A 56,512-nucleotide genomic window follows, 5' to 3' on the forward strand; every position below is an offset into this window, starting at 1 on the left:
GTGAGCTTTCTCCCGGGCGGGTGCGGGAGGAGGTGCGGGCGGGTCGGGCGGATCGGTTGTTCGACCGTGAGAGCGCCGACCCCCACTGGGTCGAGGCCGTCATCGAACGGGGCAACGGGCTGCGCGACTCCGGCCACAAGGCCTACCGGGTGTTCATCGGCGCCACGGGATCGATGCACCGCACCCTGTTCGACGAGGCCGGGGGGATGGACCCCGCGATGGTCCTGGGCGGCGACAGCGAACTGGGGTACCGCCTGGCCCAGCGGGGCGCGCTGTTCGTCCCCGACCTGGACACCAGCAGCTGGCACCTGGGCCGCTCCCAGATGCAGACGCGGCGCGACGCGGGCACGCGCTACCGCTCGCCCCACATCGCCAACCGGGTGCCCGACTACCATCTGCGCCGCAAGAGTCCCGAGCGGATCTGGGAGGTGCCCCGGGCCGACGTGGTCGTCCAGGCCGGCGGGTTCTCCCTGGAAGAGGTGGAGGCCACCGCGGCCAGGGTGCTGGCGGGGACCGCACCCGACATCCGCCTGTGGCTGGTGGGTCCCTGGAGCGGTATCGGGGACGGGCGGTGCTCGCCGCTGGAGGAGGAGTGCCTGGACCTGCGCCTGATCCGCGAGGCCTTCCGCGGTGATCCCCGGGTGCGCTTCTCCGAGGAGGTCCCCGAGGAGGACCCGCAGGTGCCCTTCCGGCTGTACGTGCCCACCGGTTCGCTGCCCCTGCGGGGCATGGTCGCCGATCTGGTCAAGCTCGCCGACGCCGACGGCGCGGGACTGGTGTGCGTCCCGGTGCCCGGGGCGACCCGGGAGGGGGACGGGGTGCTGCGCATGGAGCGCGCCGCCGCCTTCGCGCGGGCCCGCCACCTGGAACCCGGGGCGGGGGGCGGCGACCTGGACCGCGTGGTCGAGGCGGTCAGCGGAATCCGGTGGGCGTCCGCGCAGGACATCGTCGACGTGCCCGAGGGCGCGGACACCACCTGGTCGGCCGTGCGGGCCGGGGCGGTCCGGAGGAGGGCCGGGGCCGACCTGTCCCCGGCCGAGCTGCGGCGCGAGCTGGCCCGGGCGCAGGCCGAGGTCGCACGGCTCAAGCACAAGGTCGAGCGGACCGAGCGCAAGCTGCGCTGGTTCACGCCGGGGCTGACCCGCAGGGTCCTGCGCAGGATCGCGCGCTGACACGCGGAGGGCGCGTCCGGGCCTGCCCGGGCGCGCCCCTGCCGTTCCGGGTCAGGGCACCCAGAGGCTGAGCGTCTGCGCGACGAGGGCGGGACGCTCCTGCCCCTCGATCTCCACGGTGTGGGAGAAGGAGAGCAGATGGCCCTTGGGCGTCTCCTTGGCGGAGGACAGCTCCAGGTGGTCGCGCACGCGCGAGCCCACGGTGACGGGCTGGAGGAAGCGCACCTTGTCGAGGCCGTAGTTGACGGACATGCTGGGCCGCTTCCTGACCTTGAGGAAGGACTGGGAGAAGTGGGCCAGCAGCGACAGGGTCAGGTAACCGTGCGCGATGGTGGAGCCGAAGGGGCCGGAAGCGGCCTTCTCCGGGTCGATGTGGATCCACTGGTGGTCTTCGGTGGCGTCGGCGAAGAGGGAGATCCGCTCCTGGTCGACGGTGAACCAGTCGGTGTGGCCGAGGGGCTCGCCCTGGGTGGCGATGACCTCGTGGATGTCGGCGAACTCGCGCACCATGCCTCCACGTACTAGGGGGACCGGGATGGTGGCGCAACTCTACCGAACAATGTTCGGTTGTACCTAACGCCGTTCGGTTATTGGGGGCGCCGACAGGGCTCAGCGGTGTTTGCGGCCGCTGCGGAGCTCGCGGCTGCCGGAGGAGTCCACCAGGAGTGCCTGCGCGGTGTGGCCCGCCAGAGCCGTGCGGTCCACCCCGTGCCCCAGGCCGTTCTCCGCCAGCGGGACCGGAACCACGCCGTCGTGCGCCCGCACCGGCGGAACCGCCAGGTCGGAGCCCCGGTTGCCCGCGCCGGGCACCTCCACCGGCAGGGACGCGCCCGACAGCGAGGCCAGCGCCACCGTGGCGGCCCGGCCCACCCCCGTGGCAGCGGACGATCCGCACCAGACCTGCCAGCCCGCGTCCACCGCGCGGTCCACCGCGCGGCGGGCCGGGGTCAGCCCTCCCAGACGGGAGACGTCGACGTTCACCGCACCGCCGGCCTCCAGCCGGATCGCCTCGGCCAGGTCCTCGACCGACTCCAGCGGCCGGCCCAGGGCCACCGGCGTGCGCAGTTCCGCCGCCAGCCGGGCGTACGCCGCCAGGTCGTCCGGGGGGAAGGGGTCCTCGACCGCCAGCAGCCCCAGGGAGTCCAGGGCGCGCAGCGCCTCCAGGTGCGCCGGCGACTCGCTGTAGCGGCCGCCCGCGTCCACCTGCAGGACCAGGAACGGGAAACTCGTCTGCACCGCGCGCACCGCGTCGGTGTCCCAACCGGGGCCGATCTCCAGACGCACCCGCCGAAAACCCGCGCCGACCTGGCGGTTGACCTCGGTGACCAGCGACTCCACGGTCCTCTGGCGGGGCAGGGTCACCCCCGCGGTGAGCGCCGTGCGCCTTCCTCCCAGCGCGTGCGCCAGGGGCATGCCGCGCCGGCGGCTCCACAGGTCCCAGCAGGCGCAGTCCAGCGCGGCGGCCGCCGCCGGATCCCACGGCAGGTCCGCCCAGGCCTCGCACGCCTCGGTCGGGCGGGACCAGGAGTGGCGGAGCAGGGCCGGCGCGTACGCATCGGACAGCGCCTCCCACTGGGAGCGTGTGGCACGCGGAAGCTCTCCCCAGCCGCTGACCCCCTCGCTGTCGGCCACCCGTACGAGCACGGACCCGGCGGCGCCGCTGCCCCGCCGCGCCGGAGTCCGCAGCCGGACCAGCTCGAGTTCGACGATCCGCGTCACGGTCGCCGATCCGGTGTGTGCCACGTGTCCCCACCTCGGTGTCGCCCGTCCCGCCGCCGGCCTGCGGGCCGGGGCGGGCTCTCCTTCGACGGTACCCGCGCCCGACCGGCCCGACCACCCCGAAGAGGGCGCGGACCTGCCTCACCGCCGGAGGAGGACCTCCTCCAAGGGGCGGTGCCCGAGTCCGTGGGCCTCGGCGACCGGGCGGCTGACGACCTCGCCGCCGAACGTGTTCAGACCGCCCGCCAGCGCCGCGTCGTCGCACAGGGCACGGTGCCAGCCCTTGTCGGCGAGGGCGGCCGCGTAGCGCAGGGTGTCCTTGGTCAGGGCGTGGGTGGAGGTGTTGGGCACGGCACCGGGCATGTTGCCCACGCAGTAGAACACCGTGTCGTGGACGGTGAACGTGGGGTCGTCGTGGGTCGTGGGCCGGGAGTCCTCGAAGCATCCGCCCTGGTCGACGGCGATGTCGACCAGGACCGAGCCCGGGCGCATCCGCGCGACCAGGTCGTTGGAGACCAGTTCGGGTGCCCGGGCCCCGGGCACCAGGACGGCGCCGATGACCATGTCGGACTCCAGGACCGACGACTCCAGCTCGAACGTGTTCGACACCACGGTCTTGACCCGGCCCCTGTACAGGGAGTCCACGTGCCGCAGCTTGTCCACGTTCAGGTCCAGCACCGTGACCTCGGCGCCCATGCCCGCCGCGACCTGGGCCGCGTTCAGCCCCGACACGCCCGCGCCGATCACGGTCACGCGGGCCGGGCGCACGCCCGGAACACCGCCCATCAGCACACCCCGGCCCCCGTTGGACCGCTGGAGGGCGGCGGCACCCACCTGCGGGGCCAGGCGCCCGGCGACCTCCGACATCGGGGCGAGCAGCGGCAGCGAACCGTCCGGGAGCTGCACCGTCTCGTAGGCGATACCGGTGACCCCCCGCTCCAGCAGCGCTCTCGTGCAGCTCTCGGAGGCCGCCAGATGCAGGTACGTGAAGAGCACCTGGCCCTCGCGCAGGTACGGGTACTCCGACTCGACCGGCTCCTTGACCTTGAGGACGAGCTCCCCCTCGCCCCAGACGTCGCCGGCCGAGTCGAGCACGCGCGCACCCGCGGCCTCGTAGTCCTCGTCCGGGATGGAGGAGCCCCGACCGGCACCCCGTTCGACGAACACCTCGTGCCCGCGCCGGACGAGTTCGTGTACGCCGGCGGGGGTGATGGCCACCCGGTACTCGTGGTTCTTCGTCTCGCGGGGTACGCCGATGCGCACGGTTTCCTCCTCGGTGTCTGCGGCGACGCCGTTCTCAGCGGACCCGCTGCCCGGAAACCCAGACGGGACCGACCTTTCCCGCGATTGTCCTACCCGCGTAGGGGCCGGGGTCCGACCGGGGTACGGTCATCTCCTCCTCGGCGGAGAAGGCCACCAGGTCGGCATCGCACCCGACCTCGATCCGCCCCTTGCCGACCAGCCCCAGCAGCTCCGCCGGGCCCTGCGCGGTCCAGCGGGCCAGGCGGTGCAGGCCCAGCCCGCGCCGGGCGGCAGCCGTCCACAGTGCGGGCAGGCTCCACTCCAGGGTGAACAGCCCGCGGGCCGGCAGGTGACCGGAGGAGACGGTGGTGATCGCCGAGTTCTCCTCCAACAGGGCGCTCCACAGCGCCCTGCGGTTGGCGTCCGAGCGCAGCGGGGGGCGGAAGGCGTGCGCGGGGGAACCGGGCTCCAGGAGCTCGGTCGGCAGGCACAGGTAGTGGGGGCAGGTCTGGGCGCCCACACCCACCCCGATCGACCTCGCAGCGGCCAGCAGAGCGGCGCACTCGGCCGCGGTGAACGGCGAGACGTGCGTGCGCGTGCCCACCGCGCGGGCCGCCGCCACCACGCGCTCCAGCCCCCGGCGCTCGGCCACGGGCGGACGCTGTCCGGTGAGCGCCGGACCCAGCTCCACGGGGTCCTCGGCGTGCACCAGCAGGGGCGCGTCCAGTGCCGCGATCTCCGCCATCGCCTTGCGCAGCCGGGACTCCTCCAGCCCTGCCATGCCCGGCTCGCCGCCGTCCGACAGCGAGCACTGGAAGGCCACCGCCCCCGCCGCCCGCAGGTCGGTCAGGTCGAGCGGGCCGCTGCCCGGATGGACCCCGCCCATCAGGTACACCGACACGGGGCTGTCCGCCGAGGCCCGCAGGTGCACCTGGAGGTCGTCGGCGCGGGTGACGGCGGGCCGCCCGGGTGCGGGGGACACCACGAGGGTGGTCGCCCCGCCGGCCAGGGCCGCGCGCGCCGTCCTCCGGTAGGCCTCGGCCAGCTCCAGTCCCGGCGTGTGCACACCGGTCCCCAGGTCCACGGCGCCGGGGAGCAGCGCGGTGCCGCCGAGATCGGTCTCACAGCGCGCGCGCAGTCGCGCGCCGTGACCGGCCACGGCCCGGATCCGGCCGTCGCGGACACCCACGGCGGCGGGCATCACCCCGGCCGGGGTGACCACGCGCAGCGAACGGAACACGGTGTCGAACTCGGTCATGGGTGTCGCCCTTACCTGGACAGCGGAGGATGCCGCGCGGCAGAGGGACCGCGGAGGCCGGGTGCGGTACGGGGGACGGACAGCCGGGAGACCTCGGTCCCGGCCGGGAACCGAGCGTATCGCGAAGGGCACGGAGAGAAGAGGGGAACACGGGATCCCGTTGCGGGGGTGTGCGCGGCGGCCCCAGTCCGACACGCTGTAGTAGACGGAATACCCTTGAGGGCGCTGACCTGCCTCGTAAACGACAAACCGACCCGAACGACCTGGAAGTGGCGCGTGGCTCCTGCTGAGAACACCAGTCCCCCGGACCGGACGGCCGTGCCGAGAGCGGCCTCTGTTCCATTCCTGTCCGTGCTGGCCGCGGTTCTGTGCCTGGTCGGGCTGAGCCTGACACTGGTGCTCGGCGGAGCGGCCTTCCCCGAGGTCATCCCGGGGCTGCCCGACGCCGGCGAGGCGGTGCGCTGGGGCCTGCCCCTGGCCAAGACGGTCATGAACACCGCGGCGGCCGGAACCGTCGGCCTGCTCCTGCTCGCCGTGGTCCTGCTGCCGTCGGAGAAGGGCCGCCTCTCGGGCCAGGCCGTCGGATACGTGCAGGCGGCCACCTGGGCGGCCCTGGCCTGGGCCGTCGCGGCGGTGTTCCTCCTCTACTTCCAGACCTCGGAGTACCTGGCCCGCCCCTTCGGCGAGGCGAGTGTGGACGAGGTCACCGCGTACGCCGGGTCGATCGCCGGCGGCATCGCGCTCATGTTCGTCATCCTGCTCACCACGGGCATCCTCCTCTTCGGCCGCACCGTCACCAGTGCCACCGGCACCATGTGGCTGCTCGCCGCCGCGCTGGTCGCCCTGACCCCGCCCGCGCTCACCGGCCACGCGGCCTCCTCGGGTTCGCACGAGCTGGCGGTGACCGGCCTGGCCATGCATGTGGTGGCCATCAGCGTGTGGATCGGCGGCGTGGCCGCCGTGGGCTACCACGCGATGCGGTCGGACGCCCAGGACCCCGCGATCGCGGCCGACCGCTTCAGCCGGCTGGCCCTGTGGGCCTACGTCGGGGTGGCCGTCAGCGGCATCGCGAGCGCCGCGGCCCGCCTGGAGGCGCTGCGGGACCTGTTCCTGACCGAGTACGGGCTGATCATCCTGGTCAAGATCTTCCTGTTCGCGGTCCTGGGGCTGTTCGGGTACATGCATCGCGAACACGCCCTCAAGGGCCTGCGGACCGCGGAGAAGGGCACGCCCTCCTGGCCCTCGCGGTCCAAGCTGCTCTTCCTGCGCCTGGCCGCCGTCGAGGTGCTGATCATGGCCGTGGTCATGGGCGTGTCCGTCGGCCTGGGCCGCAGCGCCCCGCCCCCGCCGCGCGAGAGCGAGGTGGACCCGGCCGCGCTCATCCTCGGCTTCCCGGTCCCGCCCCCCATGGACCTGGCCAACCTGCTCACCCTGTGGCGCCCGGACCTGTTCTTCATCATGTTCGTGGTGATCGCGGGCGGCCTCTACGGGGCGGGCGTCACCCGGCTCGTGCGCCGCGGCGACACGTGGCCCGTGGGGCGCACCGTCGCGTTCGCCGCAGGCCTGCTGGCGATCGTGGCGGTACAGCTCAGCGGATACGCCACCTACGCCATGGTGCTGTTCTCCGCGCACATGATCCAGCACATGATCCTGGCCATGCTCGTTCCGATCCTGCTGGTGCTGGGCGCGCCCGCCACCCTGGCGCTGCGGGCGCTCAGACCCGCCCGGCGCCGCGGCGACCGGGGGCCGCGCGAGTGGCTGAACCTCCTCCTGAACAGCCGCTACTCCAAGGTGGTGACACACCCCGCGGTGGCCGCGCCGATCTTCGTGGCCAGCCCCTACGTGCTGTACTTCACGCCGCTGTTCCCCACGCTGATGAGCGACCATCTCGGCCACCTGTTCATGGGTGTGCACTTCCTGCTCAGCGGGTTCCTCTTCTACTGGGTGATCGTGGGCGTGGACCCGGCGCCCCGCAAGGTCCCCTACCTGCTGCGGATCCTCCTCCTGCTGCTGGCGATGGGCTTCCACGCCTTCTTCGGCATCTCGATCATGATGCAGTCGGCCCCGATGGCCATGGACTTCTACAACCGGTTCGAGGTGCCGTGGCTGGACGGACTCGCCGAGGATCAGTACGCGGGCGGCGGCGTCGCCTGGGCACTGGGCGAGATCCCGACCCTGCTGGTGATGGTCGCCCTGGTCGTCCAGTGGTCCCGGGACGAGGAGAAGGAGGAGCGCCGCCGGGAGCGGCATGCCCGCCGGGACGGCTCCGAGGACTCCGACATGGACGCCTACAACGCCTACCTGGCCGAACGCGCCCGGCGGATGCAGGCCGCGCAGACCTCGGCGCCGGTGTCCGGGACCGACGGCGGGAGCGGCGGCGGGGGCGACCGCACCGAATAGCTGTGCCGGGGCCGCCCTGTCCTCCCCGCGGGAAGAGAGACGCCCCGGCCCCCGCCGTGCGGGGGCCGGGGCGCGCGGGAGGCGTCAGACGACGAGGGCGGCCGCTCCGGCGCAGAGCAGGCCCAGGAGCAGGCAGAGCAGGAGGCCCACGGCCAGGACGGGCAGGCTCGGCCGGGGCGCGGCCGGCACGCCGCCCCCGCTCACCGCGGCCTGGCGGCGGGCCACCATCGGCAGCATCAGCACGTTGACCGCGAGGACGGCCGCGGCCACGCACGCGGCCGTTGCGAACCCGGCCCAGAAGCCGCCGCCCCCCGAGAGCGTGGCCGCCGCGGCCAGGGCGGGGACGGCGACCAGCAGCAGGACCGAGACGGCGGCGAAGCCGACGCGCAGACCTGCGGGGGCCTCCTTGGAGCGCCCGGAGAGTACCAGGAGCAGGCCGATGAGGGCCGCCGCCATGACGGCGCCCACGATTCCGAACAAGGCGATGTTGACCAGGAAGTTCACGCCGGTCATTGTCGCACCGTCCGCGGAGGGCCCCCGTCCGGGGCCGGTCGTCAGTTCTTGAGCGCCAGGGTGAGGCCGTCGCCGATCGGGAGCAGGACCTGGGTGACGCGGTCGTCGCCCAGGAGGTGCGCGTTGAAGTCGCGGATGCCCTGCACGGCGGGCGAGGTCTCGGACTCCTTCACCACGCGCCCGTGGGAGAGCGTGTTGTCGGCCAGGAGCACCCCGCCGGGGCGCATGCGCGGCACCAGCTCCTCCCAGTAGGAGACGTAGCCCTCCTTGTCGGCGTCGACGAACGCCAGGTCGAACTGCGGCTCCTGCGGCAGGGCGCGCAGCGAGTCCAGGGCCGGGCCCAGCTCCAGGGTGATCCGGTCGGCGACCCCCGCCCGCTCCCAGTAGCGGCGTGCCACGGACGTCCACTCCTCGCTGATGTCCAGTGCCAGGAGGCGGCCGTCCTCGGGCAGACCGCGGGCGATGCAGAGGGAGGAGTAGCCGGTGAAGGTGCCGATCTCCACGGCGTCGCGGGCACCGCTGATCCGGGTGAGAAGGGTGGTGAAGGTGCCCTGCTCAGGGCCGATCTGCATGCCCTTGCGGTCGGGGAAGAGGCGGGCGGTCTCCTCGGCGAGGTCGGTCAGGACCGCGTCGACGGGCTCGCCCTGGGCCACGAGGTAGGCGTACAGTTCCGGCGTGATGCTCTCTGTGGTTCTCGTCACGGCCCCAGGGTAGGCCGTGCGCGGTCAGCGGTCGGGCAGGAGGGTCGGCCAGTCGAAGAGGTAGAGCGAGCCCACGATGATGCCGACCGTCAGCAGGGGGGTGACGACCTTCTTCTCCACGGGGCCGTCGGTGACGAAGCCGACCTTCTGGCCGATGCGCTTCTTCCAGAAGGGCCAGAAGATCGGCACGCCCATCTTGGTGATCATGTCGCCGAGGAAGTGCAGGATCACGCCGAAGGCGACCGCCAGGCCCAGCCAGGAGTAGTTGACCCCCGACGCGTACAGGGCCAGGGTGATCGCCGCTGTCGCCAGCGCGTTGATGATCCCCGACGCCACCCGGTTCTTGTCCAGGCCGAAGCCCAGGCCCTGGAGCGCGATGCCGATGAGGAGGAAGACGAAGACCTGGACCGCCATCTCCGACCAGAGCGCCAGGACCTGGACCAGGACGCCCATGAGCACGGCGAAGAACAGCGAGTGCGTCCCCATGCGGTGGCCGCCGAACAGGAAGCCGACCATGTCGCTCAGCGTCTCGGTGATCTTCCCGTAGGTCTTGGTCACCGTCGCGCTCTTGTGGTCGATGTCGGGGAGGAGAGCCGCCCCCGCGCACACCAGAGAACCCGCGATGATCTCACCGGGACCCAGGTGAAAACTGAGTCCCAGGAATTCTGTTCCCTGGACGAGCGGAACGACCGCCATCCATCCGACCACGCCGCTCAGAGCGTGAGAGTGCCCCATCATGGCCGGAACGGTAGCGGAGTGCGGGAAACACTGCCAATACGAGCGCATTACGGCTGACACCTTTCTCCACCTGCGGAAAGCAGGACCTGCGCCGAATTCCCAGTGCACTTGTCCGGTCACGCCGCGCCACGAAAGTCATTGACGTACATCACTGTCCGTTGGTAGACAACCAACAACCCCCTCGGTGGCACACGCCCCCACCCCGAACCCGACAGGTGCCGACATGATCCACCACCCTCCCCCGGCGGCTTCCGCCCGACATCCGGCGGTCGCGGTGGCGGCCCTGCTCATCGCGGCCCCCGCCGTCCCCGCGGCGGCCGACAGCACCGTCTCCACCCTCACGGTGGCCGTCTCCCAGCAGGTCGACTCCTTCAACCCCTTCACCGCGCAGCTGGCCGTCACCACCACCGTCCTCGGCCACGTCTACGACCGCCTCCTCACCAACGACCCCCGGAGCGGCGAACCCGCGCCGGCCCTGGCCGAGTCCTGGGAGACCGGCGAGGACGGCCTCACCTGGACCTTCCACCTGCGCCGGGACGCCGTCTTCAGCGACGGCGAGCCCCTCACCTCCGACGACGTGGTCTGGACCCTCACCACCGTCATGGAGAACGAGGCCGCCGCGGTGGCCGGCGGCAACTACGTCGCGGGGTTCGAGAAGGTCACCGCACCCGACGACCACACCGTCGTCGTCGAGCTCGCCCGGCCCCAGGCCACCATGACCTCGCTCGACGTCCCCATCGTTCCCCGCCACGTGTGGGAGCCGATCCTGGAACGCGAGGGGGAGGGCTTCGCCGGCCACACCGGCGAGGACCTGCCCACCGTCGGCAGCGGACCGTTCGTCCTCACCGAGCACGCACGCGGGCGCTCCATCACCCTGGAGGCCAACCCCGGCCACTGGCGGGGCGCCCCCGGCTTCGACCGGATCGTCCTCCGCTACTACTCGGAGAAGGACGCCGCCGTCGAGGCCCTGCGCGGCGGCGAGGTCTCCTTCGTCCCCGACCTGACCGACGCCCAGGCCACCTCCTTGGAGGGAGCCGAGGACATCGCGGTCAACTTCGCCGACGGCAAGCGGTTCCAGGCCTTCACGGTCAACCCCGGCGCCCGCACCCGGGACGGCGAGGAGTTCGGCGACGGGCACCCCGCCCTGGCCGACCGCACCCTGCGCCGCGCCATCGCCATGGCCGTCGACAACCAGGAGATCGTTGACAAGGCGCACGGCGGCCGCGCCGTCGCGGCCGGCGGCTACATCCCCGCCCGCTACACCGACTTCCACTGGGCCCCCGAGGGCGGCGAGACGGATCCCGACTTCGCCCCCGACACCGCCGACGCCCTGCTCGACGAGGCGGGGTACGCGAGAGGCGCCGACGGCGTGCGCGTCTCACCCGACGGCGACCGGCTCCGGCTGCGCATGCACGTCCACCAGGACCGGCCCGACAACGTCAACGCCGGGCTGATCGTCGCCGAGCGCCTCGCCGGCATCGGCATCGAGGTCGAGAACCTCACCGTCGACCCCGGTGTGCTCAGCGACGCCCTCCACGCCGGTGAGTACGACCTGATCTTCACCGGGTGGACCGTCAGCCCCGACCCCGACTACGTGCTCGGCATCCACACCTGCGACGCGCTGCCCCTCGAACCCGGAACCATGCAGGGCGACGCCTACTTCTGCGACGAGGAGTACGACGAGCTCTACGAGGCCCAGCTGCGCGAGTACGACCCCGGCCGGCGCGCCGAGATCGTCCGCGACCTCCAGCGCATCCTCCACCGGGAGGCCGTCGTCAACGTCCTGGCCTACCCCGACATCCGGGAGGCCTACCGCACCGACCACATCGACCCCTCCTCCGTGCAGGTCCAGCCCGACCCGGGCGGCAACATCTGGGGACAGGACGGCTACTGGGCGCTCTGGTCGGCCCGGCCCGCGGCCTGGACGGGAGGCGCCTCCGGCGACGGGCTCCCCCCGGTGGCCCGGGCGGGGATCGGCGCCGCGGCCCTGCTGGCCGCCGCCGCGGGAACCGCGGTCCTGCTGCACCGCAAGGCCACCGAGGAGGACCGCGAGTGAGCGACCCCGCCGCGCCGCGGCGGGAGGGCCGGGAGGACACCGGCGGCCTGCGGCGGGCACTGCGCCACGTCGCGGGGCGCCTGGCCACCGCGCTGGCCTCCCTGGCCGCGGTGGTCGTCGCCGCGTTCTTCCTCTTCCGCATCCTGCCCGGCGACCCCGTGCGCGCCATGACCGAGGGCCGCGAGGTCAGCGCGCAGCAGCGCGAGGAGCTGCGCCGCCAGTTCGGCCTGGACCAGCCCCTGTGGCAGCAGTTCGCCGACTACGCCCTCGGCCTGCTGCGCCTGGATCTCGGCACCTCGTTCCAGTACCGCGAACCGGTCACCGAGCTCGTCCTCGACCGGTTGGGACCCACGCTCCTGCTCGCCGGGACCGGAACCGCCGTCGCGGTGTCGCTCGGCCTGTTCCTGGGCACCCGCGCCGGATGGCGGCCCGGCAGCCCCGCCGACCGCGCCCACACGGCCGTCGCCCTGTTCTTCTGGTCGGTGCCCACGTTCTGGCTCGGACTGCTGCTCATCGTCCTGCTGGCCTCGGGGCGCGGCATCACACCCGGCCTGTTCCCCACCGGCGGCATGGCCGACCCCGCCGGGGGCGGGACCGTCCTCGACACCGTCCGGCACATGGTGCTGCCCGTCACGACCATGGCCGCCGTCGTCTACGCCCAGTACCTGATGATCATGCGCTCCTCCCTTCTGGAGGAGAGGGGCGCCGACTACCTCACCACAGCGCGCGCCAAGGGACTGCGTGACGCCCTCGTCCGCCGCAGGCACGCGGTGCCCAACGCCCTCCTTCCCACCGTGACGCTCGTCTTCCTCAACCTGGGCCAGGTCGTCTCCGGCGTGATCCTCGTCGAGACGGTGTTCTCCTGGCCGGGCCTGGGCCAGCTCTTCTACTCCGGCCTGCGCGTCCCCGACCTCGGCCTGGTGCAGGGCCTGTTCGTCCTGTTCGCGGCCTCGGTGATCCTCATGAACCTGCTCGCCGACCTCGTCTATCCGCTCCTCGACCCCAGGGTGCGGCCGTGAGCACCGGAACCGCCGTACCTTCGCGGCGCTCCCCGGCCCGCCGGCGCCGCCGCGAGGCACTGCTGCGCCTGGCCCGCGACTACGCCCGCCACCGGGCCGGCATGGCGGGCCTGGCCGCCCTGCTGGGCACCGTCGTCCTCGCCCTGGCCGCGCCCCTGCTCGTGGAGCCCGGGGAACTCACCGTCACCGGCGCGCCCGGCAGCCCCTACGAGCCGCCCGGCCGCGCGTTCCCGCTGGGCACCGACAACTTCGGCCGCTCCGTCCTGGACCTGGTGGTGTGGGGCTCGCGCGTCTCGCTGGCCGTCGGGTTCCTGGCCACGGCCGTCTCCGTCGTCCTGGGCACCCTGGTGGGGGTGGCCGCCGGCCACTTCGGCGCCTCCGGCGGCCGGGGCGGGCGGGTCCTCTCCGCGGCGCTGATGCGCGTCACCGACTGGTTCCTCGTGCTGCCCACGCTGGTCCTGGCGGTCGCGCTGGCCGCCGTGCTGCCGCGCGGCACCGCGACCGTCGTCCTCGCCATCGGCCTGACCGTCTGGCCCGCCACCGCGCGCCTGGTCCGCGCACAGACCCTGGCCGTGGAGTCCCGGCCCTACGTCGAACGGGCGCGGGCCCTGGGCGGCGGCCATCTCCACGTCATGCTCCACCACGTGCTTCCGGGCGTCGCACCCGTCGTGCTCGCCCAGACCACCCTGCTCGTGGCCACCTCGATCATCGCCGAGTCCACCCTGGCCTTCCTGGGCGTGGGCGACCCCACGACCGTCTCCTGGGGCGGGATCCTGGAAGCGGCGCGCACCGCCGGGGCGATCAGCTCCGGCATCTGGTGGTACATGATTCCGCCCGGTCTGGCCATCGCCGCCGTCGCGCTCTCCTTCACCCTGTGCGGACGCGCCCTGGAGGCGGTCCTCGAAGCCCGACCCCGGGAGCCGCGTTGACCCCCCTGCTCGACGTCCGCGACCTGCACGTCACCTACCGCTCCGGCTCCGGCGAGGTCCCGGCCGTCCGCGGCGTGGACCTGTCCCTGGACCCCGGTGCGTCCCTCGGCCTGGCGGGGGAGTCCGGCAGCGGAAAGTCCACCGCCGCCCTGGCGCTCCTGCGCCTGCTCCCCGCCGGCACCAGGACGCGGGGGCGGGTGCTGCTGGAGGGCGAGGACGTCCTGACCATGCGCTGGGGCCGCCTGCGCGCCGTCCGCTGGGCCGGGGCCGCCATCGTCTTCCAGGGCGCCATGCACGCGCTGAACCCCGTCCGGCGCGTCGGCGACCAGATCGCCGAGCCCCTGCTGGTCCACCGCACCGTCCCCGCCCGGCGGGCGCCCGCCCGGGTCGCCGAGCTCCTCGAACAGGTCGGCCTGCCCGCCTCCCGGGCCCGCGACCACCCCCACCAGCTCTCCGGCGGGCAGCGGCAGCGCGTCATGATCGCCATGGCCCTGGCGTGCGAACCGCGCCTGGTCGTGGCCGACGAGGCCACCACCGCCCTGGACGTGATGATCCAGGCGCAGATCCTCGACCTCCTGCGGCGCCTGGTCGCGGAGCGCGGCATCGGCATGCTCATGATCAGCCACGACCTGGGCGTCCTGGCCGACACCTGCGACCGGCTCGCGGTCATGTACGCGGGCCGGATCGTCGAGGAGGGTCCCGCCCGGAAGGTCGTGGACGAGCCCGCGCACCCCTACGCGGCCGCGCTCGGCGCGGCCTTCCCCCGGGTGGGGGACCCCGCCTCGCGCCTGGCCCCCCGGGGCCTGCCGGGCGACCCGCCCGACCCGGCCGCTCCACCCCCCGGATGCGTGTTCCGGCCCCGCTGCCCGGTCGCGGAGACGATGTGCGCCACGGTCGACCCGCCCCTGCTGCCGGTGGAGCCGCGCGAGAGCGGAGGCCCCCCGCGCCGCGCCGCGTGTGTGCACGCGGGCCCGGCCCGGCCGACGACGGGGGAGGGTGTGCGTTGAGCGCGACGGAGACCGGCCCGCCACCCCGGGCCGAGGGCAGCGGGGACCGGGAGCCGGTCCTGAGCGCGCGCGGCCTGCGGGTCGTCCTCCGCGGGGCTCGCGGCGGCACCGCCCGCGCCGTCGACGGGGTCGACCTCGACCTGGCCCGGGGGGAGATCGTCGCCCTGGTGGGGGAGTCGGGGTGCGGCAAGACCACCCTGGCCCGCACCCTGCTCGGGCTGGAGCGGCCCGCCGCGGGCGCGGTGGTGTTCGAGGGCAGACCGCTGGACCGCAGTGCGCGCGGCCTGCGCGCCTACCGGCGCCGGGTGCAGCTGGTGCAGCAGGACCCGACGGGGTCGCTCAACCCCCGGCGTACCGTCCACGAGTCCGTCGCCGAGGGGCTGCGCATCCACGAGGGCACGACCGCCGACGAGGTCGGGCGGGTCTGCCGAGCGCTCTCCCTCGCGGGGCTGCGCCCGCCCGAGCGCTTCCTGTCCCGGTACCCGCACGAGCTCTCCGGTGGACAGCGCCAGCGCGTGGTGATCGCCGGGGCCCTGGTGCTGGAACCCGAGGTCCTGGTCGCCGACGAGCCGGTCGCCTCCCTGGACGCCTCGGTGCGCGGCGAGATCCTGCGGCTGCTCCTGGACCTGCGCGCCGACCTGGGGCTGTCGGCACTGGTGGCCACGCACGACCTGGGCCTGGCGTGGAACATCGCCGACCGGGTCGCCGTGATGTACCTGGGCCGCGTGGTGGAGACGGGAAGAACGGAGGACGTCCTGTCCGACCCCTCCCATCCCTACACCCGCGCTCTGCTGTCGGCTCTGCCGGGGCGCGGTGGGCGGCCCGCGCCGCTGCCGGGGGAACCGCCGGACCCGCGCCGCGTCCCGCCGGGCTGCCGCTTCCATCCGCGCTGCCCGGCCCTGGCCTCGGGCAGGGCCGCCGCGGTGGCCGAGCGGTGCCGCGCCGAGGACCCGGCCGTCCTGGCCGCCTCCGGCCCCCTCCACCGCGCCGCCTGCCACCTGGGTCCGGAGGAGGGCAGGGCCGGAAGGGCCCTCAGGACCGGCGGAGCCTGACCTCCGCCGGTGGCCGGGCCCGCGCCCGTCGGAACCGGGGCCCGCCCGGGCCGGCGCCTGCCGGGCGCGCATCGGAGGCGGCGGGACGGGTCACGTACGGGGAGGGGTGGTGTTCGGCACGTTCGTCCCCGCTGTTCCCTGGGCAGGGTCTGTGAGACGCCGGTCCCGGCAGCGGAAGGGGAGCGACCATGACCGACCTGACCGTGGACGACGTCCACGAGTACGCCCGCGGGACCTGCTTCAGGCCCGCTCTCCCGGGAAAGGTCGGGGCCGAGACCGAATGGCTCGTGACCGACACCGCCGACCCGTCGGCCCCTGTGCCCCTGGACCGCCTCGCCGCGCTGCTGGAGGAGGCGGGCCCCCCTCCCGCCGGGAGCCGCCTGTCCTTCGAACCCGGCGGCCAGGTCGAACTCAGCTCGCCCGCCCTGCCCGGCCCGGCCCGCACCCACGAGGCCCTGGCCGCCGACATCGGCCACGTGCGCAAGGCGTTGGCCCAGGAGGGCCTGGTGCTCGGGGAGAGCGGGCTGGACCCCCTGCGCGGTCCGCTCAGACAGAGACACACCTCGCGCTACACGTCCATGGACCGCTTCTTCACCGGCCGCAGCCGACCGAGCGGGACCACCATGATGTGCAGCACCGCCTCGCTCCAGGTGTGCCTGGACACCGGCGCCGACGCCGACGACGTCCGCGCCCGCTGGGAGCTCCTGCACCGGCTCGGACCCGTGTTCGTGGCGGCCTTCGCCAACTCGGCCTTCTGGCGCGGCCGCCCCACCGGCTGGAAGTCCACCCGCTGGGCCGTGTGGGCGGGCATGGACGCCGACCGGACCCGCCCCGTCCCGGGGCCGACCGCCTCCTCCGATCCCGCCGCGGACTGGGCCGGCTACCTCCTGGGCGCCGACGTCCTGGCGATCCCCGCCGAACCGGGGGGAGGCGGTGCCTGGACCGTCGACCCGGGCATCACCCTCGCCGAGTGGATCGCCGGCGGAGGCGCCCGCCCGCCCGCCCGTGCGGACCTGGAACTGCACGCCAGCCTGCTCTTCCCGCCCGTGCGACCGCGCGGATGGTGGGAGGTGCGCATGATCGACGCCCTCCCGCAGCGGTGGTGGCCGGTCCCCGTGGCCGTCGCCGCCGCCCTCCTGGACGACCCGCACGCCCGCGCCGCGGCGGAGGAGGCCACCGCGCGCCTGTGCGGCGGGCGCCTCCCCGACCGCGTCCTGTCGCTGCGCGCCGCCCGCCTCGGCCCGGCCGACCCCGATGTCGGCGCGTGCGCCCGCACCTGCCTGGACGCGGCGGTCGAGGCGCTGCCCCGCATGGGCGCCGCGTCGCTGGCCGTCCTCACCGACTCCTACGCCGAGCAGTACACCCGCCGGGGCCTCTGCCCCGCCGACACCCGGCCGCAGGTGCCCGCACCGCGGCCGGCCCGCACCGACAGCCGCACACGTGGAGGCACACGTTGAGCCGCGAACAGGACCGAGCCAAGGAACGCATCGCCGCCGAACTCGACCGGAGCCGCCGCCGCAGCAACGCCCTCACCCTGGAGGTCCTGGACGAGGACGAGCTGCTCGCCCAGCACTCACCGCTGATGTCGCCCCTCGTCTGGGACCTGGCCCACGTCGGCAACTACGAGGAGCTGTGGCTGCTGCGCGCCCTGGCCGGGCGCGAGGCGCTGCGCCCCGACATCAACGGGCTCTACGACGCCTTCGAGAACTCGCGGGCCGACCGGGTCCGCCTGCCGCTGCTGCGCCCCGAGGAGGCGCGCCGCTACAACGAGCGGGTCCGCCGCGAGGTCCTGGACATCCTCGACGAGATCGACATCGCCGTGCCCGAGCAGCGCTCGGAGGAGCCCGACCTGGCCGCCCGCGGCCTGGTCTACCACCTGGTCGTCCAGCACGAGCAGCAGCACAGCGAGACCATGCTGTCCACCCACCAGCTGCGCCGGGGCACCCCCGTGCTCCTGGAGGAGCCCGCCCCCGTCACGTCGCTGCACCCGCCCGCGGAACCGGAGGTGCTCGTGCCCGCGGGTCCCTTCACCATGGGCACCGACGACACCGCCTGGGCCTACGACAACGAGCGCCCGGCCGTCACCGTCGACCTGCCCGCCTACCGGATCGACACCCGGCTCGTCACCAACGCCGAGTACCAGCGGTTCATGGAGGAGGGCGGCTACGACACCCGCCGCTGGTGGAGCCCCGAGGGCTGGGAGTGGAAGGAGCGCACCGGCGCCTCCTCGCCGGCCTTCTGGCGCAAGGAGGAACGGGGCTGGTCCCGGCGGCGCTTCGGGCGCCGCGAGATGGTGCCGCCCGACGAGCCCGTGCAGCACGTCTGCCACCACGAGGCGCAGGCCTACGCGGCGTGGGCGGGCAAGCGGCTGCCCACCGAGGCCGAGTGGGAGAAGGCGGCCCGCTTCGACCCCGCCACCGGTCGCTCCCGCCGCTACCCGTGGGGCGACACCGAGCCCGGGCCCGGCCACGCCAACCTGGGGCAGCGCCGCCTGGCCCCCGCACCTGCCGGACGCCACCCCGAGGGCGCTTCGCCGCTGGGCGTGCAGCAGCTGATCGGCGACGTGTGGGAGTGGACCTCCACCACCTTCACCGGCTATCCGGGGTTCCGGGCCTTTCCGTACCCCGAGTACTCCGAGGTCTTCTTCGACGACGGCTACAAGGTGCTGAGGGGCGGCTCGTGGGCCACCCACCCCGTCGCGGCGCGCTCCACCTTCCGCAACTGGGACCTCCCCGTCCGGCGCCAGATCTTCAGCGGATTCCGCTGCGCACGCGACGCGGACACCGACTGATGTGCCGGCACCTCGCCTACCTGGGACCGCCGCGCACACTGCACGAACTCCTGTACGCGGCGCCCCACTCGCTGCACGTCCAGTCCTGGGCGCCCCGCAAGCAGCGGTACGGGACCGTCAACGCCGACGGCTTCGGCGCCGGATGGTACCTGCCGGACGCGCCCGAGCCGCTGCGGTACCGGCGCGCCATGCCCATGTGGGGGGACGCCTCCTTCGCCGATGCCGCGCGGGCCCTCGGCTCCCGCTGCGTGGTGGCGGCCGTGCGCGACGCCACCCCCGGGTTCGGATCCGACGAGTCGGGGGCCCAGCCCCTCCGCGCCGGGCGCCTGCTCTTCAGCCACAACGGGGCGGTCGCCGACGACGAGGCGCTGGCCGCCGCCCTCCCGCCGCCGCCCGGCGTGCTGGAGGCCCGCGGCGCCCTGGACTCGGCCCCCCTGTTCGGCCACACCGTGCGCCTGTGGCGGAGGTCGGGGAACCTGGCCGGAGCCCTCGCGGACACGGTGCGCCGCGCCCGCGAGCTCTCCGAGGGCCGCTACAACCTCCTGGCCTCCGACGGGGAGTCGATCGCCGCGACCGCCGCGGGCGACACCCTCTACACGCTGCGGGAACCCGGAGGCGGGGTCTTCCTGGCGTCGGAGCCCTTCGACGACTCCGACGCCTGGGAGGAGATCCCCGACGGGTCGGTGGTCACCGCCACCCGCGAGGGCACCGAGGCGGTACCGATCGACCGACGACGCCAGACACGTCCGACCCCGGGAGGCGACCCGTGTTCCGCATCGACCACAACCTGAGCGCCGGCGACCTGGACAAGGCCCTGCGCACCGACGTCGCCGAGGGCCTCACGTCCCGGCCCAAGAGCCTGCCCCCCAAATGGTTCTACGACGAACGCGGCAGCGCGCTGTTCGAGGAGATCACGCGGCTGCCCGAGTACTACCTCGCCCGCGCCGAACGCGCCGTCCTCGAGGTGCGCGCCGACGAGATCGCCCGGGCCGCCGACGCCGACACCCTCGTCGAACTCGGCTCCGGGTCGGGTGCCAAGACCCGCCTGCTGATCGACGCCATGGGCCGCCACGGGAAGCTGGAGCGGTTCGTCCCGGTCGACGTCAGCGGCGACTTCCTCGCCGCCTCGGCCCGGCGCCTGGCCGACGACCTCCCCCACCTGGACGTGCACGCCGTCGTCGGCGACTTCGAGCAGCACCTCGGCCTCCTGCCGATCGGGGAGGAGGGCGGCCGCCGGATGATCGCCCTCCTCGGGTCGACCCTCGGCAACCAGGAGCCCGGCCCCCGGGCCGGCCTCCTGCGCGCCGTCCGCGCCGCCCTGCGCCCCGGGGACTCCTTCCTCCTGGGCGCCGACCTGGTCAAGGACCCCGAGCGGCTCGTCGCGGCCTACGACGACGCCCAGGGGGTCACCGCGTCCTTCAACCGCAACGTCCTGTCCGTCCTCAACCACCGCCTGGGAGCCGACTTCGACCCGGGCGGGTTCGACCACGTCGCCCTGTGGGACCCCGAACGGGAGTGGATCGAGATGCGGCTGCGCTCGCGCGCCGGCCGGCGCGTGCACGTGCGGGAACTGGACCTGGAGGTGGACTTCGCCGAGGGGGAGGAGATGCGCACCGAGGTCTCGGCCAAGTTCCGCCGCGAGGGGCTCGCCGCCGAGCTCGCCGACGCGGGGTTCGCCCCGGAGCACTGGTGGACCGATCCCGACGGCGACTTCTCCCTCGGCCTCTCGCGCGCGGTGTGAGAGCGGTCAGACCGGGGCGAACGTACCCAGCAGGGTGCCCACGGCATAGGTCACTGCCATGGCGAAGACCCCGCTGAGCACGCAGCGGGCCGCCGCGCGCAGGGGCGGTGCCCCGCCCATCCGGGCGCTGACCGCGCCGAGGGCCCCCGTGGCGATCAGGACGGAGCCCACGGTCGCCGCGAGCCGCCAGGAGTCGGGCCCCAGCAGCATCGCGGCCAGGGGCACGAGCGAACCCAGGGTGAAGGCGGCCATGCTGACCCCCGCGGCCTGCCACGGGTTCACCCGGTAGGGGGTCAGGCCGAGCTCCACCTCGGCATGCGCGGCGAGTGCATCGTGCTCGGTCAGCTCCACCGCCACACGGTGCGCCAGCTCCGGACTCAGGCCCCGGTCGCGGTACATCCGGGCGAGCTCCTCCAGCTCCCCCGCGGGGTCCTGGGTCAGTTCCAGGTGCTCGCGCGCCAGGGCGGCCCGCTCGGTGTCGCGCTGGGTGCTGACAGAGATGTACTCGCCCGCCGCCATCGACAGGGCGCCCGCCAGGGCTCCGGCGATCCCGGCCACCATCAGGGCGCCGCGGTCGGGTGTGGCCCCGACCACGCCGACGACCAGGCCCGCGGTGGAGATGATGCCGTCGTTGGCCCCCAGCACACCCGCCCGCAGGCTGTTGGTCAGGGAACCGAGCCGCTTCTGGGCGCTGTGAGCAGCAGAGGTCTCTTCCTCACGTCGGGGTTTCGCCATGCGCCGATCCTGACACACGGAGGCTCCGTGCCTGCCACCACGTGCGGAGGTGCCACATCCGCTACGCTCGTGTGCCGTGTTCAAGGTAGGAGTTTTCGGCGCCGACGGGCGCATGGGGTCAGAGGTCGTCAGGGCGGTCCAGGGCGCCGACGACATGGAATTCGTGGCCGGCGTGGACGCCGGGCAGGACCGTGAGAAGGTGCGGGGGGCCGACTGCGTCGTCGACTTCACCCACCCCGGCGCGGTCATGGACAACCTGGAATGGCTGATCGCCAACGGCATCCACGCCGTTGTCGGCACCAGCGGCTTCGACGAGGCCAAACTCGACCGGGTGCGCGGGATGCTGGCCGCCACGCCCGGCTCGAAGGTCCTCATCGCGCCCAACTTCGGCATCGCGGCCGTGCTGATGATGAACTTCGCGAAGAAGGCCGCGCCCTACTTCGAGTCCACCGAGGTCATCGAGCTGCACCACCCGAACAAGGTGGACGCTCCCAGCGGCACGGCCCACCACACGGCCGAGCTGATCGCCGGTGCCCGGCGCGAGGCCGGCCTGGAGCCGATGCCCGACGCCACCACCTCCGAGATCCCCGGTGCCCGCGGCGCCGACGTGGACGGGGTCCGCGTGCACGCGCTGCGCATCACCGGCCTGATCGCCCACCAGGAGGTCGTCTTCGGCACCCAGGGCGAGACCCTCAAGATCCGCCACGACTCGATGAACCGCACGTCGTTCATGCCGGGCGTCCTGCTGGGCGTGCGCAGGGTCGCCGACCTGCCCGACCCTCTGACGATCGGCCTGGAGCCCCTGCTCGGGCTGGACTGACCTCCCGTACTCCGCGGGCCCCGGCCGGAGAGCGCCGGGGCTCACCGCTGTCCGGTGAGTTCCCCGCCCGGGGCGTCCAGCTCCTCGGGACCGCCCTCCAGCTCCAGGACGGGAGCCGTGGCCGCGGGGGAGGGGTTGGTCTCCGGCACGAGGTCGCGGGGCTCCGGAGCGGGAGGGCCTCCGGGCATGGGGAACTCCTCGGGGGAGGGCGCCTCCGCCGAGGGTTCTCCGCCGGGGGGTTCCGGCAGGGCCTGGAGCACGACCAGGAACGCCCCTCCCGACACGAGCAGGGCACCCGCCGCGGACGCCAGGACCACGCCGGTCCACCACCGGATTCCGCCGAGGGCCTCGGACTCAGGCAACGGGCACCCCGCTGAAGGTGCCCGCGAACGGGACCCGCACGTCGACCCGCGCCACGTCCTCGGACGGGGCGCGGAAGGTCGCACTCACCCGGATCCGGTCGCCCGGCCACAGGGACAGGTGCGGGTCCAGGCGGGAGCACACGCACGCGCCCTGCTCGTCCCGGGCGACCTTGTGGACCTTTCCGCTCACGCTGTCCACCAGCTCCACCGACGACAGGTCCGCCCGGCCCTCCTCCGTCCCGCCGAACATCTCCTCCATCGTTGGCGAGTTGCTCTGCCCGCTGTTGCTCAGCACCAGGGTCAGCTCCGCGGTCTCACCGGAGCGGACCAGCTCCTGGACCACCACCTCCAGGCGGGCCCCGTGCAGGACCACGGTCTCCGATCCCCGGTCGGCGTCCGGGGCCGGTTCCTCTGCGGGGGAGGGGTCCGCGGAGGGCGGCGGTTCGCGGTCGGACCCCTCCTCCGGGGCGGTCGGGGGAACCGGTTCGGAACCGCCGGGGCGGAGGGCCTCGGCCTCCTGCCCGTGGCCCGGCGAGTTGCCCGGACCGCCGCCCGAACAGGAGACGAGGGCGAGCGCCAGTGCCGCGGCGGCGAGTGCGGTGAGGGGCTTGCGGGGGGTGGCCATACTCCGAAACTAGGGCGGTGCGGTCTCCGCCCGGTCACGGATTCCGGCCGGAACCGGCCACGGGGAGCTCAGCCCAGCAGCAGTGCCACCGAGAACAGGATGCCGAAGACCATCTGCAGCTTGCCCGTCTCGCCCAGGCCCAGGACGAGGTCGCGGCCGACCTGGCCGCCGAGCACCCGGCGTACCGGCCGCACCGCCAGGGGCGCGGAGAGCAGCACCAGCGGCACCCACCAGGACCACGGGGTCATCGCCAGCGCCACGGCGTAGGCGCCCGCGAGCATGCCCGTGTACAGGCGCCGGGTGCCCGTCTCGCCCAGGCGCACCGCGAGGGTGATCTTGCCGGTCTCCCGGTCGGTGGGGATGTCCCGCAGGTTGTTGATCACCAGCACCGAGCACGACAGCAGGCCCACCGGGACCGACGCGACCCAGGCCTGCCACGGTGCGGTCCCCATCTGCACGAACACCGTGCCCACCACGGCCACCACGCCGAAGAACACGAACACCGAGACCTCCCCCAGACCCCGGTAGCCGTAGGGGGAGCGTCCGCCGGTGTAGTACCAACCCGCGGCGATCGCCGCCGCGCCCACCAGCAGCAGCCACCACGAGGTCGTGGCTGCCAGCGCCAGGCCCACCAGGGCCGCGAACACGAAGCTGACCAGTGCCGCCCCCAGCACCTGCTGCGGGGTGGCCAGGCCCGTGGCGGTCAGCCGGGTCGGTCCGGTCCGCTCCGGGGTGTCGGTGCCCTTGACCCCGTCGCTGTAGTCGTTGGCGAAGTTCACCCCCATCTGCAGGGCCAGCGACACCACCAGCGCCAGCAGGGCCTTCCACCAGACGAAGCCGTCCAGCGCCACCGCCACCGCGGTGCCCACCGCCACCGGGACGATCGAGTTCGGAAGCGTGCGGGGGCGCATCCCCGCGACCCATTCACTGACCGTGGCCACGAGCCGGTCCTCCACCGTTGACAGGCGGCGCACCACCCGCGCCGCGACGAACCACCCCACGGTAGTGCCTGGCAGGAGGCTTTCCCGCATCAGCCTCAGCCGGAGATCGCCGCGTGCAGGCGCACCATCGGCACGATCTCGCCCATGTCGATCTCACGCCGGGCCCCGTCCGCCCGCCAACCGGAGGACTCGAAGAACTTCCGCAGCGCGTTGCCGGCCTCGGGCACCCACACGTGCACGGTCGTGAAGCCGTCCTCCAGCAGGTGCTCCACGCACGCGTTCAGCAGGCGGCTGCCGTGTCCGGCCCCGGTCCGCTCCGGGTCCACGTGCAGGGCGAACACCTCCGCGTCCGTGGCCGGCCACAGGTCGGGGTCCCCGGCGGGACCGAACGCGGCGAACCCCGTCACCACCCGCTCCCCGTCCTCCTGGTCGGTGGCCACCACCAGCCGGTGCCGGGAGGTGGGCGGTGACTCCAGAGCCGCGGTCCACTGCCCGCGGAACTGCTCGCGGGCCTGCTCGCCCTCCAGCTCCGCGGCGACCCCGCCGGGCAGGAGGGCGCCGTACACCGCCTGCCAGGAGGCCACCTGGAGGTCGACCACGGTGTCGACATCGGCGACACGCGCGGGACGGACGAATTGTGCACCGGACACGACAGGCCTCCTCGGAGCGCGTTCCCGTGCCGGAGGCGGACACGCCGGAGTTTCCGGAGCTTGCCACGGCATGGGAACATCTACGTTGTGAGCCTCATTATCAGAGTTATCGTGAACGCGCTCGCCGTCTGGGCGGCGGTCACCCTGATCAGCGGAATCGACGTCAACACCGACAGCCTGGCCGGGACGATCCTGGTCTACGTGGCGGTCGGAGCCATCTTCGGCGTGGTCAACGCCGTGATCAAACCCATCGTCAAAGCTGTCGGCTGCCTGTTCTACGCACTGACCCTCGGCCTGATCGGCCTGATCGTCAACGCCCTGCTGTTCATGCTCACCGAGTGGATCGCCGGGCTCTTCGACCTGCCCTTCACGATCAGCGGTTTCTGGCCGGCCTTCTGGGGTGCGCTCGTCGTCACCGTGGTCAGCTGGCTGCTCAGCATGTTCCTGCCCGACGGCGACGACTGACCCCCGAACGGTCCCCCCGAGAGGCGTCCCCGTCTCCACCACCCCCGCTTCCGCCCGCTCCCCGCGGGCGGACCCGTGTCCCGGCTGCACGGTCGGGACGCGGGCCGGGTAGGTTCACAGACAGGCCTCCCACCTCGGCCCACGAGGACGGTGGCCGACAAAGGCTGATCCGGGCCGGTGCCCGCAGCCGACACAGACCTCTCCGCGACCGGACGGCCGCAGTGCCGCACGACGACTGTCCCCGGTCGCGGTGGCGGGCCGGTGAGCCCCGCCCGGCGTACACGCACGAGGTACGCCGACGCCGCCCCACAGCGGCGTCACACGCCCACTACGCCATATCGACGGCACCGCCCACGCGCGGTGCCGCGCACACCGAGAGGAGGAGGGGCACGCACGGCCCCCTCGCCCTGCGGCGGGGGACCGAGAGCCCGAGGACACATGATGGACACCAAGTACCGCCCCTTCGGCAAGATGCTGACCGCGATGGTCACCCCGATGCTGGAGGACGGCGAACTCGACTACGAGGGTGCCGCCAGACTCGCCACCTACCTGGTGGACGAGCAGCGCAACGACGGTCTCGTCATCAGCGGCACCACCGGCGAGTCGCCCACGACCAGCGACGAGGAGAAGGACCGCCTCCTGCGCACCGTCGTGGAGGCCGTCGGGGACCGCGCCAAGATCATCGCGGGTGTGGGCACCAACGACACCCGCCACAGCATCGAGCTGGCCAAGGCCGCCGAGAAGGCGGGGGCGCACGCCCTCCTGACCGTCACCCCGTACTACAACAAGCCTCCGCAGGAAGGCCTGATCCGGCACTTCACGGCGATCGCCGACTCCACGGGGCTGCCGGTGATGCTCTACGACATCCCGCACCGCTCGGGCACGCCCATCGCCTCCGAGACCCTGGTCCGCCTGGCCGAGCACCCGCGCATCGTCGCCAACAAGGACGCCAAGGACAACATCGGTGCCAGCTCCTGGGTCATGGAGCGCACCGACCTGGCCTTCTACAGCGGCACCGACATCCTCAACCTGCCGCTGCTGTCCGTGGGGGCCGCCGGCTTCGTCAGCGTCGTGGGCCACATCGTCGGCGCCGACCTGCACGAGATGATCGACGCCTACGAGGCCGGAGAGGTCACCCAGGCGCTGGCCATCCACCGCCGCCTCACCCCGGTCTACACCGGCATGTTCCGCACCCAGGGCGTCATCACCACCAAGGCCGTCCTCAACCAGTTCGGCCTGCCCTCGGGCCCGGTGCGCACACCGCTCACCGACGCCTCGGTCGAGCTCCAGACGCTGCTGCGCGAGGACCTGGCCGCCGCGGGCGTCAAGGGCCCGATCGGCCTGGCCCCGCACCAGGCCGTCCCGGCCAGCGCCGTGCGCGTCGAGCGTCTCACGGAGGGATCCGTATGAGCCACCCGCACCCCGAACTGAGCTCGCCCCCGCCTCTGGGCGAGGGCGTCCTGCGCGTCGTCGCCCTGGGCGGCCTCGGTGAGATCGGCCGCAACATGGCGGTCTTCGAGTACGCGGGCCGCCTGCTGATCGTCGACTGCGGCGTGCTCTTCCCCGAGGAGGAGCAGCCCGGCGTCGACCTGATCCTGCCCGACTTCGACCACATCCGGGACCGCCTGGACGACGTCGAGGCGGTCGTGCTCACCCACGGGCACGAGGACCACATCGGCGGCGTGCCGTTCCTGCTGCGCGAGCGCTCCGACATCCCGATCGTCGGATCCAAGCTCACCCTGGCGCTGATCACCGCCAAGCTCGGCGAGCACCGCATCAAGCCCGAGACGATCCAGGTGGAGGAGGGCGAGCGGCGCGAGTTCGGCCCCTTCGACCTCGAGTTCTTCGCCGTCAACCACTCCATCCCCGACGCGCTGGCCGTGGGCATCCGCACACCGGGCGGGACGGTCCTGCACACCGGCGACTTCAAGATGGACCAGCTGCCGCTGGACGGCCGCCTCACCGACCTGGCCGGGTTCGCCCGGTTCGGCGACGAGGGCGTGGACCTCCTGATGTCGGACTCCACCAACGCCGAGCAGCCCGGTTTCATCATCAACGAGCGCAACCTGACCGAGGCCATCGACAAGGTGTTCCGGCAGGCCGACAAGCGCATCGTGGTGGCCTGCTTCGCCTCCCACGTGCACCGCGTCCAGCAGGTGATCGACTCGGCGACCAAGCACGGCCGCAAGGTCGCCTTCGTGGGCCGGTCCATGGTCCGCAACATGAACATCGCCCGCGACCTGGGCTACCTCACGGTGCCCGGCGACACCATCATCGACGTGCGCCAGCTCGACGAGATGCCCGCCGACAGGGCGGTGCTCATCTGCACCGGTTCCCAGGGCGAGCCGATGTCGGCACTGAGCCGGATGGCCAACCGCGACCACCAGATCCGGATCGAGGAGGGCGACACCGTCCTGCTCGCGTCCTCGCTCATCCCCGGCAACGAGAACTCCGTCAACCGGGTGATCAACGGCCTGACCCGCTGGGGCGCCAAGGTCGTGCACAAGGGCAACGCCCTCGTGCACGTGTCCGGGCACGCCCCCGCCGGGGAGCTGCTGTACGTGCTCAACATGGTGCGTCCGCGCAACTTCATGCCGGTCCACGGCGAGTGGCGGCACATGCGCGCCCACGCCGACCTGGCCCGCCTCACGGGTGTGCCCGACGACCGGATCGTCATCGCCGAGGACGGCGTGGTCGTCGACCTGTACAAGCACAGGGCCAGGATCACGGGTGCGGTCCAGGCGGGCTACGTGTACGTGGACGGCTCCTCCGTCGGCGACGTCACCGACGCCGCGCTCAAGGACCGCCGCATCCTCGGCGAGGAGGGCTTCATCTCCATCGTCGTGGCCGTCGACTCGAACACGGGCAAGATCCTGGGTGATCCGGAGATCCACACCCGCGGCGCGGGCATCGGCGCGGACGCCTACGACGACGTCATCGACCGCATCCAGGACGCGCTCGACAAGGCGGCCCGGGAAGGTGTCAACGACCCCCACCAGCTGCGCCAGCTCATCCGGCGCAGCACGGGCCGGTGGGTCAACGAGACCTACCGCCGCCGCCCGATGATCATCCCCGTCCTGGTCGAGGTCTGACCGGTACCGCCTCCTCGGGGCACAGCACAGCCGAGCGGCCCGGGCACGTCCCGGGCCGCTCGGCTTTTCGCGCGACACGCCGTGCGAGTACGCCTTTCGGGCGCCGGCCCCCAGTAGGCTGCACGCCGTGCGGGCACCCCTGCCCAACCCACGTCCCCTGGAGGTGACCTTCCGATGGCCGCGCGTGTCTCCTCAGGCGGCTCCGGGCGCAAGAAGCCCGCCGCCGGCAAGAAGGCCGCGCGCAGGCCCGCGGCGGCCAAGCGCATGCCCGACGGACCCATCGCCTTCGCGGTCACCCTGTTCGGCCAGTTCCTCCTCGTGCTGTGGAAGCTCGTCGCGCACACCGTCGGCGGGGCCGCCCGCGCCGTCGGGCGCAGCGCCCGCGACCTCGACCCGGACCTGCGGCGCGACGGCATCGGACTCCTCCTGCTGGCCGCCGGGGTCCTCGTCGCGGCCGCCGTGTGGTGGCAGAGCGAGGGGCCGCTGCTGGAGTACACCCGCCTGGTCGTGGTCGGCGCCGTCGGCACCGTCTCCCCGATCCTGCCGCTGCTGTTCCTGCCCTTGGCCGTGCGCCTCATGCGCACGCCCGACACCTCGCGCGAGGGCGACGCCGGCAGGCTGTTCATCGGCGCCTGCGCGATCATGCTGGGCGTGCTCGGCCTCGTCCACATCGCCTCCGGTCTTCCCGGACCCTCCGACGGTGTGGAGGCCCTCCAGAACTCGGGCGGGCTCATCGGATTCGTCGCCTCCGGCCCGCTCAGCGCCGTCATCTCCCCCTGGCTCACCGGGGTGCTGCTCGCCCTGGTGCTCGTCTTCGGGATCCTGGTCGTCACCGCCACCCCCATCCGGCGCATCCCCGAACGCCTCCAGAACCTCTTCGGCGTCCTCATGGAGCGCGACCCCGACGCGGAAGCCGAGCCCGAGAAGCCGCGTCGGCGCCGGACACGGCCGCGGGCGGAGCGGGGCACCACCGTCGCCGGCAGCGGAGAGCGCCCCTACGACGACCCCGTCCTGCCCGCGGCGCCCCCGGCCCCCGCCCTCACCGACGAGGAGGAGACCCGGGTCCTCTCCGAGGCCGAGTCCGCCGCGGCCGCCGCGGCCTCCGCCGGGGCCGGACCGGGGAAGGCGGCGAAGGAGACCGGGAAGGGCAAGGCCCGCAAGGCACCGCTCACCGTGCCCGACCACACCCCTCCGCCCGCCGTCTCCGAACAGCTCACCCTCCCCTCGCGGGTGGTCGACGGCGACTACGAACTGCCTCCGCCCGCCGTGCTCGAGCCGGGCAGCCCGGTCAAGCCGCGCACCCGCGCCAACGACGACGTGGTCGAGGCGCTCAGCGGCGTGCTCACCCAGTTCGGCATCGACGCCCAGGTCACCGGGTTCACCCGCGGGCCCACGGTGACCCGCTACGAGATCGAGCTGGGCCGGGCGGTCAAGGTGGAGAAGGTCACCGCCCTGGCCAAGAACATCTCCCTGGCGGTCAAGAGCGCCGACGTGCGCATCCAGTCGCCGATCCCCGGCAAGTCCGCCATCGGTGTGGAGATCCCCAACACCGACAAGGACGTCGTCAGCCTGGGCGACGTGCTGCGCTCCCCGGCGGCCACCTCCGACGATCACCCCATGCTGGTGGGCCTGGGCAAGGACGTCGAGGGCTCCAACGTCGTCGCCAACCTCGCCAAGATGCCGCACCTCCTCGTCGCCGGCGCCACCGGCGCGGGCAAGTCCACGTGCATCAACGGGCTCATCACCTCGCTGATGATGCGCTCCACCCCCGACGAGGTGCGCATGATCCTCGTCGACCCCAAGCGGGTCGAGCTGACCATGTACGAGGGCATCCCGCACCTGATCACCCCCATCATCACCAACCCGAAGAAGGCCGCCGAGGCGCTCCAGTGGGTCGTCGGCGAGATGGACCGGCGCTACGACGACCTGGCCGCCTCCGGCTACCGCCACGTGGACGACTTCAACGCCGCCGTGCGCGCCGGGGAGCTCGTCGCCCCGCCCGGCAGCGAACGCGACTACGAGCCCTACCCCTACCTGCTCGTCATCGTCGACGAGCTCGCCGACCTGATGATGGTGGCCCCCCGGGACGTCGAGGACGCCGTCGTGCGCATCACGCAGCTGGCCCGTGCCGCCGGCATCCACCTGGTGCTGGCCACGCAGCGGCCCAGCGTCGACGTCGTCACCGGCCTGATCAAGGCCAACGTGCCCTCCCGCCTGGCCTTCGCCACCTCCAGCCTCTCCGACAGCCGGGTCATCCTCGACCAGCCGGGGGCCGAGAAGCTCGTGGGCAAGGGCGACGCGCTGTTCCTCCCCATGGGCGCGGGCAAGCCCATCCGGCTCCAGAACGCCTGGGTGGCGGAGAAGGAGATCCGCACCGTCGTCGAGCACTGCAAGAAGCAGGCCGAACCCAGCTACCGGGAGGACGTCGCCGCCGCCGGGACCGCGAAGAAGGAGATCGACGAGGAGATCGGCGACGACCTCGACCTGCTCCTCCAGGCCGTCGAGCTGGTCGTCACCACCCAGTTCGGCTCCACGTCCATGCTCCAGCGCAAACTGCGCGTGGGCTTCGCCAAGGCCGGCCGCCTCATGGACCTCATGGAGAGCCGCGACGTCGTCGGCCCCAGCGAGGGCTCCAAGGCGCGCGACGTCCTGGTCACACCCGACGACCTCCCCGAGGTCCTGGCCGGCATCCGGGGGGCCTGACACGGGCGGCATGCCCGGCCCGAGAGGGGTTCGGCCCGATTTGGCGGGATCTTGGACACCTCATGGGGCGTGGTGACCTGCGCGGACGCGGGACGCGTTGCAGAGTGGAACGAGCAATGCACACCCAGTCGCGAGGAGAATGCGTATGGCGACGATCGGACACGTGCTGTCCTCCGCCCGCGTCGCGGCAGGCTACAGCGTCGCCGAGCTCAGCGCCCGCACCCGCATCCGGGAACCGGTCCTGCGCGCCGTCGAGGCGGAGGACTTCGCCTCGTGCGGGGGCGACTTCTACGCCCGAGGGCACATCAAGAGCCTGTGCCGGGCGCTGAACCTGGACCCGGTGCCCCTTCTGGAGGAGTTCGACCGCGAGCACGCCGAGGGAGAGAGCCCCTACGCACCTCTGCCCCGGAGCCTGGCCGCCCGGGCCGTCCGCGCGGGAGCGGAGGGGCAGGACGGCGGTGACCGGGCACGCCGCGTCCTCGGCGAGCACGACGACCCCCTCTCGGGTGTCCAGCGATGGGGCCACTTCGAACGCCGGAGCCACCTTCTCGAGGAGGTGCGCGGCCACCCGGACCGCGCCGGGGCCCCGGCCGGGGTCCCCGAACCCCGGCGCACGATCGAGAACTCCCCCGAGGCCGCGCAGCCGCCCTACGAGAGCCGGGGACGCCACGCCGCCCGCCCCGAGCCCCCGCCGGCCGCCGCCCGCTCCGGGCCGCGCCCGGCCCTGGTCGGGGAGCGCCGGGCCGGAGCCGTCCGGCGGCACTGGCCCTGGGCCGTGATCGTGCTCCTGTTCGCGCTGAGCGTCCTCGTCGGCTACCGCGCCTGGCAGGACTGGGGAGAGGCGGGCCCGCTCAGCGCCGTCCTCGACGGAGGGGAGAACACCGGCACCACCGTGCTTCCCCCGGAGGCCGAGGCCGTCGAGGCGCAGAGCGGGACCGGCGAGGAGGCCGGGGCCGACGGCGAGCTCGCGGTCCGGATCCATGCCACCGCGCGCAGCTGGGTCCAGCTCACGGGCTCCGAGGGGGAGGAGCTCTACACGGGCTACATCATGGAGGACGAGACCCGCACCTACACCTCGGACGGGAGCATCACCCTGTGGACGGCCAACGCCGGGGCGGTCAACGTCTCCGTCAACGGCAGGGACCTGGGCACGATCGGCCTTCCCGGCGAGGTCAAGGAGGTCGACGTCGACGCCTCCGGCTTCTCCGAGGAGTGATCCCCGACCCGGGGGACGGGCCGCCCACCGGCGTACGGTCGGGTGAACCGGCCAGGGTAATGTGGAGGGCTGCGGGCGGCGCCGACCGCAGCCGCGCCGTGCGCGCGGCCCGGCCGGATCCCGCTCCGGCCCGACCCGCCTCCCGCTCCGTCAGTAGCCCTCTCCACACGCTTGGAAGCCATGTCATCGCGCCGTACTGTCTCACTCGTCACCCTCGGGTGCGCGCGTAACGAGGTCGACTCCGAAGAACTGGCCGGACGCCTTGCCGCAGGCGGCTGGGAACTGGTCGACGGCGACACCGGCGCCGACGTCACCCTCGTCAACACCTGCGGGTTCATCGACGCTGCCAAGCAGGACTCCATCAACACCCTGCTGGAGGCCGCCGAGAACGGGGGCAAGGTCGTTGCCGCCGGCTGCATGGCGGAGCGCTACGGATCCGAGCTCGCCGAGGCCCTGCCCGAGGCGCAGGTTCTCGGCTTCGACGACTACACGGCCATCACCGACCGCCTCGACGACGTCCTGAGCGGACGCCCCTTGGTGCCGCACACGCCCCGCGACCGGCGCACCCTGCTGCCGATCAGCCCGGTGGAGCGCGGCGGCGCCTCGGTCCACGTCCCCGGACACTTCGCCGACTCCGCGGGGGCCGACGGCACCGAGCTCCCCTACCGGAGCGCCGTCCCCCGCCGCCGCCTGACCGGTGGGCCCGTGGCCAACCTCAAGATCTCCTCGGGCTGCGACCGGCGCTGCACCTTCTGCGCCATCCCCACCTTCCGGGGTGCGCACATCTCCCGCCGCCCCGAGGAGGTCCTGCACGAGGCCGAGTGGCTGGCCTCCGAGGGCGTGCGCGAGATCTTCCTCGTCAGCGAGAACTCCACCTCCTACGGCAAGGACCTGGGCGACGTGCGCGCCCTGGAGAAGCTCCTGCCGCGCCTGGCCGAGGTGGAGGGCCTGGACCGGATCCGCGTCAGCTACCTGCAGCCCGCCGAGGTCCGGCCCGGACTGATCGACGTGCTCACCGGCACCCCCGGGGTGGTCCCCTACTTCGACCTGTCCTTCCAGCACGCCAGCGGCACCCTCCTGCGCCGCATGCGCCGCTTCGGCGACCGCGAGCGGTTCCTGGAGCTGCTGGGGACCGTGCGCTCGCGCGTGCCCGAGGCCGGCGCCCGCTCCAACTTCATCGTCGGCTTCCCCGGCGAGACCGAGGCCGAGTTCGAGGACCTGGTCGCCTTCCTGGAGGAGGCCCGCCTGGACGCCATCGGCGTCTTCGGGTACTCCGACGAGGAGGGGACCGAGGCCGCGGGCCACGAGGGCAAGCTGCCCGAGGAGGTCGTGGAGGAGCGCCTGGAGCGGCTCAACCGCCTCGCCGAGGAGCTCATGGCCCAGCGCGCCGAGGAGCGCGTCGGCGAGGAGGTCACCGTCCTGGTGGAGTCGGTCCTGGAGGAGGGCGCCTACGAGGGCCGCTCCGACCACCAGGCGCCCGAGGTGGACGGCAGCACCATCCTCTACGGTGAGGACCTGGCCGTGGGGGACCTGGTGCGGGCCACCGTCCTCCAGTCCGTCGGTGCCGACCTGGTCGCCGAGCAGGAGGACCCGCAGTCCGGAGAAGCCGGAGAATGATGAGCACCGACGATTCCGCGGCGTCGCCCGCCCCCCAGGTTCCGCTGTGGAACATCGCGAACATCCTCACGATGAGCCGGCTGGTCATGGTGCCGGTCTTCGTGTGGTTCATGTTCCTGGACGGCTCGTGGTGGCGCTTCGCCGCCTTCTCCGTCTTCGTCCTGGCCGCCGTCACCGACCGCATCGACGGCGAGCTCGCCCGGCGGCGCGGCCTGGTCACCGACTTCGGCAAGATCGTCGACCCCATCGCGGACAAGGCGCTCACCGGTGCCGCGCTGGTGGTGCTCTCCCTGCAGGGGGACCTGTGGTGGTGGGTGACGGCTGCCATCCTCGTCCGCGAGTGGGGCATCACCCTGCTGCGCCTCGCCGTCCTGCGCTACGTCGTCATGCCCGCGAGCGGTGGCGGCAAGCTCAAGACGGTCCTGCAGATCGTCGCCATCAGCATCTACCTGTTCCCGCTCCACGTGCTGCCGCTGGGGCATCTCCTCGTCTGGCCCGCCCACGCGGTCATGGCCGCGGCCCTGGCCGTCACCCTCTGGACCGGTGCCGTCTACGTCAGGGACGCCGTCCGGGCGGTGCGCGCCCGCAAGGAGAGCGGGGAGTGAGCACGGGGGCGGACCTCCTCCGAGGGCCTTCGGCCGCCGCGGAGTCCGTCCACCGCGCCCTGCTGGAGCGCGGCGCCACCTGCGCGGCGGCCGAGTCGCTGACCGGCGGTCTCGTCGGCGCCCACCTGACCGCGGTCCCCGGCGCCTCCGCCACCTTCCGGGGCGGGGCCGTGACCTATGCCACCGACACCAAGGCGTCCCTGCTGGGGGTCCCCCGGGACCTGCTGGCCGACTCGGGCGCGGTGCACCCGGACGTCGCCGAGCACATGGCACTCGGTGTCCGCCGCCTCCTGGGGGCCGACTACGGGGTCGCGGTCACCGGCGTGGCCGGCCCCGAGCCCCAGGACGGGCAGCCCGTCGGCACCGTCTACGCGGCCGTCGCCCTCCCGGGAGGAGGGAGTGCTGTCCGCCTGTTCCGTTTCACCGGCGATCGCGCGGGTATCCGATACCGCACGGTCGAGGGAGCACTGGCGCTCCTGGACTCCGCAGTTCGCGGAGAAGTGGCGGGAAACATCCCCATCTAAGCCTTTTGGCTGGTTCCGCCCTGCTTCGCCCGGGAACAAAATCGGTCCGGGAGCTGGTTCCCCCTCAAGCGAACAGGACGACAAGAGGTGCCCGAATCGGGCGTGGGGCAGGTACGGTGTTGTATATGAAGGTCGCTACCGGCGGGAGGGAGCGCGAATGATGGTCCTGCTTCGTCACCTACTTGGTGACGTGCTCAGGCAGCTGCGGCAGCACCAGGGCCGCACCCTCCGCGAGGTGTCGGCCGATGCTCGTGTTTCCCTGGGCTACCTCTCAGAGGTCGAACGAGGGCAGAAGGAGGCGTCCTCCGAGCTGCTCTCGTCGATCTGCGGGGCCCTCGGGGTCCCGCTCTCGCAGGTGTTGAGAGAGGTCTCCGACCAGCTGGCGCTGGCCGAGCTGCAGGAGGCCGCGCTGCTGGGCGAGGCGGTGGGAGCCGATCCCGTGCCCGCCCGCGAACTCGGCATCGACCCGGTACCGGACCGCGTTCCCCAGGTTCCCGACATGGTGGGAGTCTGAGCGCTCCCCGTCCGTCCTGTCACATCACGGCATCGCCGAGAGTGAGGAAGGAGCCGGCCACCCGAGGTGGCCGGCTCCTTCCGTGTGTCCGGGGCCCTACCGGTGCGTGTGGTTGACCCAGGCGTCGGGGTCCTCGGCCAGCACGCGGACCTGTTCGGGAAGCTCGTTGGTGGCCAGATGGCGGAGGTTGACCCCTTCCAGGATGGAGCGCTCGCTGGCCCGCAGGGCGATCCACACCTTTTGGAGGCTGCGCGCGGCACCGTCGTAGTCGACGTGCTCGGGGCGCTCGCCGCGTACGTGGGCCAGCGGGCCGTCGACCGCGCGGATGATGTCCGCCAGGGAGATCTCCTCGGGGGGCCGGGCCAGCCAGTAGCCGCCCACCGGACCGCGCTGGCTGCGGACGAGCCCCGCGCGCCGGAGCTGGGTGAGGATGTTCTCGAGGAATTTTCCGGGGATGGCCTGTGCTCGTGCCAGCTGATCGGCCGTCACCGGCCCCTCGCCGGCAACAGCGAGCTCCGCTGCGGCACGCAACGCGTAGTCGACCCGGGCTGAAAGGCGCATGCTGTGATTATGCCGTGGTTAGAAGGGCGAATAGGGCACCGAGTGCCGACAAGATGCGCCGGCGGTCGGGATGCTGCAGCTCAAGGGTACTTCTCCTACCGGGTTGACGGGACATTTCCCGCCGGGCCCGGCGGGGATCACCCCCTCGCAGCCGCTCCCACCGCGCCTCCCAGGAGCTCGGCCGCGCCGAGGCCGTTGACCCGGGCGGCCCCGTAGGTGCTCACGTGGGCGCCGCAGGCGGGCCGCCAGACGGGCAGGCCCATCTCCACCACCACGGCGTCGGGGCGCTCCGCCAGGAGGCGCTCGACCAGGCCCCGGGCCTGCGGATACCGGTGCGCGTCGCGCACCACCACCACCAGGCCGCGCCCCTGTGCGGCGGCCAGGAGGCGCTCGGCGTGCGCGGTGTCCGGGGAGACCCGCTCCGTGCCCGGGAACCACGGCGCCAGGCCCCAGGGAACCTCGCCCACGGCCATCCCCGCCGGGGCGTCCACCTCCACCACGCAGGGGTCGGCCCACCGCGGCAGCACCCCGTCCACACGCAGCGCCCGGCGGGCACCGGCCAGGCCGACCTCCGTGTCCTCCGCGGCCGCGGCCCTGAGAGCGGCCCGGGAGCGGATCCACGCCCGCAGCTCGGCGTTGCGCGCGGCCGCCTCCTCCAGGCGCTCGCCCGGGAGCTGGCCCTCGCGGACCGCCGCCACCAGGGCGGCGCGGACCTGCTCCACCCGGTCGGCGTAGACGAAACGGCCGAGGCACAGCAGGTCGCATCCTGCGGACACCGCGCGCACGGCGGCCTCCGGAATGCCGATCCGACCGCTGAGCCCCTGCATCTCGACGGCGTCGCTGACCACGACCCCGGTGAAGCCCAGCTCGCCGCGCAGCAGCTCGTTGAGGACGTGCGGGGCCAGGGTGGCCGGCCCCTCCACGCCCAGCCCCGGCATCTCGATGTGCGCCGTCAGCACCGACCGCGCCCCCGCGTCGACGGCGGCCCGGAAGGGCAGCAGCTCGCGCCGGTGCAGCAGGTCGGCGTCGGCCTCCACCCGCGGCAGCGTGAGATGGGAGTCCTGGGAGGTGGCGCCGTGTCCGGGGAAGTGCTTGGCGCACGCGGCCACCCCCGCCTCCTGCAGGCCGAGCACGGCCGCGGCGGAGTGGCGGGCCACCAGCTCGGGGTCGGAGCCGAACGAGCGCGTCCCGATGACGGGGTTGTCGTCGGCGACGTTGACGTCCACGGTCGGGGCCAGGTCCAGGTTGAGGCCCAGCTCGGCCAAGCGCCCGCCCAGGGAGCGCAGGGTCCGGCGGGTCAGGTCGGTGTCGTCGACCGCGCCCAGAGCGGCGTTGCCCGGGTAGTCGCTGCCGTGGGCCTGGCCGATACGGGTGACGTCGCCGCCCTCCTCGTCCAGGGAGATCAGGGGCGTGTCGGCGGCCTCCGACAGCCGGGCGTTGAGTGCGGCCACCTGTTCGGGGGTGTCCAGGTTGTTGTGGAACAGGCAGACACCGGAGATGCCGTCCGCCAGGCCCTCCAGAATCCAGCGAGGGGCGTGGTGGGACTCGAAGGGCACCAGCAGCGTGGCGTTGGCCAGGCGCTCCAGGGCCGGATCGTGCGACATCGCGAACTCCGTTCGTGGGCATGGGTGCCCCTTGCGGGGCAGACGAAGGCGGGGCGGGCGCACGGGAGCCGGGCGGGGCCGCGGCGCCCCGCGCGGCTCCGCCCCGGACGCGGCGGGGCGTCAGCCCTTGACCGCACCCATCGTCAGACCGGAGACCATCCGGCGCTGGACGAAGAGGAAGAAGGCCATGACCGGGAGAGTCAGCAGGGTGGAGGCGGCCATGATCGGCCCCCACTCGGTGCCGAAGCGGCCGAAGTAGTAGGAGAGGGTGAGCGGCAGGGTGTAGCTGTCGGTGCTGCGGCCCAGGAACGTCAGGGCCACGATGAACTCGTTCCAGGCGGTGATGAAGGCGAAGATGCTCGCCGCGACCAGCCCCGGGGCCACCAGCGGCATGAGGATGCGCCAGAACACCGTCCAGCTGCCCGCGCCGTCGATGGCGGCGGCCTCCTCCAGCTCCTTGGGCACCGCCTCCACGAAGCCGCGCAGCATCAGAACGGTGATCGGCAGCGACACGGCCGTGTACACGACGAGCAGGCCCGACAGGTTGCCCAGCAGCTGTGTGCCGGTGGCCTCCGACAGGTGGCGGAAGTTGATGAAGATGGAGATGATCATCGCCTCCATCGGCACCATCTGGATGACCATCAGGAGGATGACGAACGCGGTCCGCAGCCGGAAGCGGAAGCGGGCCACCGCCACCGCCGCCAGCAGCGACAGCACGGCCCCCATGGCCACGGCGCCGACGGTGACCACCAGGCTGTTGGCCAGGAACTGCCAGAAGTTCACCCCCGGGATGAGCTCGCCGTTGACCACGCGGTCGAAGTGCTCGAGCGTCGGGGCCTGGGGGAGGAGCGTCTGGTCGCGGGTGAAGATCTCGCCCACCGGTTTGAACGCCGTGGCCACCATCCAGTAGACGGGGAAGACGGAGAACAGGAACACCGCCAGGCCGGCCAGGTACAGCGGCAGGGAGCGCAGGCGGCGCGCGGTGCTGCGGCGGCGGGCGGGACGTGTCGCGGTCATCGGGTCTCCCCCTGGCGGATCATGATGCGCAGGTAGTACGCGGTGACGGCGAGGATCAGGACGGTCATGACCACCGCGATCGCCGATCCCATGCCGTAGTCGGCCGGGGTCGCGCTGAAGCCCTGCTGGTAGATGTAGTACGAGAGCAGGAAGACGTCCTTGTTCTGGAAGCTGTTGGCCAGGATGTACAGCTGGGTGAACACCCGCAGGTCCCAGATGATCTGCAGGATCAGCAGGAGGGCGAAGAGGGGCCGCAGCATCGGGAAGGTGACGCTCCAGAAGGACTTCCACGCGGTGGCCCCGTCCATCTTCGCGGCCTCGTAGAGCTCGCCCGGGATGCTCTTGAGGCCGGCCAGGACGGAGACCGCGACGAAGGGGAACGACTGCCAGACGATCACCGTGATCAGGATGGTGAACAGCGGCAGCGGTTCGAGGAACCAGTTGTACTCCAGCCAGCCGTCCCCGACGAGCCGGTCGGGGAGCCGGTCCAGCACGACGTTGACCAGGCCCCGCTCGGGCAGGAACAGCCAGCGGAAGACCAGGGAGGCGCTCAGCGCCGGGGTGGCCCAGGCCAGCATCATGCCGACGGAGACGAAGCCCGAGAACCACGTGGGCAGTCTGTGGAGCAGCAGGCCCACGAGGGTGCCCAGCACCATCGTGGTGCCGACCATGACCGCGCACACCACCACGGTGTTGCGCAGGATCGTCCAGAACTCCGTGTCGCCCAGCAGCTCCCGGTAGTGGGCGAAGCCGTTCCATGCGGGTCCGGGCTGGTTCGGCAGCAGGTTGCGGGTGGTGAAGTCGGTGAGGGAGTACCACACCATCTGCACGATCGGCCACAGGAGCACGACCGCCAGGAGGATCAGCGCCGGTGCGATGAGCAGGTAGGGGGCGGGGAGCTTGCGGCGGCGGTGCGGTGCGGGGCCCCCGGGAGGCTCCTGCCCTGCGGCCCCGCGGCCGGTCTCTCGTTCGACGGTGGAAACCATGGTCTTCGCAATCAGGGTGTGGGCGGCCGGAGGGCGGGGCCGGTACGGGCCCCGCCCGTGCCGGCCCGGCACAGTGGTGGGGGGGCGGTTACTCGACCGGTTCGTTGAGGATGGCCGTGAGCTGCTCGTCGGCCTCGGCCAGGACCTCCTCGGCGTCGCCGCCGCGGACGATCTCCAGCACGGCGGCGGGCAGGATCTTGTTGTCCTGGTCGGCCGCGGTCCAGCGCGGGGTGGTCGGGAAGAAGCGCGTGTTCTGCATCTGGGTGGCGGCGGCCGCGCGGTTCGGGTCCTCCTGGTACTCGTCGCTCTCGAGCAGCTCCGGGTAGGCCGGGAAGAAGCCCGCGGCGTCGGCGAAGCCCTTGCCGCCCTCCTGGTCGCCCATGACGGTCAGCAGCTCGAAGGCCAGGTCGGGCTGCTGGGTGGTGGAGAAGACCGACAGGGCCGATCCGCCGGCGAAGGCCGGGGCGATGCCGTCGGCGCCCGGGATCGGGGCGGCGGCGATGTCCTCCAGGACGGCCGGGTCCTGGGCCTGCTCCTCCATGGAGGCCAGCGCCCAGCCGCCGTCGATGTACATGCCGAGCTCGCCGTTGGCCATGTCGGCCAGCGGGACGAGCTCGTTCTCGCCGACGTAGCCCTGCGGGGAGATGCCGTCGGTGGACAGGCTCGCGTAGAACTCGACCGCCTCGACGGTGGCCGGGTCGGTGAGCCGGCCCTCCCACTCCTCGCCGTTCTGCACGGCGATCTCGCCGCCGTTGCTCCAGATGAAGCTGGCGATACCGTTGGTGAAGTCGGTCGGCGCGCCGAAGCCGCTGACCCCGTACTCCTCCTGGATGTCCTCGGCGACGGTGACGAGCTCGTCCCAGGTGGTGGGCGGCTCGTGGCCCAGTTCGCCCAGCCAGTCGGCGCGGTAGTAGAGGGTGCGCACGCCCGAGTACCACGGGACGCCGTACTGGACGCCGTTGTAGGTGCCGTACTCCAGGGCGTTCTGGTCCATCTCGGAGGCGGCGTCCCAGCCGGAGACCTGGTCGGTGATGTCGAGCAGGGCGCCCTGGGAGGCCCAGCCGGCCACCTGGTCGTTGCCGATCTCGATGACGTCGGGGGCGTCGCCGCCGGCCAGGGCGTTGGTGATGGACTCCTGGGCGTCGGGCCAGGGGATGAACTCGACGTGCACGTCGGTGTCCGGGCTGCTCTCCTGGAAGCGGGCCTCGACTCCGTCGAAGTACTCGACCAGCGCGTCCTGGGAGGTGCCCATGACCCACACCGTCAGGCCGTCGGGCCGGTCGTCCCCGGACCCGTCGCCGCAGGCAGCGGCCAGCAGGACCACGGCCGTGGCCGCGGCGATCTTGGGAAGCCTCATGGTGTACCTCTTCTCCCTTCGCACGTCGCGCCGGTGGTCGACGCCTGTGCCCGGACCGCCTGGGATGATGGAGCCGAATCCCTGTCGGTCCGCAGTCTGTGTGGGGGTGTGCTGGGATCGCACGCTTTGCCGCCCCGCCGGCGCGGGTAACCGGGAAGGACCGGGGACGCACCCCCGACCTGCCGGGACGTGACCTCTTGCGAGGTTGTGAGCTAAATTAACAACAAACTTTCCTAATAAAAACAGGGTGAGGTGTCACGGTTATGTCTCAACGCCCGGGGACTCCCCGGCTGCTACGCCAACTCAACGACCGGGCGGCGCTCGAGCTGCTGCTGTCGGACGGGCCCCTGACCCGGACGCAGCTGGGCACGAGGACCGGACTGTCCAAGGTGACCGCCTCCCAGTTACTGGCCCGGCTGGAGGAGCGCGACCTGGTACGGGTGGTCGGCAGCCAGGCGGGCGGGCGCGGACCCAACGCCGCCCTGTACGCGGTCGTCCCCGAGAGCGCCTACGTCGCCGCCCTCGACGTCAGCGCCCGCAGGGTCACCGCCACCATCGCCGACATCACCGGGCGGATCGTGGGGGACGCGACCGTCGACCCCAGCGCCTCCGACGACCCCGTGGCACTGGTGCACACCACCGTCATGCGCCTCGTGGACGAGGCCGGGGTGCCCCTCGACCGGCTCCGCGCCTGCGTCATCGGCACCCCCGGCGTCGTCGACCCCCGCACCGGTGACATCCGCTTCTCCTTCGACCTCATCACCTGGCACGAGGGCATCCTGGAGGCGCTGCGCACCGACCTCAGGCGTTCGGTGATGATCGAGAACGACGTGAACCTCGCCGCCCTCGCCGAGCACGCCGAGGGGATCGCCGCGGGCGTCTCCGAGTTCGTCCTCATCTGGCTCAGCGCCGCCGGCGGCGTCGGCATGTCCACCATGATCGACGGCCGCATCCACCGCGGCCGCTCCGGCAGCGCCGGCGAGATCGGCTACCTGCCCGTCCCCGGCGCCCCCATGCCCGGCGATCTGGGACTGCCCGCCGGGTACGGGTCCCCGCGCGGCGACAGCCGCGAGCTCCCCCACGGCTTCCAGGCACTGGTCAGGTCCGGGCAGATCGTCGAGCTCGCCGCCGAGCACGGCATCGAGGGCGGTGATGTCGTCACCGTCGTCGAGCGGGCGGCGTCCTCCGACAGCCCCCGGGCCGAAGCCTTCCTCGAGGCCTTCGCCGAGCGCATCGCCCGCGGAGTGGCCGCCGTCAGCGTCATCCTGGACCCCGGGCTGGTCGTCCTCGGCGGCGACGTCGCCCGCGCCGGGGGCACCCGGCTGGCCGAGCGCGTGCAGGCCGCCACCGCCCGTATCGCGCCCAACGACACCGAGATCGGCCTCGGGGCGGTCGAGGGCAGCCCCGTCGTCCGCGGCGCTCTGCTGCACGCCCTCGAACACGCCCGCGACGAGGTGTTCTCCTCCACGGTCTGACCCGCCTCCCGCCCCGCCGGAGCGGGGCGGGGTCAGGCCGCGGGACCGGTCCGGGCCAGGTTGCGCACCATGGCCACCCGCGGCAGTACGCGGATCGGCGCCTCCGCGGCCCACACCCGTTCCAGGCCCGGCCCCCACTCCTCGCGCGCCCACACCGAGAAGCCCCGTGCCGCGTACCAGGGGGCGTTCCACGGCAGGTCGCGGAACGTGGTGAGCGTCATCCGGTCCCCGCCCGCGGCCGCGGCCTCCGCGCACACCGCCTCCAGGAGGGCCGACCCGATACCGCGCCGGCCGGACGAGGGGTGCACCGCCAACTGCTCCAGGTGCGCCGACCCGTCCACGGCGACCGTCGCCGCCAGGCCGACGGGCGCCGCGCCGGAGACGGCCACCAGCACCCGCCCGGCATGCTCCAGGAGCTCCCGGGGGTCGTCCGGCGGCAGCACCACCCCGGCGTCGGCGAACAGGGTGTCCGCGGCCAGTGAGACCTCCACCAGCCGGGGCACGTCCCGAGGCCGCATCTCCCGTATCTCCATGCCCTCCATTCTGGCGGCCCGGCGGGCGGGACGCGGCCGGTGCGCCGATCATCGATACTGGGGCCGATGAGACTCACTGTGTTCTGGCGCAACATGCACGATCAGTTCGGCGAGGCCTACGCCGAGAGCCTGGCCAAGGACTACGTCCTCGAGGGCCTGGGCTCCCGGACGGTCGACCAGGCCCTCGCCGACGGCGTGGCCGCCAAGGAGGTCTGGCGGGCCGTGTGCGACGCCTTCGACCTTCCCGCCGCCGCCCGCTGAACCCGCCCCGCGACACGCCGCGCCCTCCTGCGTTCGCCCCCATATCGAACACGAGTTCGGGTAGTGTGGGTTGTCCACAGGCGAACGCCGGGCGTCGCGAATGTCGCACCGACCGCGTAGCGTCGTGCGCACCATGAAGAAAAAGGCATCAACCCAACAGGGGTATCCCGTGGCATCTGGAGACCGAGACAAGGCTCTCGAAACAGCCCTCGCGCAGATCGAGCGGCAGTTCGGCAAGGGCTCCGTCATGCGCCTGGGCGACGACGACCGCCCGCCGATCGAGTCGATCCCCACCGGGGCGATCGCCCTCGACGTGGCGCTCGGCATCGGCGGGCTGCCCCGCGGCCGCATCGTGGAGATCTACGGCCCCGAGTCCAGCGGAAAGACGACCGTGGCGCTGCACGCGGTCGCCAGCGCGCAGAAGGCCGGCGGCATCGCCGCCTTCGTCGACGCCGAGCACGCGCTCGACCCCGAGTACGCCAAGAAGATCGGCGTCGACACCGACAACCTGCTGCTCTCCCAGCCGGACACCGGTGAGCAGGCGCTGGAGATCGTCGACATGCTGATCCGCTCCGGCGCGGTCTCCATCATCGTCGTCGACTCCGTGGCCGCCCTGGTGCCCCGCGCCGAGATCGAGGGCGAGATGGGCGACAGCCACGTGGGCCTCCAGGCCCGGTTGATGTCCCAGGCCCTGCGCAAGATCGCGGGCGCCCTGCACCAGACCAACACCACCGCGATCTTCATCAACCAGCTTCGCGAAAAAGTCGGTGTGATGTTCGGGTCTCCCGAGACCACGACTGGTGGGCGGGCGCTGAAGTTCTACTCCTCGGTGCGGCTCGACGTGCGGCGCATCGAGACGCTCAAGGACGGTACCGACGCGGTCGGCAACCGCACCCGCGTCAAGGTCGTCAAGAACAAGGTGGCGCCGCCGTTCAAGCAGGCGGAGTTCGACATCCTCTACGGTGTCGGGGTCTCGCGCGAGGGCAGCCTGATCGACCTCGGCGTCGAGCACGGCATCGTGCGCAAGTCCGGGGCCTGGTACACCTACGACGGCACCCAGCTCGGTCAGGGCAAGGAGAACTCGCGCAACTTCCTGCGTGAGAACACCGACGTGTCCGACGAGATCGAGAAGAAGATCAAGGAGAAGCTGGGCGTGGCCGTCAAGGGCGACGACAGCGCCTCCTCCGCTCCCGCGGAGGCGGCTCCGGCCGAGCCGGCCAAGGAGCCCGCCGCCAAGGCCCCCGCCAAGCGGGCCGCGGCCAGGACCCCGGCCAAGGCGCCCGCGCCGGATGCGTGAGCCGGAGCGGGCCGTGGACTCCTCCGCCGACCTCTCCCCGGGCGCCGAGCCGCCCGGGGAGGACCCGGTGGGCAAGGCCCGCGCCCTGGCTCTGCGGATGCTCACGCACTCTCCGCGCACCCGCGCCCAGCTGGCGGCCGCCCTGTCCCGGCGCGGCCACGACGAGGAGGTCGTCGCCGCGGTCCTGGAGGAGTTCGACGAGGCGGGCTACGTCGACGACACCGCCTTCTCCCGTGCCTGGGTCTCCTCCCGCCACCACGGCAGGCGCCTGTCCCGGCGCGCGCTGGCCCGCGAGCTGCGCACCCGAGGTGTGGAGGAGGACACCGTCCGCGAGGCGGTGGCCGAGATCGGCGACGGGGACGAGGAGGAGGCCGCCCGCGACCTGGTCCGCCGCAGCCTGGCCACCAGTCGGAGCCGCCCCTACGAGACCCGCGTGCGCCGCGCCCTCGGCGTGCTCGCCCGCAAGGGCTACCCCTCGGGACTGGCCTACCGCCTGGTCCGCGAGGAGCTCGAACACGAGGGCGTCGAGGCCGACCTGTACGGCCCCGACGCCTGATCTCACCCGTCGGCGGGGGCGGGAGCCCCGGCCTCTTCCGCCGGGGTGCCCTCCGGAGGGGTGGCGAGCGGTTCGGCGGCGTCCGCCTCGGGATCGGGCTCGGGGCGCGGCTCGGGCGGCGCGGTGGACAGTTCCAGGGGCGGCACGTCGGCCGTGAAGCCGAACACCCGGGCGTAGAGCGCCAGCTCCGCCTCCAGGGAGCGCCGAAGGGCCTCCCGGCCCCGGAACCCGTGGGCCTCCCCCTCGAACTCCAGCAGCGCGTACGGCACGCCCCGGCGCCCCAGGGCGGTGGCCATGGCGAAGGCCTGGTCAGGGGTGACGACGGGATCGTCCAGACCCTGGAGCAGCAGGACGGGGACGTCGATCTCCCCGCTCCGGTTGACGGGGGAGCGTTCGCGGTAGCGCTCGACATATCCCGGCAGGATGCCCACGAGCGAGTCCAGGAAGCGGGACTCGAAGTCGTGGGTGGTGCGGGTGAGGGCGAGCAGGTCGGTGACGCCGTAGTAGGAGGCGCCGCAGGCGAACGTGTCGCCGGTCAGCGCCATCAGCGTCGTGTACCCGCCGGCGCTGGGTCCGCGGATCGCCAGCCGCTCGGGGTCGGCCGTGCCCTGCTCGACCAGGGCCCGGGCGACCGCCACCGCGTCCTCCACGTCGACCACGCCCCACTCCTTGTGCAGCCGCTTGCGGTAGGAGCGGCCGTAGCCGGTGGAGCCGCCGTGGTTGACGTCGACGATGCCGATGCCGCGGCTGGTGAAGTAGGCCTTGACCGGGTCGAAGGCGCGTGTGCTGTGGGAGACGGGGCCGCCGTGCACCCACACGACGTAGGGTGCCGGACCGTCGGCCTCCGCCTCCGGGTTCAGGGGCGGATAGACAAGGGCGTGGACGGGGGAGCCGTAGCGGTTGCGCAGGGTCTCCTGGCGGGGGACCGGGAGGTAGGCCGGGTCTGGCGGGTCCTCCGCGGAGCGGCGCAGCACCTCCACCGCGCCGGTGACCGGGTCCAGGCGCACCAGGCTCTGGGGGACGGTGGGCGAGGAGGCCACGGCGACCACCGACGTGCCGTCGGTGTCGAGCATGGACCAGGTGGTCAGGTCGGTCGCCACCGGCTCCAGGTCCAGGGTGTCGGGGTCGTACACGCACGGAACCAGGTCGGCGCCGCCGTGGAGGGCGACGACCTTCCCGGAGTCGAGGAGGCAGAAGGAGCGGTTGCCGAGCAGGCCCGGGGGAGCGTGGAACTCCTCCTCGGCGGGGTAGAGGGCGATGGCGGGCCCCACGAGCCCCACCTGGTAGAGGTTCCACCAGCCGGGCCAGTCGGAGGCCACGTACAGGCTCTTGTCGTCGGCCCACACGGGGGAGAGCACGGACTCCTCGACGCCGCCCTTGAGGGTGTACTCGCCGGTGAGTCCGCCCTCCTCCAGGATCCCGGCCCGCAGTTCCGTGCCGTCCCAGGGCATGCGCGGGTGGTTCCAGCGGACGTAGGCCAGCCGGGTGCCGTCGGGCGAAGGGGTGGGGGAGGCGTAGAAGTCCGCGCCCGAGACGACCTCGCGGACGGCGGCGGGGTCGGTCGCGCCGCGGCCGGAGAGCGGCACCGACACGATGGAGCGGCGGACGGTGCCCGCGGTGTGCTGCTCGCGCACGCACAGGACGCTGCGCCCGTCGGGGCCGAGCACGGGGTCGGCGTAGCGCAGCGCGGCCTTCTCCGCGGGTTCGGGGGTGAGGGGGAGGGGGGTCTCGGCGCCGTGTTCGAGCAGGTACAGGCGCTGGTCGTCGGCGCAGGCGAAGACGACGCCCATCCGGACCAGGGCCTTGTCGTCGCGCCGGGGCACGGGGCGGTAGGAGCGGCCCCCGTACTCGTGCACGCGGGTGCCCACGCTCCAGGGGGCGGGCAGGAGTTCGGTCACCCGGCCGTCGGCGCCGCGCCGCATGAGGGTGCGGCGTCCCTCGTCGGGGCGGCTCTCCTCCCACCAGATCTCGTCGCCCACGACGGAGGGGAACGCGATCGCGCGCACTCCCCGGGCGACGTCGTCGGCACTGATGGGCGAGGGCCAGGAGCCGTAGGGGCTCGACAGTTCAGACATGTCCGCTCAGGAGGTGTGTGGGTCGGATCTGGTGACATGTCGACCTTAGTCCTCGCGTGCCCGCCTGTGCAGTCCCCAAGGCCCTCGCGGTACCGAAGGACGGCGGCCCCGCCGGCGCTGTGGGCGCGGGCGGGGCCGTTCCGGGGCGGGGAGGGTCACTCCTTCTTGGCGGAGGTGTCCCCGTCGTCCTCGGCGAGGGTGCGGGGCAGGGGCTCCTGGACCTTGGTCTCGACGGCGGTGCCGGTGCTGCCGGCGGGGTCGATGGGGCCGCCCTCGGTCGTGACCGGCTTGGCGGTGGCGCGGCCGCGGCGGGAGTTGCGCCGCTCCAGCCAGATGGCCAGCCGGCTCAGGGCCAGGTTGATCACGATGTAGATGACGGCGCAGACGATCGCGGCGGGGATCACGTTGCTCTCGCGGGTCGCCAGGAGGGTGAAGCTGCGCAGCAGCTCCGGGAAGGCGACGATGTAGCCGAGCGCGGAGTCCTTGAGCAGGACCACGAGCTGGGCGACGATCGCGGGCATCATGGCGGTGACCGCCTGCGGGATCAGGACGACCCACATGGTCTGGTTCCGGCTCATCCCGATGGCCTGCGCGGCCTCGGACTGGCCCTTGGGCACGGCCAGGATGCCCGCGCGGAAGACCTCCGCGAGCACCGAGCCGTTGTAGAGGGTCAGGCCGGTGACGACGGCGGCGAGCGCGGTCACCTGGAAGGTGCCGGTGGGGATGTCGAAGACCTGCCAGGCGACGATCGGCAGCGCCATCGTGAAGAAGATGAGGATCAGCAGCGGGATACCGCGGAAGAACTCCACGACGGCCCCCGCCGGGATGCGGATCCACGCGTGCTCGGACAGGCGCCCGATGCCGAACACCAGGCCGAAGACCAGGGCCAGGACCGAGGCGGTCAGTGCGGCGGTCAGGGTGTTCTGCAGGCCGGGGATCACGTAGGCGGTCCACGTCTCGGCCCGCAGGAACGGCGACCACATGTCCGCCGCCCACTGCCCGTCGGGGTTGACCGCCCAGGTGTCCGGGTGGAACAGGGGTGTGGCGCGGTCGGTGAGGGTCTGGTTGAAGCCCAGGTACAGGACGGCGAGTCCGACCGCGGCCAGGATCAGGGTGACGACGGTGTAGACGGCGTTGCGCGCGCGGGCCTTGGGGCCGGGCGCGTCGAACAGTACGGTGCTCTGGGTGCTCATCGGACCACCGCCACGCGCTTGGACAGCCAGTTGAAGAAGTAACCGGTCGGCAGGATCAGGATCAGGAAGCCCAGGGCGAAGCCGACGAAGGTCGGCAGGACCGGTGCGACGCCCTGGTCGAACATGAGCTTCATCTCCCGGGACGCCTCCTGGACGCCCAGCCCCGCGACGGAGGCGACGGTGGTGTTCTTGGTGAGTGCGATGAGCACGCTGCCGAGAGGCCCGACGACGGTGCGCAGGGCCTGGGGGAGGACGATCAGCCGCAGGTTCTGGGTGAAGGTCAGCCCGAGGGAGCGCGCGGCCTCGACCTGGCCGAGGGGGATGGTGTTGATGCCGGCGCGCAGGGACTCGGACACGAAGCAGGCGGTGTAGGCGGACAGGCCGATGACCGCCCACCAGAACACGTCCCACTGGACGCTGTCGGCCAGTGCCACGCCGAGGGCGCTGTTGAGGCCCAGGCCGCAGAAGAGCAGGACGAGGGTCAGCGGCGTGCTCCTGATGCCCTCCACGTAGACGGTGGCGATACCGCGCAGCAGCGGGACGGGGGAGGCCCGCATGGCGGTGAGGAGGATGCCGAGCACGAAGGACAGGAGCGCGCTGATGAGGGTGAGCCGGACGGTCCATGAGAAACCGTCGACAACCCTGTCGATATTGCTGAGAAAGGCTTCCATGGGTCCCAGCTGGTCAGGCGCCGGGAGGCGGGGCCGGAGCCCCGCCTCCCGGCGTGCGGTCGGTGGAGGAGGGGGCTACTCGCAGGTGTCGAACTCGGGAGCGCTCTCCTGGTAGGCGAAGTCGGTCTCGCCGAAGTGGGCCTCGAGGAACTCCACGGTCTTGCCCTCGTCCCACATCTTGGTGATGGCGGCGTTGACCTCCTCGCAGCGCTCGGTCGAGCCCTCGGGCAGGCCGACGCCCAGGCGCTCCTCGCCGAAGGCGTTGTTGACCATCCGGTAGTCGTCCGGGTTCTGCGCGGCGAAGCCCGCGAGGATGATGTTGTCGGTGGTCACGGCGTCGACGGTGCCGTCGGTGAGCAGCTGCAGGCACTCGGAGTAGTTGCCGGCCTCGCGCAGCTCGGCGTCGATCTCCATGTCCTCGACGATGTTGTGCGCCGAGCGCGAGCCCGAGGCCGAGCACAGGACCTTGTCGGCCAGGTCGTCGGGGGCGCCGATCTCCTCGTCGCCCGCCTGGGTGAGGATGTCCTGCTGGGCGACGTAGTAGGGGCCGGCGAAGTCGACGACCTGGCGGCGCTCGTCGGTGATCGAGTAGGTGGCGACGATCATGTCGACGGTGCCCTGCTGGAGGAACGCCTCGCGGTTGGCCGAGGCGGCCTCCTTCCACTCGATCTGGTCGGGGGAGTAGCCGAGCTCGCCGGCGATGTAGGTGGCGACGTCGACGTCGAAGCCGACGGGGGCGTCGCCCTCGAGGAGGCCGATGCCGGGCTGGTCGTACTTGACGCCGATGACGATGCCGTCGCCGCCGCCCTCTCCGCCGTCACCCCCGACGTCGGCGGTGCCGCAGGCGGTGAGGGCGAGGGCGAGGGCTGCTGCGCTGCCCAGAGCTGTGCTGACACGACGAGATCGCATGGGAGGTACCTCTTCTTCCTTCTTGGTTCGTGCGGGGAACGCTGTGCCTAGTGGGTCAGGATCTTGGACAGGAAGTCCTGGGCGCGCTCGGACCGGGGGTTGGTGAAGAACTCGTCGGGGGTGTTCTCCTCCACGATCTGGCCGTCGGCCATGAACACGACGCGGTTCGCGGCGCGGCGGGCGAAGCCCATCTCGTGGGTGACGACGACCATGGTCATGCCCTCCGAGGCCAGATCGGTCATGACGTCGAGGACCTCCTGGACCATCTCGGGGTCCAGGGCGGAGGTGGGCTCGTCGAAGAGGATCACCTTGGGGTTCATGGCCAGGGCACGGGCGATGGCCACGCGCTGCTGCTGGCCGCCCGAGAGCTGCGCGGGGTACTTGTGGGCCTGGTTGGCGATGCGCACGCGTTCCAGCAGCTCCATGGCGCGCGCCTCGGCGGCGGCCTTGCCCTGCTTGAGCACCTTGATCGGGCCGAGGGTGACGTTCTGCAGCACGGTCTTGTGCGCGAACAGGTTGAAGGACTGGAAGACCATGCCCACGTCGCTGCGGAGACGGGCCAGCCCGCGCCCCTCGGCGGGCAGCGGCTGCCCGTCCAGGGTGATCACACCGGAGTCGATGGTCTCCAGGCGGTTGATCGTGCGGCACAGCGTCGACTTGCCGGACCCCGACGGGCCGATGACGACCACCACCTCACCGGAGTTCACCGTCAGGTCGATGTCGCGCAGCACGTGCAGGTCGCCGAAGTGCTTGTTGACGTTCTCCAGCACGACGAGAGGAGTTGAGGTCATGTTGGGAACTTAATGGGTTCGCGTTGCCCTGTCATCACGAAGGCGGGGGCGCCGCCCGGAGTAGCGCACTTGTTACGATGCAAAATGCAAATTGTTACTGATCCAGAGGGTTAAATCAGCGTTTGTCCTGGAATGTGCCGGTTTCGTGCTCAAATATCTTGCACGATCCGTGACACAGAGTAGTGATTCTCTCTGTGTCGACCCGCTCTCCCCGCCTCGGGACGGCCGCCTGGGCGCGGGCGGCGGAAGGCCGCGGGGCGGGACGCCGCGCGAGCGGCGCGGTCCGCGGCACCCGTTAGCCTGGTCGGGTGAGCCAGAGTCGTACCTACCAAGTGCGGACCTACGGCTGCCAGATGAACGTCCACGACTCCGAGCGCCTCTCCGGTCTGCTGGAGGACGCTGGGTACGCGCGCGCAGCCGAGGAAACCACCGCCGACATCGTCGTCTTCAACACCTGCGCGGTGCGTGAGAACGCGGACAACCGCCTCTACGGCAACCTCGGGCACCTGCGCCCGGTCAAGGACGCCAACCCGGGGATGCAGATCGCCGTGGGCGGCTGCCTGGCGCAGAAGGACCGGGGGGAGATCGTCCGCCGGGCGCCCTGGGTGGACGTGGTGTTCGGGACCCACAACATCGGTTCCCTGCCCGCCCTCCTGGAGCGCGCCCGCGTCCGGCGCGAGGCCCAGGTCGAGATCGCCGAGTCCCTGGAGCACTTCCCCTCCACCCTGCCCAGCCGCCGCGAGTCCGCCTACGCGGCATGGGTGTCGATCTCGGTGGGGTGCAACAACACGTGCACCTTCTGCATCGTCCCGGCACTGCGCGGCAAGGAGCAGGACCGCCGCCCCGGCGACGTGCTCGCCGAGGTGCGCGCGCTGGTCGCCGAGGGCGTCAGCGAGATCACCCTGCTCGGCCAGAACGTCAATGCCTACGGCAGCGGGTTCGGCGACCGGAAGGCCTTCTCCAAGCTGCTCCGCGCCTGCGGCGACATCGAGGGACTGGAGCGGGTCCGCTTCACCTCGCCGCACCCGCGCGACTTCACCGACGACGTCATCGAGGCGATGGCCGAGACCCCCAACGTCATGCCGCAGCTGCACATGCCGCTGCAGTCGGGGTCGAGCAAGGTCCTCAAGGACATGCGCCGCTCCTACCGGCAGGAGCGCTTCCTGGGCATCGTGGAGAAGGTCCGCGCCGCCCTGCCGCACGCCGCGATCACGACGGACATCATCGTGGGCTTCCCCGGCGAGACCGAGGAGGACTTCCAGGAGACGCTGCACGTGGTGCGCGAGGCCCGCTTCGCGGCGGCGTTCACCTTCCAGTACTCCAAGCGCCCCGGCACGCCGGCGGCGACCATGGAGGACCAGGTGCCGCCGGAGGTCGTCAAGGAGCGCTACCAGCGCCTGATCGACCTCCAGGAGCGGATCTCCTGGGAGGAGAACACGAAGCTCGTCGGCACCGAGGTGGAGCTGCTGGTGGCCGAGGGCGAGGGCCGCAAGGACGGCGAGCACCGCCGCCTGTCCGGCCGCGCCCCGGACAACCGGCTCGTGCACTTCGCGGTGGGCGAGGGCGAGGAGCCGCGCCCCGGCGACATGGTGACCGTGGAGGTCACCTACGCCGCGCCGCACCACCTGGTGGCCGACTCCGGCGTGCGGAACCTGCGCCGCACCCGCGCCGGCGACGCCTGGGCGGCCCGCAACGGCCTCTCCGGCAAGGAGCAGCCGGGTGTCCTGCTGGGCATGCCGGGGATCGGCGCCCCCGCCGAGCAGCCCGCCCCGGCGGGCGGTTGCTGCGACACCTGACACGGTCCCGGCGGCCCCCGGCGTGAAGCCTGGAGGCCGCCGGCGCAGGTGTCAGCCGCGGTGGAAGGGGATCATGGTCGCCACGTCGACCAGCGTCTCCTCGGGCGCCTCGGAAGCACCGGACAGGGCGGCCTCGACCTGGCTCAGGGCACGCTCCACCAGGTCGGGGGCGTCGTAGGGCAGCCAGCGTACGCGCGGATCGCGCCGGAACCACGACTCCTGGCGGCGGGCGAAGCGCCGGGTGGCCTGCGCGGTGGCCGCGCGGGCCTCCTCCTCCGTCATCCGGCCGTCCAGCTGGGCCAGTGCCTGGGAGTAGCCCAGCGCGCGCGAGGCGGTACGGCCCTCGCGCAGTCCGGCCTCGTCCAGGCGGCGGACCTCCTCCAGCAGGCCGCGGTCCCACATGCGGTCCACCCGGACGTCGATGCGCTCGTCCAGCTCGGGGCGCGGGGCCCTCAGCCCGATCTGCGTGCACGGGTAGAACGGCGTGTGGTCGGGCAGGTTCGCGGTGAACGGCCGTCCCGTCAGCTCGACGACCTCCAGCGCCCGCACGATCCGGCGCCCGTTGCCCGGCAGGATCGCGCGCGCCGCCGCGGGATCCACCTCCGCCAGGCGGGCGTGCAGGACACCGGATCCCACCTCGGCGAGCTCGGCCTCCAGGCGGGCGCGCACCTCCGGGTCGGTGCCGGGGAACTCCAGGTGGTCCAGGACCGCCCGCACGTACAGGCCCGAACCGCCGACCAGGATCGGCAGGACGTCGCGGTCGGCGCAGTCCTCGACGCGATCGCGGGCCATCGCCTGGTAGCTGGCGACGTCGGCGGGTTCGGAGACCTCCCACACGTCCAGCAGGTGGTGGGGGACGCCGCGCCGCTCCTGCGGGGAGAGCTTGGCGGTGCCGATGTCCATGCCGCGGTAGAGCTGCATCGAGTCGGCGTTGATCACCTCGCCGCGCCGCCCCGTGCGTTCCTCCAGTCGCAGGGCCATCTCGACGGCCAGGTCCGACTTGCCCACTGCGGTCGGTCCCACGACCGCGATCACCTTGATCATCCCTCCAGCCTAGGCCGTGTTGTGTGGATGCTCTCGCCGCATCGGCGGAGCCGATCCTCCGGCGAACGGCCGGCCAGGCGTTCCGTTGCGAGGCGGGGAGCGCGGCTCGGCCCGGTCGGCCTCGCAAGCTCTCCGGCGCGGCAAGGGGGCGTCTGGCGGCCGTGCAGCCCGAGATGATCCACACAACAGGGCCTGGGTGCAGTGACCATGGAGGTCGGCAACGCCCGCTCCGGCCGGTGCGTGCGGAGAGGGGCGTGCGGACCGCGGCATCTCCCCGACGGCCGCCCGACCCCCGCGGGACGCCCGGCAGCGGCCCCGCCTTCGGCGCACGGGGCACGGCACCGGCCGGTTAGGCTGACGGCATGCGATTCGCCAAGGGCCACGGAACAGAGAACGACTTCGTGATCCTCCCCGACCCCGACGGGGAGCTCGATCTCACGGAGGAGACCGTCCGCCTGCTGTGCGACCGGCGCGCCGGCATCGGCGGGGACGGTGTCCTGCGGGTGGTGCGCACGCGTGCCCTCGGCGAGGGGCTGGCCCCGTCCGCCCGGACGGCCGAGCGGGCCGAGTGGTTCATGGACTACCGAAACTCCGACGGCAGCGTCGCGGAGATGTGCGGCAACGGGGTGCGGGTGTTCGCCCGCTACCTGCTGCACGCCGGGTACGTCGAGGGTGACCGCTTCGAGGTGGGGACGCGCGACGGTGCCAAGCAGGTGACGGTCGAGACCGACGGCGACATCACCGTCGGCATGGGCCTGGTGGAGATGCAGGGCTCCTCCTCGGCCGAGCTCGCCCGGCAGGTGGTCCACGGGACGCAGATCTCGGTGGGCAACCCCCACCTGGCGTGCGAGGTGCCCGGGCCCGTCTCGGAGGTCGACCTGTCCGTACCGCCGGTGCTGGACACCGAGGCGTTTCCGGACGGCGCCAACGTGGAGATCTACAACGAGGTCGCGCCGGGTGTGCTGGAGATGCGCGTCCACGAGCGCGGCTCGGGGGAGACCCGCTCCTGCGGAACGGGCATCGTCGCCGCCGCCGCGGCCGCCACCCCGCCGGGGGAGAACGCCGTCTGGCGGGTGCGCGTGCCCGGTGGCGAGTGCACCGTGACCCTGGACGCGGACGGGGTCCGGCTGAGCGGCCCCGCCGTCGTCGTCGCCGAGGGCGAGACCTCCCTGGTCTGAGACGGCGCGGGTGTCCCGTCCGCTGTGCGGTCCGGGCGCCCCGCGGTACGACGGCGCCCCCTGTCCTCGGACAGGGGGCGCCGCTGCGGTTCCGCGGGGGCTACGGCATGCGCTCGTAGGCCGGCAGGGTGAGGAAGTCGACGTACTCGTCGGCGAGCGCGACCTCGGAGAACAGCTCCTTGGCCTGCTGGTAGAGGGCCTCGTCGAAGGCCTCGCCGAGGGTCTCGCGGATGGTGGCGAGCTCCTCGTCGATGACCTCGCGGACCAGCTCGGCGGTGACCTTCGGGCCGTCGTCGAGGGTGACGTCGTTGTGCAGCCACTGCCAGATCTGCGAGCGGGAGATCTCGGCGGTCGCGGCGTCCTCCATCAGGTTGTGGATGGCCACCGCGCCGTTGCCGCCCATCCACGTGGCCAGGTACTGGAGGGCCACGTTGATGTTGTTGCGCAGACCGGTCAGGGTGACGCCGCCCGGGGTCTTGTCGACCGCGAGCAGGTCGGCGGCCGAGACCTCGACCTCGGGGCGCTGCTTGTCGATCTGGTTCGGGCGCTCGCCCAGGACGCCGTCGAAGATCTCCATGGCGACCGGGACCAGGTCGGGGTGGGCCACCCAGGAGCCGTCGAAGCCGTCGCCGGACTCACGGGACTTGTCGTCGCGGACCTTGGCGAAGGCGGTCCTGTTGACCTCCTCGTCCCTGCGCGAGGGGATGAACGCGGCCATGCCGCCGATGGCGTGGGCGCCGCGCTTGTGGCAGGTCTTGACCAGGAGCTCGGTGTAGGCGCGCATCATCGGGGCGGTCATCGTGACGGCGTTGCGCTCGGGCAGCAGGAACTGGCGGCCGCGGGTGCGGTGCGTCTTGATGATGCTGAACAGGTAGTCCCAGCGGCCGGCGTTGAGGCCCGCCGAGTGCTCGCGCAGCTCGTAGAGGATCTCCTCCATCTCGAACGCGGCCGGGATGGTCTCGATCAGGCAGGTGGCGCGGATGGTGCCGCGCGGGATGCCGAGGCGCTCCTGGGCCGTCACGAAGATGTCGTTCCAGAGGCGGGCCTCCAGGTGGCTCTGCATCTTCGGCAGGTAGAAGTAAGGGCCCCGGCCCTTGTCGATCTGGCGCTGGGCGCAGTGGAAGAAGTAGAGCGCGAAGTCGACGATGCCGCCGCTGGTGCGCCGGCCGTCGACGAGGATGTGCTTCTCGTCCAGGTGCCAGCCCCGCGGGCGCACGACGATGGTGGCCAGCTCCTCGTCGTCCTTGAGGGCGTAGGTCTTGCCCTGGGGCGAGGTGAAGTCGATGGTGCGGTCGAGGGCGTCGCGCAGGTTGAGCTGCCCGCCGATCATGTTCTCCCACAGCGGGGTGTTGGCGTCCTCGAAGTCGGCCAGCCACACCTTGGCGCCGGAGTTGAGCGCGTTGATGGTCATCTTGCGGTCGGTGGGACCGGTGATCTCCACGCGCCGGTCGGTGATGCCGGGTGCCGGCGGGGCGACCTTCCAGCTATCGTCCTCGCGGATGTGCTTGGTCTCGGGGAGGAAGTCGAGGTCGGCGCCGGCCGAGATCTGCTCCTGGCGGGTCCTGCGGGCGGCGAGGAGCTCCTGGCGCCGGTCCTCGAAGGCCCGGTGCAGCTCGGCGACGAGGGCGAGGGCCTCGTCGGTGAGGATCTCGTCGAACCGTTCGTGGAGGGGGCCGGTGATCTCGACCCCGTTGGTGGCGCCCATGGCAAACCTTCCGCAATACGAAATAAGCTTCTGGTATGTGGAATATGAAGGTACCGCTGCGGGTGGGCGGGGTCAACGGCGACCCCACCTCGGACAACACCGAATTTTTCAGGTCCGGAAAAGCATCTCAAAGTTCTCGGGAGAACTTCAGGTGTTCTTTGCCGTCTGCGTTCCTCCGCCGGTCCGGAGCGGGACCCGCGGGGCCCGGTGGCACGCCGCGCGCGGCCTGCGATAATTCAGGTGCCCCCGAGGCGGTCACGTGTCACTATCGACGCGAGACGCCGCGGCCTCGCAGC

The 56,512-nt window shown here is 72.5% G+C and carries 52 protein-coding genes; 27 read left to right on the forward strand and 25 right to left on the reverse strand.

All coding sequences use genetic code 11. The features are described 5' to 3' along the window. Window positions 1–1,172: glycosyltransferase family 2 protein (locus FHS13_RS19300; protein ID WP_221443214.1), on the forward strand; the 1,172-nt coding region annotated here is incomplete at its 5' end. Between the two features lie 51 nt (window positions 1,173–1,223). On the opposite strand, the gene FHS13_RS19305 is transcribed toward FHS13_RS19300, so the two are convergent. From FHS13_RS19305 to FHS13_RS19320, 4 genes are all read right to left on the reverse strand, one after another. Further along, on the reverse strand, window positions 1,224–1,682 hold the full coding sequence (locus tag FHS13_RS19305) for a MaoC family dehydratase (protein ID WP_184293369.1): 459 nt from the start codon (window positions 1,680–1,682) through the stop codon (window positions 1,224–1,226). A 99-nt stretch (window positions 1,683–1,781) separates the two neighbouring features. Then, complete coding sequence (locus FHS13_RS19310; RefSeq protein ID WP_184293370.1) at window positions 1,782–2,915, reverse strand: enolase C-terminal domain-like protein; 1,134 nt, start codon at window positions 2,913–2,915, stop codon at window positions 1,782–1,784. Between the two features lie 117 nt (window positions 2,916–3,032). Then, window positions 3,033–4,154 (reverse strand): alanine dehydrogenase, encoded by a 1,122-nt coding sequence (gene ald / locus FHS13_RS19315; protein WP_184293371.1) that lies wholly within the window; start codon window positions 4,152–4,154, stop codon window positions 3,033–3,035. A 34-nt stretch (window positions 4,155–4,188) separates the two neighbouring features. Beyond that, window positions 4,189–5,391, reverse strand: coding sequence for an amidohydrolase family protein (locus FHS13_RS19320; RefSeq protein ID WP_184293372.1), 1,203 nt, complete (start codon window positions 5,389–5,391; stop codon window positions 4,189–4,191). Between the two features lie 318 nt (window positions 5,392–5,709). On the opposite strand from FHS13_RS19320, the gene FHS13_RS19325 reads away from it, so the two are divergent. After that, window positions 5,710–7,791, forward strand: a complete 2,082-nt coding sequence (locus tag FHS13_RS19325) for a bifunctional copper resistance protein CopD/cytochrome c oxidase assembly protein (RefSeq protein ID WP_343065093.1) — start codon at window positions 5,710–5,712, stop codon at window positions 7,789–7,791. An 84-nt stretch (window positions 7,792–7,875) separates the two neighbouring features. Here FHS13_RS19325 and FHS13_RS19330 read toward each other — a convergent pair whose 3' ends face one another. The 3 genes from FHS13_RS19330 to FHS13_RS19340 are packed head-to-tail and all read right to left on the reverse strand — an operon-like array spanning window position 7,876 to window position 9,743. Then, window positions 7,876–8,304 carry a hypothetical protein gene (locus FHS13_RS19330; RefSeq protein WP_184293374.1) on the reverse strand — a complete coding sequence of 143 codons (429 nt, stop codon included), beginning with the start codon at window positions 8,302–8,304 and terminating at the stop codon, window positions 7,876–7,878. A 41-nt stretch (window positions 8,305–8,345) separates the two neighbouring features. Next, on the reverse strand, window positions 8,346–9,005 hold the full coding sequence (locus FHS13_RS19335; protein ID WP_184293375.1) for a class I SAM-dependent methyltransferase: 660 nt from the start codon (window positions 9,003–9,005) through the stop codon (window positions 8,346–8,348). A gap of 24 nt (window positions 9,006–9,029) precedes the next feature. Further along, window positions 9,030–9,743 carry a metal-dependent hydrolase gene (locus FHS13_RS19340; RefSeq protein WP_184293376.1) on the reverse strand — a complete coding sequence of 238 codons (714 nt, stop codon included), beginning with the start codon at window positions 9,741–9,743 and terminating at the stop codon, window positions 9,030–9,032. 223 nt (window positions 9,744–9,966) lie between these two features. Here FHS13_RS19340 and FHS13_RS19345 point away from each other — a divergent pair, with 223 nt between their 5' ends. The 9 genes from FHS13_RS19345 (at window position 9,967) to egtD (ending at window position 20,338) form a co-directional block, all read left to right on the forward strand. Then, a complete protein-coding gene (locus FHS13_RS19345; RefSeq protein WP_184293377.1) occupies window positions 9,967–11,799 on the forward strand; it encodes an ABC transporter substrate-binding protein in 1,833 nt (610 codons plus the stop codon). After that, window positions 11,796–12,818, forward strand: a complete 1,023-nt coding sequence (locus FHS13_RS19350; protein ID WP_184293378.1) for an ABC transporter permease subunit — start codon at window positions 11,796–11,798, stop codon at window positions 12,816–12,818. The genes FHS13_RS19345 and FHS13_RS19350 overlap by 4 nt, the downstream gene beginning before the upstream one ends. Next, window positions 12,815–13,747, forward strand: coding sequence for an ABC transporter permease subunit (locus FHS13_RS19355; protein WP_184293379.1), 933 nt, complete (start codon window positions 12,815–12,817; stop codon window positions 13,745–13,747). Before FHS13_RS19350 ends, FHS13_RS19355 begins: the two co-directional genes overlap by 4 nt. Further along, window positions 13,744–14,754, forward strand: a complete 1,011-nt coding sequence (locus FHS13_RS19360; protein ID WP_184293380.1) for an ABC transporter ATP-binding protein — start codon at window positions 13,744–13,746, stop codon at window positions 14,752–14,754. The genes FHS13_RS19355 and FHS13_RS19360 overlap by 4 nt, the downstream gene beginning before the upstream one ends. Continuing rightward, on the forward strand, window positions 14,751–15,806 hold the full coding sequence (locus FHS13_RS19365; protein WP_184293381.1) for an ABC transporter ATP-binding protein: 1,056 nt from the start codon (window positions 14,751–14,753) through the stop codon (window positions 15,804–15,806). The genes FHS13_RS19360 and FHS13_RS19365 overlap by 4 nt, the downstream gene beginning before the upstream one ends. A 188-nt stretch (window positions 15,807–15,994) precedes the next feature. After that, complete coding sequence (locus tag FHS13_RS19370; protein WP_184293382.1) at window positions 15,995–17,263, forward strand: glutamate-cysteine ligase family protein; 1,269 nt, start codon at window positions 15,995–15,997, stop codon at window positions 17,261–17,263. Then, window positions 17,260–18,597: an ergothioneine biosynthesis protein EgtB gene (gene egtB, locus FHS13_RS19375; RefSeq protein WP_184293383.1), complete on the forward strand. Its 1,338-nt coding sequence runs from the start codon at window positions 17,260–17,262 to the stop codon at window positions 18,595–18,597. The genes FHS13_RS19370 and egtB overlap by 4 nt, the downstream gene beginning before the upstream one ends. Beyond that, complete coding sequence (gene egtC, locus FHS13_RS19380; RefSeq protein WP_184293384.1) at window positions 18,597–19,388, forward strand: ergothioneine biosynthesis protein EgtC; 792 nt, start codon at window positions 18,597–18,599, stop codon at window positions 19,386–19,388. Before egtB ends, egtC begins: the two co-directional genes overlap by 1 nt. Further along, entirely contained in the window at window positions 19,364–20,338 is a 975-nt protein-coding gene (gene egtD, locus FHS13_RS19385) for an L-histidine N(alpha)-methyltransferase (RefSeq protein ID WP_184293385.1), read from the forward strand. Before egtC ends, egtD begins: the two co-directional genes overlap by 25 nt. A 6-nt stretch (window positions 20,339–20,344) precedes the next feature. On the opposite strand, the gene FHS13_RS19390 is transcribed toward egtD, so the two are convergent. Continuing rightward, complete coding sequence (locus tag FHS13_RS19390; RefSeq protein WP_184293386.1) at window positions 20,345–21,073, reverse strand: VIT1/CCC1 transporter family protein; 729 nt, start codon at window positions 21,071–21,073, stop codon at window positions 20,345–20,347. Window positions 21,074–21,149: 76 nt separating this feature from the next. Here FHS13_RS19390 and dapB point away from each other — a divergent pair, with 76 nt between their 5' ends. After that, window positions 21,150–21,893, forward strand: coding sequence for a 4-hydroxy-tetrahydrodipicolinate reductase (dapB, locus tag FHS13_RS19395; RefSeq protein ID WP_184293387.1), 744 nt, complete (start codon window positions 21,150–21,152; stop codon window positions 21,891–21,893). Between the two features lie 41 nt (window positions 21,894–21,934). Here dapB and FHS13_RS19400 read toward each other — a convergent pair whose 3' ends face one another. From FHS13_RS19400 to FHS13_RS19415, 4 genes are all read right to left on the reverse strand, one after another. Beyond that, a complete protein-coding gene (locus FHS13_RS19400) occupies window positions 21,935–22,255 on the reverse strand; it encodes a hypothetical protein (RefSeq protein WP_184293388.1) in 321 nt (106 codons plus the stop codon). Further along, complete coding sequence (locus FHS13_RS19405) at window positions 22,248–22,880, reverse strand: hypothetical protein (protein ID WP_184293389.1); 633 nt, start codon at window positions 22,878–22,880, stop codon at window positions 22,248–22,250. Before FHS13_RS19405 ends, FHS13_RS19400 begins: the two co-directional genes overlap by 8 nt. Before the next feature lie 68 nt (window positions 22,881–22,948). Then, window positions 22,949–23,821 (reverse strand): 1,4-dihydroxy-2-naphthoate polyprenyltransferase, encoded by an 873-nt coding sequence (locus tag FHS13_RS19410; protein ID WP_184293453.1) that lies wholly within the window; start codon window positions 23,819–23,821, stop codon window positions 22,949–22,951. A 95-nt stretch (window positions 23,822–23,916) separates the two neighbouring features. Beyond that, the gene (locus FHS13_RS19415) at window positions 23,917–24,471 is read right to left on the reverse strand and encodes a GNAT family N-acetyltransferase (protein ID WP_184293390.1); all 555 of its coding nucleotides are present in this window, start codon (window positions 24,469–24,471) and stop codon (window positions 23,917–23,919) included. An 87-nt stretch (window positions 24,472–24,558) separates the two neighbouring features. On the opposite strand from FHS13_RS19415, the gene FHS13_RS19420 reads away from it, so the two are divergent. From FHS13_RS19420 to FHS13_RS19460, 9 genes are all read left to right on the forward strand, one after another. Next, a complete protein-coding gene (locus tag FHS13_RS19420; RefSeq protein ID WP_184293391.1) occupies window positions 24,559–24,936 on the forward strand; it encodes a phage holin family protein in 378 nt (125 codons plus the stop codon). Window positions 24,937–25,374: 438 nt separating this feature from the next. Next, on the forward strand, window positions 25,375–26,346 hold the full coding sequence (gene dapA / locus FHS13_RS19425; protein ID WP_184293392.1) for a 4-hydroxy-tetrahydrodipicolinate synthase: 972 nt from the start codon (window positions 25,375–25,377) through the stop codon (window positions 26,344–26,346). Then, window positions 26,343–28,028, forward strand: a complete 1,686-nt coding sequence (locus FHS13_RS19430; RefSeq protein WP_184293393.1) for a ribonuclease J — start codon at window positions 26,343–26,345, stop codon at window positions 28,026–28,028. The genes dapA and FHS13_RS19430 overlap by 4 nt, the downstream gene beginning before the upstream one ends. Before the next feature lie 174 nt (window positions 28,029–28,202). Continuing rightward, a complete protein-coding gene (locus FHS13_RS19435) occupies window positions 28,203–30,731 on the forward strand; it encodes a DNA translocase FtsK (protein ID WP_184293394.1) in 2,529 nt (842 codons plus the stop codon). A 145-nt stretch (window positions 30,732–30,876) separates the two neighbouring features. Beyond that, the gene (locus FHS13_RS19440) at window positions 30,877–31,947 is read left to right on the forward strand and encodes a helix-turn-helix domain-containing protein (RefSeq protein ID WP_184293395.1); all 1,071 of its coding nucleotides are present in this window, start codon (window positions 30,877–30,879) and stop codon (window positions 31,945–31,947) included. A 180-nt stretch (window positions 31,948–32,127) separates the two neighbouring features. After that, window positions 32,128–33,564 (forward strand): 30S ribosomal protein S12 methylthiotransferase RimO, encoded by a 1,437-nt coding sequence (gene rimO, locus FHS13_RS19445; protein ID WP_184293396.1) that lies wholly within the window; start codon window positions 32,128–32,130, stop codon window positions 33,562–33,564. Further along, entirely contained in the window at window positions 33,564–34,169 is a 606-nt protein-coding gene (pgsA, locus tag FHS13_RS19450) for a CDP-diacylglycerol--glycerol-3-phosphate 3-phosphatidyltransferase (RefSeq protein ID WP_184293397.1), read from the forward strand. The genes rimO and pgsA overlap by 1 nt, the downstream gene beginning before the upstream one ends. Beyond that, the gene (locus FHS13_RS19455) at window positions 34,166–34,693 is read left to right on the forward strand and encodes a nicotinamide-nucleotide amidohydrolase family protein (protein WP_184293398.1); all 528 of its coding nucleotides are present in this window, start codon (window positions 34,166–34,168) and stop codon (window positions 34,691–34,693) included. Before pgsA ends, FHS13_RS19455 begins: the two co-directional genes overlap by 4 nt. A gap of 157 nt (window positions 34,694–34,850) precedes the next feature. Further along, complete coding sequence (locus tag FHS13_RS19460; protein ID WP_184293399.1) at window positions 34,851–35,207, forward strand: helix-turn-helix domain-containing protein; 357 nt, start codon at window positions 34,851–34,853, stop codon at window positions 35,205–35,207. Between the two features lie 96 nt (window positions 35,208–35,303). Here FHS13_RS19460 and FHS13_RS19465 read toward each other — a convergent pair whose 3' ends face one another. The 5 genes from FHS13_RS19465 to FHS13_RS19485 form a co-directional block, all read right to left on the reverse strand. Beyond that, complete coding sequence (locus tag FHS13_RS19465) at window positions 35,304–35,768, reverse strand: RrF2 family transcriptional regulator (protein WP_184293400.1); 465 nt, start codon at window positions 35,766–35,768, stop codon at window positions 35,304–35,306. 137 nt (window positions 35,769–35,905) lie between these two features. Next, the gene (locus FHS13_RS19470) at window positions 35,906–37,372 is read right to left on the reverse strand and encodes a glycoside hydrolase family 3 protein (RefSeq protein ID WP_184293401.1); all 1,467 of its coding nucleotides are present in this window, start codon (window positions 37,370–37,372) and stop codon (window positions 35,906–35,908) included. Between the two features lie 120 nt (window positions 37,373–37,492). Then, on the reverse strand, window positions 37,493–38,389 hold the full coding sequence (locus FHS13_RS19475; protein WP_184293402.1) for a carbohydrate ABC transporter permease: 897 nt from the start codon (window positions 38,387–38,389) through the stop codon (window positions 37,493–37,495). After that, entirely contained in the window at window positions 38,386–39,375 is a 990-nt protein-coding gene (locus tag FHS13_RS19480; protein WP_184293403.1) for a carbohydrate ABC transporter permease, read from the reverse strand. Before FHS13_RS19480 ends, FHS13_RS19475 begins: the two co-directional genes overlap by 4 nt. A gap of 88 nt (window positions 39,376–39,463) precedes the next feature. Beyond that, entirely contained in the window at window positions 39,464–40,732 is a 1,269-nt protein-coding gene (locus FHS13_RS19485) for an extracellular solute-binding protein (RefSeq protein ID WP_184293404.1), read from the reverse strand. 263 nt (window positions 40,733–40,995) lie between these two features. Here FHS13_RS19485 and FHS13_RS19490 point away from each other — a divergent pair, with 263 nt between their 5' ends. Then, complete coding sequence (locus FHS13_RS19490) at window positions 40,996–42,207, forward strand: ROK family transcriptional regulator (protein ID WP_184293405.1); 1,212 nt, start codon at window positions 40,996–40,998, stop codon at window positions 42,205–42,207. A gap of 32 nt (window positions 42,208–42,239) precedes the next feature. Here the strand turns inward: FHS13_RS19490 and FHS13_RS19495 are convergent, their stop codons facing one another. Then, window positions 42,240–42,725, reverse strand: a complete 486-nt coding sequence (locus FHS13_RS19495; RefSeq protein WP_184293454.1) for a GNAT family N-acetyltransferase — start codon at window positions 42,723–42,725, stop codon at window positions 42,240–42,242. Between the two features lie 81 nt (window positions 42,726–42,806). Here FHS13_RS19495 and FHS13_RS19500 point away from each other — a divergent pair, with 81 nt between their 5' ends. The 3 genes from FHS13_RS19500 to FHS13_RS19510 all read left to right on the forward strand — a co-directional run bounded on the left by FHS13_RS19500 (window position 42,807) and on the right by FHS13_RS19510 (window position 44,854). Further along, window positions 42,807–43,001: a DUF3046 domain-containing protein gene (locus FHS13_RS19500; protein ID WP_184293406.1), complete on the forward strand. Its 195-nt coding sequence runs from the start codon at window positions 42,807–42,809 to the stop codon at window positions 42,999–43,001. Window positions 43,002–43,170: 169 nt separating this feature from the next. Further along, window positions 43,171–44,298 carry a recombinase RecA gene (gene recA, locus FHS13_RS19505; RefSeq protein WP_184293407.1) on the forward strand — a complete coding sequence of 376 codons (1,128 nt, stop codon included), beginning with the start codon at window positions 43,171–43,173 and terminating at the stop codon, window positions 44,296–44,298. Continuing rightward, window positions 44,291–44,854: a regulatory protein RecX gene (locus FHS13_RS19510; protein ID WP_184293408.1), complete on the forward strand. Its 564-nt coding sequence runs from the start codon at window positions 44,291–44,293 to the stop codon at window positions 44,852–44,854. The genes recA and FHS13_RS19510 overlap by 8 nt, the downstream gene beginning before the upstream one ends. 2 nt (window positions 44,855–44,856) lie before the next feature. Here FHS13_RS19510 and FHS13_RS19515 read toward each other — a convergent pair whose 3' ends face one another. From FHS13_RS19515 to FHS13_RS19535, 5 genes are all read right to left on the reverse strand, one after another. Continuing rightward, complete coding sequence (locus FHS13_RS19515; protein ID WP_184293409.1) at window positions 44,857–46,929, reverse strand: S9 family peptidase; 2,073 nt, start codon at window positions 46,927–46,929, stop codon at window positions 44,857–44,859. A gap of 155 nt (window positions 46,930–47,084) precedes the next feature. Continuing rightward, window positions 47,085–48,122, reverse strand: coding sequence for an amino acid ABC transporter permease (locus tag FHS13_RS19520; protein ID WP_184293410.1), 1,038 nt, complete (start codon window positions 48,120–48,122; stop codon window positions 47,085–47,087). Beyond that, window positions 48,119–48,793, reverse strand: a complete 675-nt coding sequence (locus FHS13_RS19525) for an amino acid ABC transporter permease (protein ID WP_184293411.1) — start codon at window positions 48,791–48,793, stop codon at window positions 48,119–48,121. The genes FHS13_RS19520 and FHS13_RS19525 overlap by 4 nt, the downstream gene beginning before the upstream one ends. A 75-nt stretch (window positions 48,794–48,868) precedes the next feature. Then, on the reverse strand, window positions 48,869–49,702 hold the full coding sequence (locus FHS13_RS19530) for a glutamate ABC transporter substrate-binding protein (RefSeq protein ID WP_184293412.1): 834 nt from the start codon (window positions 49,700–49,702) through the stop codon (window positions 48,869–48,871). 47 nt (window positions 49,703–49,749) lie between these two features. Then, window positions 49,750–50,493 (reverse strand): amino acid ABC transporter ATP-binding protein, encoded by a 744-nt coding sequence (locus tag FHS13_RS19535; RefSeq protein ID WP_184293413.1) that lies wholly within the window; start codon window positions 50,491–50,493, stop codon window positions 49,750–49,752. A 332-nt stretch (window positions 50,494–50,825) separates the two neighbouring features. On the opposite strand from FHS13_RS19535, the gene miaB reads away from it, so the two are divergent. Next, entirely contained in the window at window positions 50,826–52,289 is a 1,464-nt protein-coding gene (gene miaB / locus FHS13_RS19540; protein WP_343065094.1) for a tRNA (N6-isopentenyl adenosine(37)-C2)-methylthiotransferase MiaB, read from the forward strand. Window positions 52,290–52,340: 51 nt separating this feature from the next. Here miaB and miaA read toward each other — a convergent pair whose 3' ends face one another. After that, window positions 52,341–53,333 (reverse strand): tRNA (adenosine(37)-N6)-dimethylallyltransferase MiaA, encoded by a 993-nt coding sequence (gene miaA, locus FHS13_RS19545; protein WP_184293415.1) that lies wholly within the window; start codon window positions 53,331–53,333, stop codon window positions 52,341–52,343. 362 nt (window positions 53,334–53,695) lie between these two features. On the opposite strand from miaA, the gene dapF reads away from it, so the two are divergent. Beyond that, the gene (gene dapF / locus FHS13_RS19550) at window positions 53,696–54,511 is read left to right on the forward strand and encodes a diaminopimelate epimerase (RefSeq protein ID WP_184293416.1); all 816 of its coding nucleotides are present in this window, start codon (window positions 53,696–53,698) and stop codon (window positions 54,509–54,511) included. A 100-nt stretch (window positions 54,512–54,611) separates the two neighbouring features. Here dapF and aceB read toward each other — a convergent pair whose 3' ends face one another. Continuing rightward, a complete protein-coding gene (aceB, locus tag FHS13_RS19555) occupies window positions 54,612–56,216 on the reverse strand; it encodes a malate synthase A (protein WP_184293417.1) in 1,605 nt (534 codons plus the stop codon). Window positions 56,217–56,512: the final 296 nt, after the last annotated feature.

Origin of the sequence: Nocardiopsis algeriensis (assembly GCF_014203695.1) — a bacterium.
Lineage (GTDB): Bacteria > Actinomycetota > Actinomycetes > Streptosporangiales > Streptosporangiaceae > Nocardiopsis > Nocardiopsis algeriensis.

Excerpts from the sequence above, each read along its gene's own strand:
- FHS13_RS19390 (WP_184293386.1), bottom strand. The coding sequence starts at position 21,073 with ATGGCGAAACCCCGACGTGAGGAAGAGACCTCTGCTGCTCACAGCGCC.
- FHS13_RS19430 (WP_184293393.1), top strand. The coding sequence starts at position 26,343 with ATGAGCCACCCGCACCCCGAACTGAGCTCGCCCCCGCCTCTGGGCGAG.
- FHS13_RS19490 (WP_184293405.1), top strand. The coding sequence starts at position 40,996 with ATGTCTCAACGCCCGGGGACTCCCCGGCTGCTACGCCAACTCAACGAC.
- FHS13_RS19465 (WP_184293400.1), bottom strand. The coding sequence starts at position 35,768 with ATGCGCCTTTCAGCCCGGGTCGACTACGCGTTGCGTGCCGCAGCGGAG.
- FHS13_RS19525 (WP_184293411.1), bottom strand. The coding sequence starts at position 48,793 with ATGGAAGCCTTTCTCAGCAATATCGACAGGGTTGTCGACGGTTTCTCA.
- FHS13_RS19500 (WP_184293406.1), top strand. The coding sequence starts at position 42,807 with ATGAGACTCACTGTGTTCTGGCGCAACATGCACGATCAGTTCGGCGAG.
- FHS13_RS19515 (WP_184293409.1), bottom strand. The coding sequence starts at position 46,929 with ATGTCTGAACTGTCGAGCCCCTACGGCTCCTGGCCCTCGCCCATCAGT.
- egtC (WP_184293384.1), top strand. The coding sequence starts at position 18,597 with ATGTGCCGGCACCTCGCCTACCTGGGACCGCCGCGCACACTGCACGAA.
- FHS13_RS19340 (WP_184293376.1), bottom strand. The coding sequence starts at position 9,743 with ATGATGGGGCACTCTCACGCTCTGAGCGGCGTGGTCGGATGGATGGCG.
- FHS13_RS19470 (WP_184293401.1), bottom strand. The coding sequence starts at position 37,372 with ATGTCGCACGATCCGGCCCTGGAGCGCCTGGCCAACGCCACGCTGCTG.
- miaA (WP_184293415.1), bottom strand. The coding sequence starts at position 53,333 with ATGATCAAGGTGATCGCGGTCGTGGGACCGACCGCAGTGGGCAAGTCG.
- FHS13_RS19440 (WP_184293395.1), top strand. The coding sequence starts at position 30,877 with ATGGCGACGATCGGACACGTGCTGTCCTCCGCCCGCGTCGCGGCAGGC.
- FHS13_RS19405 (WP_184293389.1), bottom strand. The coding sequence starts at position 22,880 with ATGGCCACCCCCCGCAAGCCCCTCACCGCACTCGCCGCCGCGGCACTG.
- FHS13_RS19485 (WP_184293404.1), bottom strand. The coding sequence starts at position 40,732 with ATGAGGCTTCCCAAGATCGCCGCGGCCACGGCCGTGGTCCTGCTGGCC.
- FHS13_RS19495 (WP_184293454.1), bottom strand. The coding sequence starts at position 42,725 with ATGCGGCCTCGGGACGTGCCCCGGCTGGTGGAGGTCTCACTGGCCGCG.
- FHS13_RS19510 (WP_184293408.1), top strand. The coding sequence starts at position 44,291 with ATGCGTGAGCCGGAGCGGGCCGTGGACTCCTCCGCCGACCTCTCCCCG.
- FHS13_RS19530 (WP_184293412.1), bottom strand. The coding sequence starts at position 49,702 with ATGCGATCTCGTCGTGTCAGCACAGCTCTGGGCAGCGCAGCAGCCCTC.
- FHS13_RS19435 (WP_184293394.1), top strand. The coding sequence starts at position 28,203 with ATGGCCGCGCGTGTCTCCTCAGGCGGCTCCGGGCGCAAGAAGCCCGCC.
- FHS13_RS19370 (WP_184293382.1), top strand. The coding sequence starts at position 15,995 with ATGACCGACCTGACCGTGGACGACGTCCACGAGTACGCCCGCGGGACC.
- FHS13_RS19320 (WP_184293372.1), bottom strand. The coding sequence starts at position 5,391 with ATGACCGAGTTCGACACCGTGTTCCGTTCGCTGCGCGTGGTCACCCCG.
- FHS13_RS19475 (WP_184293402.1), bottom strand. The coding sequence starts at position 38,389 with ATGACCGCGACACGTCCCGCCCGCCGCCGCAGCACCGCGCGCCGCCTG.
- FHS13_RS19330 (WP_184293374.1), bottom strand. The coding sequence starts at position 8,304 with ATGACCGGCGTGAACTTCCTGGTCAACATCGCCTTGTTCGGAATCGTG.
- FHS13_RS19460 (WP_184293399.1), top strand. The coding sequence starts at position 34,851 with ATGATGGTCCTGCTTCGTCACCTACTTGGTGACGTGCTCAGGCAGCTG.
- dapF (WP_184293416.1), top strand. The coding sequence starts at position 53,696 with ATGCGATTCGCCAAGGGCCACGGAACAGAGAACGACTTCGTGATCCTC.
- rimO (WP_184293396.1), top strand. The coding sequence starts at position 32,128 with ATGTCATCGCGCCGTACTGTCTCACTCGTCACCCTCGGGTGCGCGCGT.
- pgsA (WP_184293397.1), top strand. The coding sequence starts at position 33,564 with ATGAGCACCGACGATTCCGCGGCGTCGCCCGCCCCCCAGGTTCCGCTG.
- FHS13_RS19345 (WP_184293377.1), top strand. The coding sequence starts at position 9,967 with ATGATCCACCACCCTCCCCCGGCGGCTTCCGCCCGACATCCGGCGGTC.
- FHS13_RS19480 (WP_184293403.1), bottom strand. The coding sequence starts at position 39,375 with ATGGTTTCCACCGTCGAACGAGAGACCGGCCGCGGGGCCGCAGGGCAG.
- aceB (WP_184293417.1), bottom strand. The coding sequence starts at position 56,216 with ATGGGCGCCACCAACGGGGTCGAGATCACCGGCCCCCTCCACGAACGG.
- FHS13_RS19520 (WP_184293410.1), bottom strand. The coding sequence starts at position 48,122 with ATGAGCACCCAGAGCACCGTACTGTTCGACGCGCCCGGCCCCAAGGCC.
- FHS13_RS19305 (WP_184293369.1), bottom strand. The coding sequence starts at position 1,682 with ATGGTGCGCGAGTTCGCCGACATCCACGAGGTCATCGCCACCCAGGGC.
- FHS13_RS19535 (WP_184293413.1), bottom strand. The coding sequence starts at position 50,493 with ATGACCTCAACTCCTCTCGTCGTGCTGGAGAACGTCAACAAGCACTTC.
- dapA (WP_184293392.1), top strand. The coding sequence starts at position 25,375 with ATGATGGACACCAAGTACCGCCCCTTCGGCAAGATGCTGACCGCGATG.